Below are 56,622 nucleotides of genomic sequence, written 5' to 3'. Positions count from 1 at the left end.
AAGCCGATCGCGCAGGTCCCGCGCCTCGATCAGCGCCGTCATCAGGTCGTCCGCGGGTTCGGCGCGGTGCCGGGCGACGCACGCGGCGATGTACGCGCGCAGTTCCTCGTTGTTGGCCTGGAACTCTTCGGGGGTCAGCGCGCTCGTGGACAGCCCGTTGTCGCTCAGCTCCCGGAACCGCGCGCGATCGCGCTCCGGGACACCGAGAAGTTCGCAGATCACCACGACGGGCAGGGGTAGCGCGAAGTTCTCCACCAGGTCGGCCGGGGCACCGCCGGCGATCATCTCGTCGAGCAACGCGCCCGCGAGCGTCCGCACCCTCGGCCGCAGCTGCTCGATCCTGCGCGCGGTGAAGGCCTTGGCCACCAGCGTGCGCAGCCTGGTGTGGTCGGGCGGGTCCACGTCGAGGAAGCCGGTCACCACCCGGCCGGGCGTCGTCCTCGGCTCGTCCCGCTCGATCGCGGCCGCCCTGCTGAATCTCCGGTCGCCGAGCACGAACCGGACGTCGGCGTAGCGGGTGGCCAGCCACGCGGGTTCGCCGTAGGGCAGCCGTACTCGCACCAGCCCCTCGCGCGACCGCGCTTCGGCGTAGGCGGGAGCCATGCTCAGGCCTTGCGGCTTGTTGAACGGGTAACCGACGGGCTCGGTGCTGGTCATGGTCGAGGATTCCCTTGATCGACGGGGAATTGCGCGAGCGACCATTCGAACGTAGGGAGGTTCGCCACCGGGCGTCAACGGGCCGGATGGACGCAAACGCGTACCGGCGAACGGGCTGCCCGAAAGACTCCCTTCCCAGGATCGATGTCCACAAAGGACGGCTACCGAGGGCTGCCGAGACCGTCGAGGATCACGGACAGCTTCGCCAGCAGCAGCTCGCCCAATGGCGCGGGCGTGTCCTGCCGGAGCCAGCGCCCCAGTGTGCACAGATAGCTGTCGAAGATGACCTCGGCGGCCAGTTCCGGATCCACCGCGGGGTCGAATTCGCCGTGTTCCTGACCGAGCCGGATGCTTTCGGCGAACGCGTCCGGCGGGGGTTCGCCGACCATCATGTCCATGCTGATGGAGAGCGTGGCGGCGAGGGTGTCACGGAGATGCCGGTCGTCCTCGTTGAACTTGGCCAGCGCACGCAGATGAGCGGCGAGCTGCTCGGCGGCGGGTGCCCGCCGGAAGGCGGTCTCGGTCAGCAGCTCGCGCAGGCGTTCGCGGCGGTGCTCGACCCACGCCTTGATGAAGTCTTCCTTGCGGGGGAAGTAGTTGAACGCGGTCTGGCGCGCGACGTCGGCGCGCTGGGCGATCTCGTCGTAGGTCGTGGCGTCGAAACCCCGGGCGGCGAACAACTCCAGCGCGGCCGTGTACAGCCGCTGCCGGGTCTGCTGTTTGCGGCGTTCGAGCCTGCTCCCCGTGGGCGCCCGGCCGCCGGGCGTGGATGTCGCACTCACCCGCCGAACCCTACCTCCCGCGTCCTTCGTCACCTTCGGTTGTGTACTTGAGTCTATGTTTGTACTCTAGTACACGACAGTGAGAGGCAAGGAGAACCACATGTCCGTTCCGTATCGCACCGGTCTGCACGAGGTCGCACCCGCGACGTACGCCTACCTGCAGCCCAACGGCTCCTGGGGCTGGAGCAACGCCGGGCTGGTCGTCGACGGCGACGAAGCCCTGCTCGTCGACACGTTGTTCACCGTCGCGCTCACCCGGCGGATGCTCGACGCCATCGGGCAAGCACTCCCCGCGGCGAAGATCCGCACCCTGGTCAACACCCACGGCGACGGCGACCACTGGTGGGGCAACCAGCTCCTGCCCGAGGCGCGGATCATCGCCTCCACCGCGGCCGCCGCGGAGATGCGGCACGCGGGCCCGGAGCCGATGCTGCAAGCCCTCGCCGCGGGTAAGTCGGACCCCGGCATGCGGGGGCTCGCGGACCTGTTCGCCCCGTTCGACTTCACCGACGTCACCCCGGCCTACCCCGGCGAAACCTTCGACGGGGAACTCGAGGTGAAGGTGGGCACGCGCGCCGTGCGCCTGATCGAGGTCGGCCCCGCGCACACCGAAGGCGACGTCCTCGTCCACGTCCCCGACCAGCGGGTCCTGTTCACCGGGGACATCCTGTTCATCGGCGGCCATCCCGTCGTCCACAGTGGACCCGTCAGCGGCTGGATCCGGGCCTGCGACCTGATTCTCGGCCTGGACGCCGACACCATCGTCCCCGGCCACGGCCCGGTGATCGGCAAGCCCGAGGTCACCCGGTTCCGCGAGTACCTGCACCGTCTGCGGGACCACGCCGTCGCCGCACACCAGCGGGGCCGGACCGCACTGGAAGCCGCGCGGGAATTCGACCACCGCGGGTTCGAGGATCTCGACGACCCCGGCAGGCTCGTGCTGAACGTCGGCGCGGTCTACCGCGAGCTCAACGGGGACGGCACCCCCGCAGAGCTGGACCTGATGCCCCAGATGCTCGACGTGACAACGGAAGCACGGTGACGACCATGTCCACTTCGGACACCGAGCCCCGCATCGCCCCCGCACCGCCCGAGGAAATCCGTCCGCTGCTGGGCGGTCTCCTCGGCGGGCTGGACGCCACGGAGGCCCCGGCGGCAGCACACCACATCACGGCGAACCCCGTGCTCAACGTCCTCGCCACCGTCGGCAACCATCCCGGCCTGCTGACCGGGCTGGCCCCGCTGCTCGGGGCGATCAGCACCGGGCTGCTCCCGGCACGCGATCGCGAACTGGTCATCCTGCGGGTCGCCTGGCACACCCGGGCGCGCTACGAATGGGCGCACCACGTGGTGATCGCCGGCGGCACCGGGCTGACCGAGCAGGAGATCGCCAGGATCCCCCATGGCCAAGGGGAACCCGGCTGGAGCGATCTCGACGCGGCCTTGCTCCGCGCCGTGGACGAGCTGCACGGTCCGCGGGCCGCGGTGTCGGACCGGACCTGGCAGCAGCTCGCCGCCCACTACGACCACCGGCAGCTGCTGGAACTGCTGGCGTTGACCGGCACCTACACGCTGGTGGCCTACGTCCTCAACTCCTGCCGGGTCCCGATCGACGACTGGCTCGGCGATCCGGCTCCCCTGCCCGAGGTTCACGCCCGTCGCCCGCCGTCCACCGACAGCGCGATCCCGGTGACGTAGGACGCGGCGTCCGAGCAGAGCCACACCGCAGCTGCCGCGGCCTCTTCCGGCGTGGCCATCCGGCCGAGCGGCGTGATCGCCTCCTGCATCGCGATCATGTCGGTGCCGGCCGCCACCTTCTCGAACCCCGGCGTGCGGGTCGGGCCGGGACAGACGGCGTTGACCCGGATCCCGTGCGGCGCGTAGTCGACGGCGGCGGCCTTGGTGAGCCCGACGATGCCGTGTTTGGCGGCCACATAAGCGGGAGCGCGCGGGATCGCGTACAGGCCGCCGTTGGATGCGACGTTGACGATGGCACCGCCGCCTTTGAGCAGCGGCAGCTCGTACTTCATGCACAGGTAGGTCCCTGCCAGGTTGACGTGGACCACGCGCTCGAACTCGTCCAGTGTCATCTCGTCGAGCTGCCGGTGGTGCGCGGCCATACCGGCGTTGTTCACGGCGAAATCGAGGCCGCCGAAGGCTTCGACCGTGCGCTCGACGGCCGACCGCACGGAGTGTTCGTCGGCGATGTCGACGGCGATCGCCAGCGCTTCGCCGCCGTCCTTCTCGATCATCTCGACGGTCTCGGCCGCCGTGCTCTCGTCGATGTCGAGCACGGCGACCGCGGTTCCCTGCCGGGCGAACTCGACCGCCGCCGCGCGGCCGATCCCGCTGCCCGCGCCGGTGACCAGTCCCGCCTTCCGGGCGCTCATGCCAGCGGCTCGTGGTTCGCCCAGGCGACCTTGTACGGGTGCCGCGACTGCCAGCGGTCGATGACCTCGTGCACGCCGGGCGCGGCGAACGCCTTCGCCAGCGTGCCGGTGTCGGCCACGGCGACCTGGACGATCGCGGTCGCGATCAGCGCGGGGATGGCCTCCTCGCCGGGGATGGGAAGGTGCCGCCTGGTCACGACGGACTGTGTGAAGCCGGTGTCGAGCATCACGCGTTCGATGTCCGCGAGATATTGGTCAAGTTCGCAGTCCGGCAGCGGCTGATCGAAGGAGACGATCATCGTGTGGTTGATCATGCCTCAATTTTTGCCGTGGTACGCCGTCGGCGTCCAAGACCGATTCGCTCTTCGGCGATAACCTTGAGGCATGATTGATCTGGAGACCCGCGAGCTGGAGTACTTCCTCGCGGTCGCCGACGAGCTGCACTTCGGCCGGGCCGCCGTCCGGCTCTCGATCGCCCAGCCGGCGCTGTCGAAGGCGATCCGGCGGATCGAGACCCGGCTCGGCGTCCCGCTGTTCCTCCGCTCCAGCCGCCACGTCGAGCTCACTCCGGCCGGGAAGGCATTACAGGAACACGGTCGGCACGCGCTGAACGCCGTCAGCGCCGCCGTCCGGAGCGCACGGCACGCCGGAGACCGCCAAGCCCGGCTGCGGCTGGTGCTCAAGCCGGGCGGCGACGCCGGGCTGTTGTCCCCGATCCTGGCCGAGTACGCCCACCAGCCCGACGCGCGCCGGGTGGACATCCTGTTCAGCGGCCCCGCCGACCGCGCCGGCTTCCTGCTCGACGGCCGGGCCGACGTCGGCCTGCTGTACGCCCCGTTCGACCCGCTCGACGGCCTCGCCCACGAGACACTGCTCACCGAAAGCCGCGTGGCCATCGTCCCCTCCGGCCACCGTCTCGCCGGGCGCACCTCGGTTCGTATGTCCGATTTGGACGGTGAGACGCTGCCACGCTGGAAAGATGTTCCCGGCGGGGACGGCACCGGTCCCGAAGTCGTCGACGTGGTCCAGTTGCTCCAGATGATCTCGGTGGGCCGGATGATCGGGGTACTGCCTCGTTCGCTCGTCGAGCCGCCGCCCGCCGGCCTGGTGTGCGTCCCGGTCACCGACGCGCCGCTCAGCCGCCTCGTGCTCGCCTGGAACGAGCACGATCGGCGGCCGCTGGTCGCGGCGTTCGTGGCCGCCGCGCTGGAACATCGCGACAGCACCGCAGCAGGCTGGGGACCTTCGGAGCGCTGAGCCCAGCGTCACCTCTGCGTCCACAGAGGACTAAAGTGCGACACGCGGACCTCACGAGCTGGACAGCGTCCACAGTTTTCGTGCCGCGTCAAGGAAAGTCGCCCGTTCCCCGGCGGACAGGTGGCCGAGCAGCTCCTCCTCGCCCGCCTGGATCCGCGTCTGCGCCGACCTGCGCACGCGGCGCCCCGCCTCGGTGATCGCCAGCAGCCGGACGCGCCGATCGGCCGGGTCGGGGTCACGGCTGATGAACCCGGCCTTCTGCAGCTCTTCGAGCGTGCCGATGATCCGCGTCTTGTCGGCACCGATGGCCTGCGCCAGCGCCGCCTGCGTGCGCACCGGCCCACCGTCGAGCGCGCTCAGCACGACGTAGCCCCACATGGTCAGCCCATGCTCGGCAAGGACAGGGGACTCCATTGCGATCAGCGTTCGCAACAGCCCGCCGAGCATCGCGGCGAGGTCCGGTCGTCCCTGTTCCGACATACGCCGACGATACCCAGGGGAACCCCGTTGACAGATCGTACGCAGGTGCAGATGATAAGCGCATGCACATCAACGACCTTCGGGAACTCGACGCCGCCGCGGTGCGGATCAGCGCCGACCTCGTCTCCCACGTGAAGCCCGCCGACCTGGCCAAACCGACTCCGTGCGCCGCGTGGACCGTGTATGGGCTGGTGGCCCATATGGCCGCCCAGCACCACGGGTTCGCCGCCGCCTCCACCGGCGACGGCAGTCCCGGCCACTGGAAGCTCGTTTCGCTCGGCGACGACCCGGCGGCGACCTACCGCGCCGCGGCCGACCGTGTCCTCGCCGCGTTCGCCGTCGAGGACCTTGCCGAGCGGCGGTTCCCGCTCCCCGAGTTCTCCGCCGAAGCCACCTTCCCGGCGGAGCAGGCGCTCAGCTTCCACCTGGTCGACTACGTCGTACACGCCTGGGACGTCGCCCGGGCGCTGGACCTGCCGGTGAGTTTCCCGCCCGAGGTGGTCGAGGCCGCGCTGGCCGTGGCCCGCATCGTCCCCGACGGGGAGATCAGGCTCACGCCCGGCGCCGCGTTCGCCCCGATCGTGCCGAATCCGGGGAGCGCCGGACTCGACGAACTCGTCGCCCTGCTGGGGCGTTCCCCCGCGTGGCCGGTGGCCGCGGCGGCGTGAACCCCGGCGCTCCTCCGGCCGAGCCGCCTACGCCGGCGCGTCCGGCAGCTCGTCGGAGGAGCGCACAGCGATTCCGTTGCGCAGCAACAAAGCCGCGGTCACCCCGTTGCCCTGCCGACGCTCGCCGGCGAAGGTGCCGTCGTAGATCTCGCCACAACCACAGGACGGGCTGCGTGCCATGAGCACCGCCTCCCGGACCTCGTGCTCCCGCGCCGTGACGAAGGCGAGCTGGGCGCCCGCGATGAACTGCTCCGTGACGTCGGTGCCGTGGTCGTCGACAACCCGTGCGCGGCCGTCGAGCACCGCGTCGCCGTCGCCGTCCACGATTTCCGCCGGGCGGCGCGGAGTGCTCAGCCCCGAAGCGACCTCCGCGCAGAACGGGACAGCCTCACCCGAGTCCACCAGCGCGACGACGGCGGGCGAGGTCTTCGCCGCGCCGTCGTACCGGCACGGAACACCTGCCAGGCACGCGCTCACCAGCACCTTCCTCATACTCGCAGCCTAGCGATCAGCGCCGGGTGCCCGCGGTGAACCGGATGCGCACCTCGGCGCCCCGCCAGGCGTCCGGGACACCGGGACCTGCCGGGAGGTAGTGCCAGGTGGGGTGGTTGGAGGTCGCGAAGGTGCGGTGGCAGCAGCACGGGGTGACGCGCCACCAGCCGAGGCGGATCACGTGCAGCCGCACGGCCGCGGCCGAGGGGGCACCCGCGGCCACCACGGCCCGCGCCCTGGTCACGATTTCCTCGATCGTGCTCCCGCGCACGAGCAACTGGCCGTGCGCTTCGAGATGATTGGTCACCCATTCGACCGCGCCGAGACGCGGGTCATCGGCTGTTACGGTTCTCGGCTGCACGGGATTCTCGCTTCCCCTCGTCGCCAAGTCCCCTGCTGACCGTCTGTCCCGACGGTCGTCCTTGATGCAGCCCCGCACCGTCGACGGTACCGCGTGCCGTGGTCCCGCAGAGCCGGTCGTGCCCGAGTGTTGCCCGATCGTGGCACGCGCGCCCGGCGGGTCAGCCCCGGCGCGCCCGCCGCCGCGCCGAGACCAGCACCGTGAAGCCGCTGAGCAGCAGGAAAAGCATGCCCAGGAACAGATCGCCGAGCGGCGTGCCGGTCGAAGCCAGCGGCGGTGCAGTCCCCGGGCCTGTCGGCGGCGTCCCCGGCGGCGGTGGCGTCGGCGGGGTGACCCGGGTGTCGGTCGTGCAGCCTGGCTCGCTCCCGGTGACGCAGTTCGTCCCCTGGCTCGGGGAGACCACCACGTTGCGGAGACGGCGTTCCCCGGTGAGCCCTGGCTTGACGGTGATGGAGTAGGTGATCGTGACGGTCTGGCCGATCTCCAGCCGCCCGTGCCAGGCCAGGCGTGAGCCGCTCTGCTCGACGGTGCCACCGGTGGCGCGAGCGTCCTGGTTGTAAACAGCGTCGTCGAGGACATCGGTGAGGTCGTCGACGAACGCGGCGTCGAGATAGACGACGGTGCCGGTGTTGACGACGTCGACCGTGTAGGTGACCTTGTCCCCCGGTTTCGCCGTGGTGGCCGGTGTCCGCTTCACGATGGTCATCGCCCGGACCGGGGTTTCGGTGCCACAGGCGGGATCCTCGGCACGGGCGGTCTTCGGCGGCGGGCAGTTGGTGTCGTCCGGGCTGGTGACGGCGTTGCGCAGGATCTTGTCGCCCGGCGGCGGATTCCCGACCGTCACCGAATAGGTGAGGGTGATCTCGGCCCCGGCGGCCACCGTGCCGGTCCAGTGCAGGCGCGGACGCTCGTAGGTGACCGAACCGCCGGTGGCCTTCGCGTCGTCGTTGTAGGTCGCGTCGTCGAGCACCCCGGTCAGGTCGTCGGTGACCGACGCGTCCGGCTGCGGTGCCTCGCCGGTGTTGCGCACGGTCACGGTGTAGGTGATCTTTCCGCCGGGCACGGCGGTTTTCGGGTCGGCGGTCTTGGCGATCCGCAGATGCGGCTTCGGCAGTACCACCCGGCAGTCCGGATCGGCGGAACCTTCGGCGCAGTTCGACCCCGTGCCGCTGACCACGTTGGTGAGCCGGTGGTCGCCCGCGTTGGTGACCGTGACGGAGTAGGTGATGGTCGCCTTGGCGCCCTTGGCCAGATCACCGGTCCAGCTCAGATTCGGCCGGGCGAACGTGACGACGCCCGAGTCCGCGCGCGCGTCGTCGCCGTAGGTCGCGTCGTCGAGGACGCCGGAGAGGTCGTCGGTGAACGACGCGCCGGGATAGGCGGCCTCACCGGTGTTCTCCACCGTGATCGTGTACGTGACCTTGTCCCCGGTCTTGATTTCCTCGGGGGTGCCTCGCTTCGTGATCTTCAACGCCGGAAGCGGCGTCTCGGTCCCGCACGCGGGGTCCCGGCTTCCCGGCGGGCAGTTCGTGTCCCCCGTACCGGTGACCGCGTTCTTCAGCTTCTTGTCGCCTCGGGGCGGGCTGCCGACCGTGACGGTGTAGGTGATCGTGACCGGAGAACCGGGCTCGACGTCACCGGTCCAGACGAGGTTCGGCGCACGGTAGGTGACCGAACCGCCGGTGGCCTTCGCGTCGTCGTTGTAGGTCGCGTCGTCGAGCACCCCGGTCAGGTCGTCGGTGACCGACGCTCCGGAGTAGGTCGCCGTGCCGGTGTTGGACACCGTGACGGAGTAGGTCACGACCTCGCCCGGCTTCGGATTCGCCGGGCTCGCGGCCTTCGCGATCGTCAGCTGCGCGATCGGCGTGACCGGATGGCATTCGGGGCGGGTGGACCCCGGTGGGCAGGTCGAGTCGGGCGGCCCGGTGATGACGTTGCCGAGCCGGTGGTCCCCGACCGGCGGCGTGCCGACGGTGACGGAGTAGGTGATCGTGACCGTGGCGCCCGCGGGCAGATCGTGTGTCCAGTTCAGGATCGGCGGCGTGTAGCTCACCGTGCCACCGGTGGCCCTCGCGTCATTGTTGTAGACGGCGTCGTCGAGCACCCCGGACAGATCGTCCGAGAACCGCGCGCCGCGATAGGTGCCGGTGCCGGCGTTGTGCGCGGTCACCGTGTAGGTGACCTTCTCGCCGGGTTTCGCGACGTCCGGCGAGGCGGTCTTGGTCAGTTGCAGTTCGCCGATCCGGGTGTCGGTGGCGCAGTCCGGATTGGCGTTGCCGGGCGGGCAGGGCGAGCCCTCGGGCCCGGTCACCGCGTTGCGCAGCCGGTGGTCCCCGGCAGGCGGCGAACCGACGGTGACCGAATAGGTCACTGTCACGGTGGCGCCCTTCGCGAGGTCACCGGTCCAGTGGAACCGCTGGGCCGCGGCGTCGAACGACGTCGTGCCCGAGGTGGCCGCGGCGTCGTTGTTCCACGTCGCGTCGTCGAGGACGCCGGAGAGGTCGTCGGCGAACGACGCGCCGGGATACGGCGCCTCACCGGTGTTCCGCACCGTCACCGTGTAGGTGACCTTCTCGCCGGGCTTGGCGTCGGCCTTGTCCACGGTCTTCTTGATCTCGAGGGCGGCGACCTCGGTCTCGGTCACGCAGGCGGGATCGGCGGGGTCCGCGCAGTTCGTCCCTGGCGGGCTGGTGACCGCGTTGCGCAGCACGTGATCCCCGCGCGGGGGCGCGTTCACCTTGACCGTGTAGGTGATCGTCACGGTCTGCCCGGCGGGGACGTCGCCGGTCCAGGTCAGTTTCGCGGTGCCCTGGTCGTAGCCGGGCTGGGTGGGCGCGGCGGCACCGCCGATCCTGGCGACGGCGTCGTTGCCGTAGGTGGCGTCGTCGACCACGCCGCTGAGGTCGTCGGACAGGGTGACCCCGGGTTCGGTGAGAGCGCCGACATTCTGGGCGGTGATTGTGTAGGTGACGGTGTCCCCTGGCTTCGCCGTGTCCGGTGCGGCCGTTTTCCGGATCACCAGACCGGAGATCGGCTCGTCGGTGGTACAGGCCGGATCCGTGCTGTCGTGGCCGCAGTTCGAGCCGTCCGGGCCGGCCACCCGGTTGACCAGACGCCGGTTCCCGGCGGGCGGATCGCCCACCGTGACGGTGTAGGTGATGGCGACCGTCGCGCCCTTCGGGACGTCGCCGGTCCAGCGCAGCTTCCGGCCGGGAGCGTCGTACGACACCGCCCCGGTGGAGGTTCCGTCGGCCTTGCTCGCCCGCGCGTCGTTGTTGTACGCGGCGTCATCGACCACATCGGACAGATCGTCGGTGACCACCGCGCCGGTCCAGTCGGCTTGTCCGTCGTTGGTCGCGGTGATGGTGTAGGTGACGACGCTGCCGGGGCCGGGTTTCGCGGGTGACGCGTGTTTCGCGATCTTGAGCGCGGCGATCGGCACCTCGGACCAGCAGGCCGGGTCCTTCGTCGCCCGCGCGCAGTTGCTCTCCGGCACGGTCACGACGTTGCGCAGCTTTTTGTCCCCTGTGGACGGAGACTTCACGGTCACCGAGTAGGTCATGGTGACCGAGGCGCCGGGCGCGATTTCGCCGGCCCAGTTCAGTTTCTTCCCCGCGCTGTCGTAACTCGGTTGCGACGAGGTCGGCGACCCACTGGTCGTGGTCGCCGCGTCGAAGTTGTAGGTGGCGTCGTCGAGGACACCGGACAGATCGTCGGTGAGCCGGGCGTCCGGCGCGGGGCCGTCACCCTCGTTGGTCACCGTCACCGTGTACCGCACGGTGTCCCCCGGTTTCGCGGTCCGCGGGCTCGCGGTCTTGCGCACGACGAGTTTCGAGGTCAGGTTCGGCGCGATGGAGCAGCTGGCCAGGTCGGTGATCGGCCAGGCACCCCCTGCCTCCGAGGTGATCCGCCCGACCTGGTTGTTCTGCGCGTTGCCGCCGGGGACCAGCGTCGACGCGCCGGTTCGAGGGTCCACTTTGTACAGTGCGCCGCCGTAGTACCCGAGGTAGATCGAGCCGTGGTGGTAGGCCATCCCGTAGTTGTTGAAGCCGTTGGACGAGCCGGGGCCGGTCACGTGCACGGCCTGCGTCGTGGTGCCGGTCGCCGGGTCCAGCCGGTAGATGTAGGTCGAGCCGCCATAGCTGATGCCGTAGTAGGCGCCGCCCTGGTCGTCGACGAACAGGTCCGGCACGATGGATCCGCCGCGGAAGACCGGGTCGTTCGCGGGCACCGGGGTCAGGTTGTCGCCCCGGGTCCAGATCGTGGTATCCCCGCTGGCGAGGTTCATCCCGAACAGTTTCGGTACGCCGCCGTTCTGTGCGCCGAACAGCATGCCCGTGTTCGGATCCGCGGTGATCCCGCCCCAGTTGGACCCGGCGGGCAGTTCCCGTGTCGCGCCACCGGCGATCTCGTCGGTGACGCTGTCGGTTCCGGAAACGTGTTTGTACAGCGTGCGGTTGGCCGACGTGTAATTCGAATAGAACGCGGCGACCCTGCCGGTGTCAGGATCCTTCCCGAGGGCCATGTCGGTCGACCAGTAGTCCGGTGGCCCACTGCCCGCCCGCTTGCTGATCACCGTGTTCTCGATGGTCGCGGCACCGGAAGCGTCGTTGCGGAACTGCATCCCGGAGCGGATGTTGCTGTAGTACAGGTGATCACAGTCGAAAACCGACGGTGTGTGCTCACCTTCGACCGGCCACGAGGACTGCGCGGCGGCGGGCGCGGCACCGCCCACCAGCACGGTGGACATCGCCACGGCCATGGCGAGGACCTGGATCGCGATCCCGCGCGGCACGGAAATGTCGCGGCGGCGCTCCGGGCTCATATTTCCACCAGCGCGCGCCGCTTCTTCATGATCGCATCAAATCAACGCGCACCATTCCGGACAACTCGAATGCGTTCACACCGGAACAACTCACCCGACCGAGTGGGCCCGCCGTTCGGTCAGATGATCCGCGACGGACGAGACGACGACCAGGGACAGCCAGACATACCGGCCCCACGAAGGATTGATGAAGCTCACGGGGATGGAGAGCAGGAACACCCCGGCCGCGGTCAAGCCACCGACGATCACCGACCGCGTCGCGCTTCGGGGCAGGCCAGGGCGCTGCAGCCCGGCCCGTGCGGCGTGCGCGGCCATGGCCGTCAGCACCAGCGCCAGCGCGGCGATCACGACCGCGAAGAACACCGGCCCCAGCACGAAGGCGGAGTCCTCACTGTCCAGCCGGGTGGCGAACGGCGACACCGCGATGAAGAACAGCCACAGTATGTTCAGCCGCAGCAGCTTCGGGGAAACCACGTATACGCCACGGAAGAACCGGTGGTGATTCCACCAGAAGAAGGCGATGACCGCGAACCCGACGAGGAAGTTCAGGTATTCCTTCGGCAGTAGCTCCAAAAAGGCGTGCCACACCTGGGAGTTGGTCTTCCCGTGCGGCACCGGCAGATCCAGCGCGAGCAGCGTGATCGCGATCGCGACGACCGCGTCCGAGAAGAAGACCAGGCGATCCTGAAGGTACCGCCGGTCCTCTTCGTCAGTGAAATACGGAGAGCGCTTCCCGCCCGACGGTTCGTCTTGCACCACGAGAGGACAGCCTGCCAGGCACCGGCGTCCTTGGCACTTCGAGGTGATTTCGGGACAAAATCGTGAGACTTAAGTACCGGGAGGGGCGCCGTCGTCGGCCTCGCGGACTTTCGGGCGCAGGGTGCGGCAGGCCAGTTCGACGGCGAGGCGGTCGTCGGGATCGCGGAGGTTGACGCCGAGGATCTTCTGCGCGCGGGCGATCCGGTCGGCGACGGTGTTGCGGTGCAGTCCCAGCGCCGCCGAAGCGGCCACCACCGAGGATTCGTTTTCGAGGTAGGCGTCCAGGGTCGCGAGCAGCGTGTCGTGGTCGGCGAGCGGCGCCAGCAACGTGGTCGCCAGCGCGCGGGCGGTGCGCGACCGGGTCCAGACGCGGACCAGCCTGCCGACGCCGAGCGCGTCGATGTGCACGACGCGGGAACCGGCGTCCAGGCTGTGGTCCTCGACGACGGCGGGGTCGACCGAGAGCGCGGCCTCGCGGGCTTCGTCGATGGTGCGGGCCAGACCGCCGATCCCGGGATGGGTGCGGCCGACCCCACCCGCGATCTCGACGCCGGTCCCCAGCCGCTTGAGCACGAGCCGGATCGAGGAGATCAGCGATTTCACGTTCTGCGGCGAGGAATCGAACGTCGCGGTGTGCCAGGCGACCCAGCCGTCGGACTGTTCGACCAGCGGGCCCTCGAGGTGACTTTCCCGCAGCACGCGCACGATCTCGTCGCGGTCGGTGACGTGGTCGTTCGGCGGTTCGTCGAGCCGGCGCAGGTAGACGGCGGTGTGCCAGCCGTCCAGCCGCCAGCCGAGGATGGCCGCGCGGTGCCGCACCACCGCCCCTGCCTCCTCGCGCAGCCGCAGCAGATCCGCCAGCAACGTGGTGCGCGTGCGGGCGTCGCGTTCGGCGGCGAGGCGCTGCGTGGCCAGCCAGGACACCGCCCACGGCTCAGCGAGCGCCAGCACGGACTGGGCGATCGCGACACGCGCGGGGGTCGGGCTGGTCAACGCGGCGGTGAGCCACAGCGGCGCGGCCGTCGCGGAAACCGGCTGGACGACGTGGGTGAGCTCGTCCTCGACCACCACCTGTGGCAGAGCCAGATCGCGCCGGAAGGAGGACGGCGAATGCGCGCCGTGCACGAGCGCGCCGTCCGGGCTCAGCATGCTGACCGGGGCCCGCAGCACCTTCGCCGCCGCGTCGGCCACCGCCCCCAGGTTGTCCGCCTGGCCCCGCATCTGCCGCACGAACTGCAGGACCTGTTCGGCCCGCGCCACCTCCGGGGTGGCGACCAGTTGCGCGAGCTGAAGCGCGACGTCGTGCGTGCTCACTTCACGGGGCAGGAGGACCATCGGGAGGCCGAGCCGCTCGGCGAGCAGCAGGCTGGTGGCCAGTGGCCCGCGGCTTCCGCCGGGCAGCACCAGCCCGGCGACCCCGGCGAGCGCGCAGCGCCGGATCCCGGCCTCCACCTGCCAGCCCGTCGCGTCGCCGAGCTCGGTGACCACGATGAGGTCGCCGGGCCCGAGCCCGGTGGCGTCGACCCCCGGCCGCACCCGTACCCGGTGCACCACGGCGTCGCCGGTCTCGCCGCCGACGACCTCGGCGCCGGCGAGCACCGGATGCGCCACCAGCTGGCGCAGGGCAAGGGGATCCGCGGGCTCCGTCACCGCATTCAGCCTTTCGCTCTCCGCACCGGTTCGGCGTCGAGGCCATAGGCCCGCGGCTCGACCCTGGGCAGGATGTCGGGATGCCACAACCGGTCCGGCACCGGCAGGGCGAGGACCACGACCTCGTGGCCGCGCCGGACCTCGCCGGTCTGGATCACCTGGAGACTGTGAGTGTCCAGCAGGCAGATCACGTCGGGCGTGGTGGCCACCACCTCGCCGTCGCGCAGCACCATCGCGTATTCGTTCTGCATTTCGACGCGCAGCACCTGTTTGCCGTCCGTGGTGCGCAACGCTACCGAGCCGCTGGAAAAGCCCTTCCCCGCGTACCGGTGCACCTCGAGAACCGTGCCCTGGCCGAGATGGTCGGCGCCCAGCCGCTCGGCCAGTTCCGGGCCGTCGAGGCCGGCGTCCGCACCCGCGCGGTACCGTCTGCCGAGCCGGATCGCGGCCCAGACCGTGCCGCGCAGGGCGATCCGGCGATAGGTTTCCGCGCTCAGCGGCGGATAGGCGAGTGCCGCCCAGCCGCCGAGCCCGGTCAGTGCGCCCCGCATCACCCGTTCCGCGGTGCGCGGGTCGACGCCGTCGACGACCATCGCGGCGCCGTGCGCCTCCGCGCACACCCACGCTCCGGTCAGGCCGGGTTCCATCACGGTCTGGTCCAGCCGGGAGAACGCCCGGCCCATCAGATCCGCGTCCACCACGGGTTTCCCCGTCTGCACCGCGGCGATGAACGGGAAGAGCGCGTTGCTGCCGCCGACCTCGACCACGCCGATGGCGTCGATGTGCACGCCGTGGTACTTCTCGGCGACCGCGACGCAGCGGCTCAGTTCGTCCCCCGCGGGCAGCTTTTCGATCCCCACCGAGGCGGTGGACCCGGCCACCGCCACGGTCAGCACCCAGCCCTCGGCGAGCGTGTCGACGGCGACGACCTCGACCCTGGCTCCCCCGGCCATCTCGCGGTTCAGCCACAGCGCGCCCAGCCGCGGCTCGCCGCCCCCACCCGAACCGAGCAGGCTCGCGCCCCACCGCAGCGCGTCGACGTCGTCGACGCTCAGCACCTGCCCCTCGGTCACGCGAGCTCCTCCACCGGGGCGAAATCGGCGTCGATCCCGAAGGCACGCGGGCCGAACACCGCCAGCGCCTCGGGCGTGCGCATGATCGGGGGCGCGGCGATCGCGAACACCGTCACGCGCAGCCCGTAGCGCAGCGCTTCGGTGGTGATCGGCTCGGCGGTTTCTGCGTTCAGCACCGTGATGAGATCGGGCACGATGACGCGGACACGTCCGTCCACCCGCGCCACCAGATGTTCGTTCTGAAAGGACAGTTCGAGCACCGAGTCGTCCACAAAGGACTCGATGACGGCGCTGCCGCGGGCGAACCCGCCGGTGGTCCTGCGTTCGACGTCGACGATCCGGCCGCTGAAAACCGGTGCGGCGTGCGCGTAGGCGGTCTCCTTGAACAGATTCGCCAGCGCCCCGAACGGATCGCGGTAACCCTCCCGCGCTTCCCGCAGGCACCGGCCGATCCGCAGGGCGAGCGTGAGCGTGCCGGGAATGGCCGTACGCCGGACGTCGGCGGCGCTCATCGGGAACTGCGCGATGCTCGCCGTCCCGCCCAGCCGTACCGTGATTCCGCGTGCCAGGCGTTCCAGCCGGACGTTGTCGGTGCCGGTGTCGAGCACACCGCGTTCGCCGTGCGAACCGCTGAAAGCCAGCGGCGAGCCGGAAATCCCGTACACGCCGAAGGTCTGCATCTGCAGTTCGGGGAACGCGCGGCCCATGCCGTCGGCGTCGACCACCGGCAGTCCGAGCTGCGCGCCCACCAGGAGCGGGACCATCGAATTGGACCCACCGCATTCGACGGGCATCGTGGCGTCGGCGCGACGGCCGAGATGGTCTTCCAGCGTCCGCAACGCCGTACTCGCTTCGTCGCCGTTGGGCAGCTTTTCGACGCGCACCGTGGGCGCGCCCATCCCGGCGGTCGGGATCACCAGCGCGTCGTCGGGCAGCTCCGCGACGTCCAGCAACCGGACCGTGCGGCCCCGCAGGTATTCGCGCCGCACCAGCAGACGGCCGAGGTAGGGGTCACCGCCCCCGCCGGTGCCCAGCAACGCGGCGCCGGTGGCGATGTCGGGCAGTTCCGCTGCCTGGACCTCCCGCACTACGTCGTCCCCGCCCCGTCCGCGCTCAGCACGAGATCACCGACCGCCTTGACCCGGACGCGGGTGGCGTTGCCCGGCAGGTAGGCGATCGGGATCTCGTCGATGTCCACGATCTCCACGCGACCGGGATCGGCGCCGCCCGCCACGGCCCGGTCGACGGCCTCCTGTTTTGCCGCGTCCAGTACGGCCTCGCGGCGTCCCGGTTCGATCGGGTAGATCCGGTCGACCTCGCCGCCGACCTGCGCGATGGCGGCGCCGATCGCGTTGGCCACGGCGAAGTGCTCGGTCCGGTGCACGGTCCCGGCGCCTTCGAGGGTGTCCGGCACCAGGATCCCGCCGCCCCCGACGACCACGACCGGCGGCCGCTCGCGCGAGCTGCGCATCCGGTCGACCGTGCGGGCGACCTTGGTCTCGATGTCGGCCAGGACCGCGGTCACGAAGTCCTTGCCCAGATGCCGGATCCGGCCGCGGTCGCCGATGTCGAGAATGCCCGCGGCGACGGCGATGTCGGTCGCCGTGAGGGTGTCGCCGCCGAACACCAGCGCCTTTTCGGTGAGCCGGTAGCCGACGCTGTCCGGCCCGACTTCGACATCGCCCGCCTCGCTGCCGTGCACCAGCGAGCCGCCGCCGAGCCCGATCGAAAGCACGTCGGGCATGCGGAAGTTGGTCCGCACCCCGGCCACGATCACCTCGGTCGCCGCCTCGCGGGGGAAACCGTGGCGCAGCACGCCGACGTCGGTGGTGGTGCCGCCGACGTCGACCACCGCGCAGTCGGTGAGCCCGGACAGGAAAGCCGCGCCCCGCATGGAGTTCGTCGGTCCCGAGGCGAACGTCGCGACCGGATACCGCCGCGCGTAGTCGACCTCCATCAGCGTGCCGTCGTTCTGGCTCAGGTACAGCGGCGCGACGATCCCCGCGCCCCGCACGGCGTCGGCGAGCCCGTCGACGATCTGCGCGGCCATCTCGCGCAGCGCGGCGTTGATGATCGTGGCGTTCTCCCGCTGCAACAGGCCGAGCCTGCCGATCTCGTGCGAAAGGCTCACGTTCAGATCGGGCGCCTCGGCGGTGAGGATCTCGGCCGCGCGCAATTCGTGTTCCGCGCTGACCGGCGAGAAAACCGAGGAGACCGCCACGCTGCGCACCCCGTGCCCGAGCATGTCGTGCGCGGCGCGGCGGATCTCGTCCTCGTCAAGCTCGGCGATGTCCTGGCCGTCGAATTCGACGCCGCCGTGGCACAGATAGGACTTGCCGCCGACCGCGGTCACCAGCGATTCCGGCCAGTCGACCATCGGCGGCAGCGCCGCTGTCGCGGGCAGTCCGAACCGCAGCGCGGCGGTCGGCGCGAGCCGGTTCGCCTCGACCAGCGCGTTGATGAAGTGCGTCGTCCCGATCATCACCGCGCGCACGGCCGCCGGGTCCAGTTCGGAGCGGACGCGGAGTTCGTGCAGGGCGTTGACGATCCCGGACGTGACGTCCTCGGTCGTCACGCACTTCACCGTGGCGACGACGCGATCGCCGTCCATCACGATGGCGTCGGTGTGCGTGCCGCCGACGTCGATACCGATACGCAGCGTCATGCTCCAGCCAGCTCCCCAGATGGGCGCCGCCGGGTGATCCGCTCGGCGATCAGGTACAGCACGAACCCGGTGACCAGCGCGTTGATGCTGGGCAGCCCGATCGTGACGAACTTGCCGACCAGCGTCGCCGCGGCCCAGCAGACCAGCGTCGCCGGGACCCACGCCGGTGCCCCGGTACGCAGCTGGTCCGGGCCCGCGGCGGCGAGCGCGGCACGCCAGCGTCTGGCGAAGAAGTACTCCGCGACCATGATCCCCGGGATCGGCGGGAAGACGATGCCGAGCAGCGTCAGGAAACCCGTGTAGCTGCCGAGGATCCCGGCCGCCGCGAGCAGGCTGCCGAGCACGCCCACCACCAGCGACATGTGGGCGCGGTTCAGTTTGCGGCCGAACACCGTCTCGGCGAAGTTGACCAGCCCCAGCGACGAGACGTACAGGTTCCAGTCGTTGACCTTGACCGCGGCGGTGACGATCACCAGCAGGCCGAGCCAGCCGGTGGACGAGGTGACGATCGCGATGACGTCGTTGCTGCGCACCGCGTGCGCCAGCAGCACGCCGATCGAGCCGATCACCCATTCGCCGAGGGTGATGCCGACGATGGTCTGCTTGACCACGTCGCCCGGCGAACGGTTGAAGCGGGTCATGTCCGGGGTGATCACCGCGCCCACCATGAACTGGCCCGCCACCAGCGTGACGGCCTGGATCAGGCTCAGGTGCGGGCCCGGTGCCGGGCTGTTGATCAGTTCGCCGAGGTCGTGCCTGCTCAGTTCGGCCACAATGGACACTCCGGCGAGCACGAGGAACGCGGGCACCGCGACATACGCCGTCCACGCCATCCACCGGAAGCCGTAGGTCACGATCACGGTGACGACCAGCCCGAAGATCAGCGACCACACCCAGGTCGGGAGCACGCCGACGAGCCGCGCGAGCCCGCTGCCCGCGATTCCGGACTGGACACCGAACCAGCCGGTCGCGGACAGCCCGATGGCCAGCCCGACCACCGCGGCGCCGCCGCGCCCGAACCCGGTCCAGCGGGCCAGCACCGACGTCGAGAGTCCCTCGCGCTGGCCGATGACGCCGACCGCGATCGCGATCAGCTCCAGCAGCACCGCGCCCAGGGTGAAGGCGAGGAACGCCTGCCAGAACGGCAGGCCGAAGCCCAGTGTCGCGCCGAGCAGGAACTGGCTCAGCGCGGACAGCTGCCCGAACCGCTGGGTCGCCACCGAAAACCACGGGTACCGGGCCTCGGGAGGAACTCGGGTCAGCGCGTAGTCGTCGCGCCCCACGGAGTTCGCCATCCGGTGATCCTTCCCCTCTCACCACGTGCGAGACGCCGGATAGTACTCACGTCGACACGGCGCGTCCATGGGCCATCGGCCCTCTTTCGGGGGAAACGGAAGGCAAAACGCCCTGTCCCGTTGGCCGGGACAACGGACAAATTCAACTTTCAACCGTGCAATCCTCGTACTCCTCTCGGCGGATTGACCGGATGTGCGATCCGCCCAGTGCGTCCCGCCCGGATGGGCAACTCGCACGTAGCCGCATCGGCACCGAATGGCTACCGTCGGTCATTCAGCAAGGTGTGTTTCCGGTGTTGTCCAGTGGGAGGGGGACCGGCCATGTGGCTCCCGCGCGGATGGCGCGCCGCGATCCGCCGAGGTTTCCGGCGCCCCGTGGAGCCGCGGAGCCCGCGCGCCAGGGAGCACGTGGCAGCCACGATCCGCAGGTCACCGGAGTTCCAGACGGGCGAACCCGTCTGCACCGCGTGCGGCAAGCCGCTGGACGAAGGGGCGATGGACTGGCTGACCGGGCTGCTCGATCGCGGCAGCTGGCACAGGCGGGCGACCAACGCGCTGGCCACGGCGCGGGCACACGGCTATCCGGTGTCGCTGCTCATCGCCGATCTGGACTGGTTCAAATGGATCAACGACGTGCACGGGCACCTCGCCGGCGACGACGCGCTCCGGCACGTCGCCCGGATCCTGCGCGCGGTCACCCGGGAACAGGACCTCGTGGCCCGGTACGGCGGTGACGAGTTCCTCGTCCTGTTGCCCGGCACCAGGATCACCGACGCGCTCGCGGTGGCCAGGCGGCTGAACCTCGCCCTCAACGCGGCCAACGTCGCGACCACCAGCGTCCGGGCCGGGCAGACCGACCTCACCGGCCTGACCGCCTCGATCGGGCTCACCGCGTGGCCACCGGCGGGCGACGCCGGCGTCGGCCTGGACAAGCTCCTGCTGGCGGCGGACGCGGCCCTGCTCGCGGCCAAGCGCAACGGACGCGGGCAGAGCTGCCGCGCCACGCACGCCGACCGGCCGTTCGGCAAAGGCGTCACGTGGAGCTACGACCGGGTCGTGCGGGCGCGGCCACCGGAGACCACGTCGATCCTCGCCGAGCCGGACCCTTCCGGGCACGACCTCGGTGTGCCACACCGGGTCGCGACCCGGCAGCACCCCTGACTCCGACCGTCCACACCGGACAGGCGGGCGGCTCGGACTGGGGGTAGCCGCCCGCCTGTCCGAGGCCGGCCGCGTCCGGCCGGTTTCGGCCTGCCCATAAGTGCAGACGTCGCTTTCTGAACGCACCTCGTTGGAACCGATTCCGCGGCGCCACTTTTTATACCTTTTCGGACATCACGCGTTGTTGCCGACGCGGTGGATCTCTACCATCGAGCCCGCGACGTCGTTCACCAAGCGAACGTCGAACCGGAAAGGGACTTAGGCCACAGACGCACAACTCGTTAGCGTGCTACCTCCACAGTACGGTGAATTTTGCTGCCAAGGGTAAGGAATTCGATGTGAAACGAGTTGCCGCGTTCGCGTGTTCGGTGGCGCTGTGTGCCACGGCGGCGATGCCTGGCGCCGCGGGGGCCACGATCGGTACGCCGGGAGCACAGACTTCCGGAGAGCGATTGATCCCGACTCTGGGCAATGGCGGCTACCAGGTGTCGGATTACGACGTCAGCTTCGACTACGTTCCCGCGTCGACGGTCATGGCGTCCTCGGTGACCATCACCGCGTCCGCGACCCAGGACCTGTCGCGGTTCAGCCTCGACTCCGTGGGTCAGACGATCTCCGCGGTCACGGTCGACGGGGTCGGCGCGAGGTTCACCGTCGATCCGAAAACCGAGAAACTGGTGGTTTCCGCGCCGGTCGGCGTCCGCCGTGGCGACACCTTCACCGTCAAGGTCACGTACTCCGCCGACCGGTCGCTGAATCCCGCCCCGGCGTACGTGCATCTGCCCCCGGGCATGGACTACCCGACCAAGAGCTGGGTGGAGACCCCGGACGGGTTCGCGCTGATGGGGCAGCCGGACCGGGCACACCTGTTCTTCCCCGGCAATGACATCCCGGGTGACAAGGCCACCTTCACCTTCCGGGTCACGGTGCCGCGGGACCGGCAGGTGGTTGCCAGCGGAACGCTGCGGGCCACGCAGCCGCGGGGAGACCGCACCACCTACGTCTACCGCACCGCGAAAGAGATTCCCACCAATGTGGTGCAGGTCGCGGTCGGCAAGTTCGCCACGATCACCCAGCAGGGGCCGCACGGACTGCCGATCGTCAGCCAGATCCCGTCCGCCACGGGCACTTTCCCGGTCCCGGCGGAGATGACCAAGCAGTATGGAATCACGAAGGAGAACGTGCTCGCCCACGCCACCGATGCGGCTCGGCGGACTCCGGATCAGGTGCGCTGGCTGGAGCGGGTACTGGGCGTCCCGTTCCCGTTCGAGAAGTACGGGGTGCTCGGCGTGCTGAGCACGTATGACGGGGTGGCGCTGGAGACGGCCACCCAGTCCACGTTCTCCGTGCTCGGGCTGGCGCTTCCGGCCGACCTCGAATCGGCGACCGAGGTGCACGAGCTGGCGCACCAGTATTTCGGCGACGCCGTGTCTCCCGCGTCCTGGGACGATATGTGGCTCAACGAGGGCCACGCCGAGTACTACCAGAACGTCTATGAGGCCGCTCAAGGCCGTAAGAGCCTGGACGAGGCGATGAAGGGGCTCTACGGGATCGATCAGACCCTGCGCGACCAGAACGGTCCACCGGCCCGTCTCGACACCGCCGCGAGCATCACCATGGGTACCAACGGGCCTGGCACGCTCGCCCTGTACGCGCTGCGCGAGACCGTGGGAGAGCAGACCTTCGCGAAGATCGAGACGACCTTCCTCCGGACCTATCAGGGAAAGTCCGCCGGCACACAGGACTACATCGCGATCGCCAACACGGTGGCCCACCGCGACCTCACGCCGTTGCTGACCAGCTGGCTGTACGACAAGAAGACTCCGCCGATGCCCGGACATCCCGACTGGACGACCAAGTAGGCCACCGCTCGTCACCGCCTCGTCGCGAAGCTGGGTGAGGATGGTCTCGAATTCCGGCGCCGTCGGGCACATAAGGAATTTGTTAGCTCCTGTCTTACGAAAACGAGGTTTGGCCGGAAGTACGGTTCCTCCCGTCTCAGTGGTGGGTGGTGAGGAGGAGCGGTGCGTCGGATCGGATTCCGGTGGGCGGTCGTGGTGGTCTCTGCCATGACGCTCACCATCGCGGGAACAGCGGCCGCGGGAGCGGCACCGGATCGGGTGCCGCTCGCCGGCACCAAAATGACGTGGGGGATCGTCGACAAGGGCCCGGTGCCTGTGGACACTCCGGTGTCGGAGACCGTCTATCTCGCGGTCAAGGATCCGGCGGCACTGGCCCGCCGGGCGAAGGAGGTGTCCGATCCGCACAGCCCCGGCTACGGACGGTTCCTCGGCCGGGAGCAGATCCGGGAAGCCAACCGGCTCGACCACGCGCAGGTCGATCGCGTCCGCGCCTGGCTGACCGGGGCCGGGCTGAACGTGACAGCGCCGGATTGGCGGCACCTGACGGTGACCGGCACGTTCGGCCAGCTGAACGCCGCCTTCGCGGTGACCTTCCACGACTACGTCTTCCCGCCCGAGAGCGGGATAAAGGGCCACTACCTGGCGCCGCCCACCGATCTGAGCGTCCCGGCCGAGCTGGGCGCCCTGGTGCTGGGCGTCGGTCAGGTCCCGATCCTCGTGCGGGACGCCGGCCAAGCCGCCGCGCCGCGGCGGTCCGCCGAACGCCGTCCGCACCTGGACGCCGGTGCCGCGGCCCAGCAGTGTTCGCAGTACTGGGGCCAGCGGCCCGCGACCGGGTTGCCCCCGGTGAACGGCGCGACTCCGCCGTTGGCGCCGTGCGGGTACACACCCCAACAGCTGCGGCACGCTTACGGGCTCGACAGCCGCGGTGTCACCGGCGCCGGGCAGACGGTCGCCGTGGTGGCTTCGTCGATGGACACCCTCGAACAGGACATCAACACCTGGTCGGACCGCGTGGGCACGCAACGGCTCCGCCCGGGACAGCTCACCCGGGTGCCCTCGCCGGACGGGTCGCCGCCGGAAAAGCCCGGCGACGGCGGGTACGGCGCGATGATCGAGGCCACCATCGACGCCGAGGCGGTGCACGGCATCGCACCGGACGCGAACATCGTCTCGATCGGGGAATCCACCGCGCAGGGCGGAAATCTGCTGGCCGGCCTCAGTTACGCGCTGGACCACACCGACGCGAGCATTGTGTCCCTGTCGCTGGCCAACGACCCCCCGCCCGGGTTGCGGCAGGCCTTCGAGCAGATCTACCAGGAGGGCGCGCTGCAGGGCGTCGGGTTCTACTTCTGCACCGGTGACGGTGGCTTCCGGCCGAACGACACCGGCGGCGACTGGATGATGAACGGCTACGCGGGCAGCAGCTGGGTGACCGCGGTCGGTGGTACGTCGGTGGCGATCGGCCAGGACGGCAAGCGGATCTGGGAAACCGGCTGGGGCACCCCGGTCAGCGACCTGTCCAAGGACGGCACGTCCTGGGAACAGATGCACAGCGAAGGGGGCACCGGCGGTGGCCGGGCCACCGGGCAACCACAACCGTGGTACCAGCACGGCGTCGTCCCGGACCGCTACGCCGCCACCCCGGACGGACACCGCGGCCGGGTCGGCCCGGACGTCGCCTTCGACGCGGACCCGGCGACCGGCATGGTCATCGGCGGCACCCCGCTGAACGGCTCACCCGACAGCGATCCCAGCACCTGGCACTACACCGAGCACACCTTCGGCGGAACCAGCCTCTCCACCCCGCTGTTCGCCGGCGTGCAGGCACTCGCCCAGCAAGCGCGGGGCGGAAAGCGGTTCGGCTTCGCCAACCCCGCTCTCTACCAGCGCGCGGGCACCCCCGCGTTCCGGGACGTCACGGCCTACCGGCTGCCCAGCGGGGATCCCGCCACCGCGGTGCTCTACCGGTCGAACCCCGCCGGCGGGAAAACACCGGAGCTGCACCACTTCCTCGCCACCCAATGGGTCGAGAAGACCGACGAGTACCAGCCCCCCGAGGTCGGATCCGGGTTCGACACCGAGACCGGGCTCGGAACCCCGACTGGCGCCTACCTGTCGTCCTTCAACGGCCACTGAGCCAAGCATCCCCGCCGAAGCCCTCCCCTCGTTTCGAGGCGGAGGGCTTCGGCCACAACGCCGGTCGCCCGGGCAAGGCACGGTAACGGGCGGGCGCCCGGACAGCCGCCCTTTCCCCAGCGCGTCCGAGTAGGGTGACCAGGCGTTACGGACGGAGACGGGGAAGGGACCGATCGGCGTGCAGATCACCCGCGCTCAGCGGGCCGCGGTCGCGGAACGGATCACTCAGCTCGAGCGGTCGTTCTACGGGCGGGGCCCGAGCAACGTCAAGGTTTCGGTGAGCCAGGAGGACCCGGTCAGCCTGGTGGTGCTCTCGATCGACAGCCTGACCGTCGCCGACAGCGTGCTCGGCGACCGGGGCTATCGGGAGGCGGTGCTCCGGCACCACGAGGCACTGCACGAGGCGACGCGGACGGACTTCATCGGCGCGGTCGAGGAGATCGTCGGCGAGCGGGTGCACGCCTACCTCGCCCAGGTGCATCCCGCCACCGGGCACGCGGTCCGGGTGTTCATCTTCGCCGACCTCGGTGACTCGCTGGAACTCGACGCCTGAACCCGAACGCGCTTTCGGCCGATTCCATGATCGCCGCGCACGGCCTAGGATCGGGCCGTTGACAATTCCACACAGGTCATCGGGCCGTTCGGCAGTACTCCGGCATCAGCCGGTAAGCGGCGGGACGGCTCGGGACGAGACCATCCGCACGCGGGTCGGGCGAGGGCATCAGCCGGCGCCGGGCACGCGGCGGGTTCAAGCGGAGGAGCTTGTCTCGTGCAGACACCGAACATCACCCGTGCCCCGGCGCTCCCGGCAGGCCTGCGGCCCTCGGCCGCCGACCTCGACGGCACCCGGGTCCGCCCCCGTGCCCTGCGCCGGATCGTGTCGGCCGTGGCCGGCCGGCCCGCGATCTGGGCCCCGCACGTCCGTTTCGACCTCACCGAACGCTACTTCGTCCGGCTGCACCACGACGCCCGGTTCGAGGTGTGGCTGATCTGCTGGGAACTGGGGCAGGACACCCTCCTGCACGACCACGGCGGCAGCGTCGGCGCGTTCGCGGTGGCGGGCGGTGCCCTGCTGGAGGACCACGCCGAGCCCACCGCGCGGAGACTGCGCACCCGCGTCCACCGGACCGGCGACAGCGTCGCGTTCGGCCCGCGCTACCTGCACAATCTGGTCAACGTGGCGACCGAACCCGCGATCAGCGTCCACGCCTACTCGAAACCGTTGCGCACCATGAACTTCTACTGCTGGCTGCCCTCGGGCGCGCACCACCTGCGGGAAATCCCGTGCGACTCGCCGGAACCGGACACCGGCGATCTCGAAGCGACCGCGGCGAGCCTGCGATGACGGCACCGGAGTTCGAGGACGTGATCTCCCGCCGTCTCGCCGAAGCCAGGGAGAACCTGCCGCGCTACTCGCCGGAGGAGGCAGGCGAGGAGATCCGCCGCGGCGCGCTCCTTGTCGATCTGCGCCCGCTGGAATACCGGCTGCGATTCGGGGACATCCCCGGCGCGGTGCCGGTCTCCCGGCACGTCCTGGAATGGCGGCTCGACGTGCACAGCCGCTGGCGGCTCAAGGAACTCGGCTTCGGTGACACCGGCCGCCGGATCATCCTGCTGTGCAACGAGGGCTACACCTCCAGCCTCGCCGCGCATCAGGTGTCGGCGCTCATCGGCCTCACCGACGTCGGCGACGTATGCGGCGGCTTCGCCGCGTGGCAGGCCGCGGGAATGCCGGTGGTGCCCCGTTCCCCGGAGGTCCACGCGTGAAGGTCCGTGAAGGACTCCTTACCGGCGCTCAATGCCGGTAAGGAGTCCTTCACGGCCTGGCGGGAGCAGTGCCGAAGATCAGGCCGAAGCCGACCAACGCGAGGAAGATCACCAGCGTGGTGAGGCCGAGGAGGCCCGCGACGAGGGCCAGCGCCAGCGCACGAACGCCGAACCGTCGCAGCAGCAGGCTCAGGTCCGTGTTCCCCTGCCCGGGTCTGTGCGGCGCTCCTTGCATGGTTCGAGTATTCGGCCGCGCCCGGCATCGCGTCCAGCGCACAGTTTCGCTGGGATTCAGCTACCGGATCGATCAATACCCACGATGCTCCACAGTGGACGTTCAGCGGACCGGTGGACGGCGTTCAGCCCACGGTGCGGCTTGTTCGAGCTGGGCGGCGACGCGGATGAGCACGTCTTCGCGGTTCTGGGCGGCGACGAGCTGGACGCCGGTGGGCAGGCCCTCGGCGTTCCAGCGCAGCGGCAGGGAAATCGCGGGCTGTCCGGTGATGTTGAACGGCGCGGTGAACGCGGCGGTCTGCCCGACGCCGGCGATCAGTTCTTCGGGCGGCTTGGCGTCCGGAGCCAGTTCCCCGAGTTTGGCGGGTGGCGCGGGCATGGTCGGGGTCAGCAGCAGGTCCAGTTCGCCGTCCCACAGCGCGGCCACGCCGCGAGCCCACTGCTGCGAAGCCGTCATCCCGGCCAGCCATTGGGTGGCGGTGACCGATCGGCCCACTTCGGCGAGCATCGCGTTCATCGGCTCCAGAACCGAGGACGGCAGTTGCTCGCCGAGACGCTGCGACCAGGCGTCGAGTTCCCAGGTGACCACGGCGGCCAGCAACGCGGGCATGGTGTCGAACATCCCGGGCGCGTCCAGTGCGGCGGCCGCGGTGGGTTCCACCCGGTGGCCGAGGGATTCGAGCAGGTGAGCGGCGTGCTCGACCGCGGCCACGCTGTCCGCGTGAGCGGCTTCCCCTGTACCCGGCGCGGTGGTCCGGAAGCCGACACGCAGCTGTCCGGGGTCCGCGCCGACCTCCTCACGATAGGGGCGTACGGGCGGCGGGGCGGTGTACGGGTCACCTGGCGCCGCTCCCGCGATGGCGTCGAGCACGGCCGCCGTGTCCCGGACCGAGCGAGTCAGGACGTGCTCGTGGGTGACCTGGCCCAGTACTCGCCGAACTGGGGCCCCAGGCTGGTTCGCGCGCGGCTCGGTTTCAGGCCGACCAGCCCGCAAGCGCTCGCGGGGATCCGGATCGAACCCGCCATGTCGTTGCCGTGGGCGACCGGGACCATGCCCGTGGCCACCGCGACGGCCGACCCGCCGCTGGAGCCGCCGGGCGATCGGGTGGGATCCCACGGGTTCCGGGTCGCGCCGCTGGCCAGCGGTTCGGTGGTGATGCTCGTCGCCAGCTCGGGCGTGTTCGTCCGGCCGCAGAACACGAAACCCGCGGCCCGCAGCCTTGTCGCCAGGTGCGAGTCCGCCGGTGCCCGCCAGTCACGCTCCCGCAGTACCCGCATGCCGCCGTGCACCGGATCGCCCGCGGTGTGGCAGAGGAAGTCCTTCAGCAGCATGGGGACCCCGCGGAACGGCCCGTCCGCCGCCACCTCGCGCCGCGCCTGCTCGAACCGCGTGCTGACCACGGCGTTGAGTTCGCCGTCGAGCCTTTCGATCCGCGCGATCGCGGCGTCGAGCAGCTCCCGCGGCGTGACCTCGCCGCGCCGGACCAAATCGGCCTGGGCCGTCGCGTCGAGCCAGGCGAATTCGTCAGTCACCGGCGAGTCCCCACTTCCTTGGTCATGTTCACAATCGGGGATTTCCGGGTATCCCTTCGGGAAAATCAGGCAGGCGGCCGAACCTTCGGCCAGCCTAGGACGTCCTCCTGACACGCATCAAGAACGCGTACTCCTCAGTGGACATAGAGACAATATCCGGTGCGCAACCGGGCAAGCGAGGAAAGGACATCCATGAAACGTCGAATTCGCCGCCTGACCGTACTGCTGCCGTTGCTGGCGCTGGCAGCGATCGTCCCGGCTCCCGCGGCCTCCGCCGTGATCGGCGGATCCGTCAGCACGCACGCTCCATGGGCGGTGCGGATGCTGCTCGACGGCCATCCACAATGCACGGCGACAGCGATCACCCGGGAATGGGTACTCAGCGCGTCCCATTGTTTCTTCGACCACGCCGAATCCATCGCGGATTCCCGCATCGAATTCCGCGTGGGCGACCTCGACCAGCGGAAGGGCACACCGGTTCGCCCGGTGAACGGCAGCAGGCAAGGGGCACCGGTCGCCGACATGATGCTGATCAAGGTGCCGCCGATGAACGTCACACCGGCGACTCTGCCCGGCTCCGAAGCGGTGCGTCCCGGGCAGGTCGTCCGGCAATACGGCTGGGGCGCCACCTGTCAGGGTGACGAAACATCCTGCCAGTCGGATGTGCTGAAGCAGGCGGATCTGCGGGTGCTCACCTCCGACGATGCGCGATGCGGGCGTTTCACCGTTCCCGGCGGAACCGATTTCTGTGCGGCCAGGATTTCCGGGCTCCCGGCGGGCGGCGATTCCGGCGGACCGGTCATGACGACCGGAACCCTCGGCGAGAACACGATTGTCGGCGTCGTCGACGACTCCGACCGGGACAGCACCGCGGGCGCGGGCGACGTTTCCCAGCAGCTGACCTGGATTCGCCAGGTCATCGGCGGCTGACCAATTTGCCGCCGACGCGGCCGGACCGGAAGATGAGATCCACGATCACCGGACCAGGAGTGGAATCTGTGAAAACGAAGACCGTGCTGTGCGGCGTTCTCGCCGTCGGCGGGCTCATGGCCGTCTCGGCGTGTTCGAATCCCATCGGCAAGTCCTGGGCGATCACCTACGAGGTCAGTGCGAACGCGGACGGGACCTTGTCCGAGGCCAGTTACGCGCTCTCGCCCGACCGCTACGAGAACAAGGTGGTCCAGCACCCGGTGCCCGGCCCGGTCGGCGTCCCGTGGAAGCAGGAGGTGGTGATCAGCGCCGGACAGAAGGCCGCGGTGACCGCCATGCCCGCCAAGGACCTCACGCTGACCTGCCGCATCCTGCTCGACGGAACCAAGGAACTCGCGAAATCCACCGCGCCCGCCGCCGGTGCGCCGGTGACCTGCGAAAAGGTCACCGACTCCTGACCGTCGGCGGGCAGCGAGTTTGCCCACTCTGTCACTAAGTGACATAATGTCGTTTGAAGACAGAGTGGAGGAACGTCGTGACGCCGAGCACCCGCAAGCCGGGCGCGATGAGCGAGCTGCGTCGCAGCCGGATTCGCCTGGAGATCTCGCGGGAGGCGGCACGACTGTTCTGGGCACAGGGGGTTGCCGGGACCAGTGGCGAGCAGATCGCCGCGTCGGTGGGCCTGTCGGTGCGCACCCTCTGGCGGCATTTCCGCACCAAGGAGAGCTGCGCCGAGCCGATCGTGGCGAAAAGCGCCGAATGGTTCGTGGCGGCACTGCGCCGGTGGCCACGCGAACTGTCCATTGAGGACCACCTCGCCGCGACACGGGCTGAGATACGCCGGACGCCGGAGGAGACGGCCGACGATCTGGCCGGGGTCCGGATGGTGGTTCTGGGGGACACCGAGCCAGCGCTGCGGTCGGCCTGGCTGATGACGTGCGATCACGTGGAGAAGGAACTGGCCGCGGTCATCGCGGACAGGTTGGGGCGTCCCGCCGGCGATGTCGAGGTGCGGACGCACGCCGCGGCCGCGGGCGGAGCCATGCGGGTGCTCAACGAGTCGCTCGGCCCCGCCGTACTGTCGGGCGAAGATCTGTCCGGGACCCCGGATCCGTTCCAGAGCATGGCTCGTGCGGTGCGCGTGGCCACCAGCGGGATCGTCGGGGACCCCGTCGATTCCTGAGCCCGCACGCGATCGGGCGGCGTTTTGTCGCGGTCATCCCGCAGTAGGAGCGCGACCGCTACCTGCGGTTGATGTACCCCTTGAGCGCGGCATCCTAGCGTGGGCGCAGTTTCGAGGTCTTCGGCGAAACAAGGTTCGAAGAAGGGGGAAATACATGAGACTGCGTCTCGCCGTGGTGATTCCGGCGGCCGTGGGCGGACTGCTCGCCGGCGTGACACCGGCGACGGCGGACCCCGCCGCGCCCAGCCCGGACACCACGAAGATCCCGGCCCGCTATACCGGGCAATCACTGGACTGGCACGCCTGCGTCAAGGACGAACTGGTGGATCTTCCGCCCGGCACCGACATCGCGGGACTCGAATGCGCCACGTACCGCACACCCCGCGACTGGGAACGGCCGAACGAGCGGCAGGAGCTGACGATCGCGGTCAGCAGGCTCAAGTCCACCGGTGCGACGACGGCGTCGGTGTTCACCAACCCGGGCGGCCCCGGTGGGCCCGGCCGCTGGTTCCCGGCCGCTTTCCGCGAGCAGAACAGACTTCGTGAGCACCAGGAGATCATCGGCATCGACACGCGCGGCACCGGCCGGAGCACGAACGTCAGCTGCGACGGCGCATCCGGCACGGGCAGCGATCTGGACCCGCGCGACCGCGATCCGCGCAATCTCGACCTGATCGTGGATGCCGTCGAGTACACCGCGAACGCCTGCCGCCGGGCCGCCGGCGAACTGGGCCCGCTGATCACGACCTTCCAGAACGTCCGGGACCTGGATCTGCTGCGGGCGCTGCTCGGCCGGGAGAAGATCAACTGGATCGGGTACTCCGCCGGGACCTGGCTGGGAGCGCACTACGCCCAGCAGTTCCCGCACCGCACCGGCCGGTTCGTGCTGGACTCGTCGACCGAATTCACCGGTACCTGGCAGAGTTCGTTCGGCTGGCAGCCGTTCGCCTACGAACGCCGCTGGCGGCAGGACTTCCTCCCCTGGATGGCGCGCTACGACGCCAAGTACCACTTCGGTACCAGCGGCGAAGCGGCGCGCCAGACCTACGAGAACGTCCGGTACGCGTTGACCCGCGAGCCGGTCGAGGTGAACGGTGCGCGGGTCGGGGCGACCACAGTGGACGGTTACCTCATCGGCGCGCTCAAGTCCAAGAGCCAGTTTCCCGCGATGGCCGACACCCTGGTCCGGATCAAGACGCTGACCGACGCTCGTACTTCGGCGCAGGAGAAGGACGCTGCCCGGGTGGCGCTCAAGACCACGTTGCCGGAGTCCGGTAAACGCGGCCCACTGCCTAGCCTCGCGGCCGTTTCCTCCGACGCGATGGTGGCCACGCTGATCACTACCCTGTGCGGCGAGGGCACGTGGCGGGGCAGTCGCCAGTCGCTGATCCGTCAGTCGCAGGAGTACATCGACCGCGGCGTGACGCTGTACAACGCGGTCTGGATGCAAGCCCAGGTATGTGCCTTCTGGAAGAACCAGCCCCGGCCACTGCCCGCGATGAACGGCAAAGGTGTTCCGCCGGTACTGATCGTCCAATCCGAACACGATCCGGCCACGCCGATCGAAGGCGCGAGGAAGGCCCACGCCGCCTTCCGGAACTCCCGGATGCTCACCGTCACCGGCGAAGGCGACCACGGCATCTACGCGCTCGGCGGGAACAAGGCCGTGGACAAGATCGTCGACGATTATCTGGTCGACGGCGTCGTCCCGCCGGACCAGAGCGTCCCCGGCCTGCCACTGCCGACTCCATGACACCCCGGACACAGCGGGCCCGCCGGTCACCACCGGCGTGCCCGCCGCATTGCTCCACTGTGGACAGTCAGCCTACCGGTTGCGGCGCGGCCTTGCGGTCGAGCAGCAGGCTGGCCACGCAGGCCAGCGCGAACACCGCCGCCTCGTAGATCAGCAGATCGGTGAATCCGGTTATGTGGCGATCACGTATGACCGCGGCTTCTCCACCGAGCGCGGCCGTGGGAGAAGCCAGGTAGAACACGACGCCACCGACGGTGAGGCCGAGCGAACCGGCGGCCTGCTGGACGGTGGTGAGCAGCCCCGACGCGGACCCGGTCGCGTCCGGTGGAACGCGGGACAGAGCTTGCGCGAACGCCGTAGTGGTGAACACGCCGAAGCACACTCCGCCGACTGCCATGGGCACGGCCAGCTCCCACGGCTGCGCGTCGGCGCCGCGCACGGCCACAATCGCCGCGAGCGCGAGCATCGACAGCGCCAGCGCCCCGGTCGCTTTCACCAGGACACCGCGTCCCAGCCAGGACCTGATGGGCGCCGACCATCGCGACGCGGCCCCGGTGGCCACCGCGAACGGGAGCTGGGTCAGCCCGGCGGCCAGCGCGGAATGCCCGAAGCCCGTCTGCAGATACACCGAAAGAAAAAAGAAGAACGGTGGCACGCCGGCGAAGAAGGCCGCCACGGCGACCAGCCCCGCCCGAAATCCGGGATCGCGCAACAAAACCAGCTTCAGCAAGGGCCACCGGCCACAGCGCTCCCTGGAGAGCTGGTGCGCGACCAAGACCGCGAGAGCCACCGGAGCGGCGCAGAGCATGACGATCGTCCACACGGGCCAGTCCGCGGAGTGGCCGACGGCGAGGGGGTAGACGAGCAGGCCCAGTGTGATCACGGACAACGCCGCACCCGCGAGATCCAGCGCTGTCCGCTCCCCCGGTGGCGACTCGGGCAGCAGCCGAAGGCCCCACAACGCCGCGATCCCGACGGGAAGGTTGATCGCGAAGACCAGCCGCCAGTCGAGTCCGGGAACCCGCAGCTGCACGAGCAGGCCGCCGAGCACCGGCCCGGTAACGGTCGCGAGACCGATCGCCGAGCCGTAAGCAGCGAAGAGACGTCCTCGCTGCTCGGGCGGGAATATCCGCTGGATGATCGAGAGAACCTGGGGAGCCATCACCCCGGCGCCGAAGCCTTGGAGCGCCCGGGAACCGATGAGCCACTCGATGCTGAACGACACCGCGCAGAACACCGAGGCCAGCGTGAAGACCGCCATGCCGATCAGGTACAGGCGGCGATAGCCGTACCGATCCCCCAGCCGCCCGGCCGTGATCAGCGTGCATGCGAAGGCCAGAGTGTAAACGGACGCCACCAATTCCACGGCTCCGGTGGACGCGCCGAGATCCTGCCGGATGGCGGGAGAAGCGACGTTGACGATCGAAACGTCGAGGAACAGCATGAACGTCGCGCTCAGCAGGGCGGCCGTACGCACCGGCATCACACGTCCCCGCCGTGGAGAACCACGTCGTGGGCACGAAGGTAGGCGTCCCTGTCGTGATAGTGGCGGGCCAGGTTGTCGCCGTATTCGACCAGTCGCATGTGGACGGCGCGCCGGGGTTCGTAGCGTTGTTCGAGCAGCCGGTCCAGTTCGTGCGCGTCGCGTGCTTCGGTGAGCACGGCGGCCAGGACCGTCGCGTCCTCCATGGTGTAGCTCATCCCTTGCCCGGTCATCGGGTGGCAGCCGAACGTGCTGCCGCCGAGCAGCACCGCGTTGCCGCGGTGATACGGGCCGCTGGTGAAGGCCGACACGGGCGCGCGCTCGAAAGCGCTGGCGTCGAGCGCTGCGATACCGTCTTCGTCCGTGACGAAGGAAGCCAGTTTCGTTGCCAGGTCAAGGGACTGCCGGAGGAACACCGCCTCTTCGAGTTCGCTGGGCACCCCGACGAAGACCCGGGCCGAGTCCGCCGTCACGGAGTAGAAGTAGGCGAGCCAGCGGTCGGAGCTGAAGTAGAGCTGACCGCGGGTCCGCGTGCCGGGGATCGTGGTCATCCACAACCCGTGGTCGTAGCTGATCACCCGGCGGTCCGGTTCGATCAGGTCACGCAGCGGCGTACCCGAGCCGCTGGAGTCGACGAACGCCCGCGCCTTCAGCCGGGTGCCGTCGGAAAGCCCGACCTCGGTCACCGTCGAGCCCTCGGTGTGGATGTCCACCAGGGAGGTGTCGAAGCGTATATCCACAGTGGACAACTCGGCGCATGCCCCGAGCACCGCGCGGACCGTCTCGGCGTAGGGGACGACGAGGTAGTACCCCAGGCCGGTGTGCTCGGCGAAGTCGTAGGACAGCAAGGGGGCGCCGTCGTGGTGGAAGTCGATCGTGGCCCGTTGCAACGCGCCCTGGGACCGCAGTACGTCGAGCAGCCCGTGCTCGGCGAGGATGCGCAGGCCGCGCGGCTTGAGGAAATCGGCACCCTTCGTGCCGACGGTGGGCTTCGCCTCGACCAGCGCCACCCGCAGGCCCTGCCGCCCCAGCAGCATCGCGAGCAGCGATCCGCTGATCCCCGCGCCGAGGATGACGACGTCGACGTCCGACGTCCGCGTCCGGTCGTTCATCGGGGCACCGCCAGGTAACGCCCGGGAGCGATGATGCCGTCCGGGTCGAAGAGATGTTTCAGGCCGCCGAGCGGCTCGTCCCGGTAGCCGGCCGAACGAGCGGCCAGCTCCGAATCCTGCTGGTCGATGTTCGACCGGTAGACCGGGAAACCCGCGCGCAGGAAGGCTTCCCTTGCCGCGAAGCGCAGCGCGTGGGCCCGTTCGATGGCGTCCGGTTCCCGGACGAACGGAACCTGCACGACCATGTTGGTGGAGTGCTGGGAGATCACGTTGAACTCGAGCATGCTCGCGGTTCCGTGTCGTTCGGACTCGGCACGCATCAGCTCGACGGCGGTGACCAGGCTCTCGCGGCGTAGCGGCACCGTCGGCAGGAACATGAGCCACCCCACGGGCGCCTCGTCCGCTTCCGCGCAGGTTCGCACACGCAGGCCCGCCCGCAGCGCGTCGCAGGTCGGTACGCCACGCGCGAACTGGGCACGCGCGTACAAGGGGTCGTCTTCCGTGGTCGTCGCCGTGTCCAGCACACGCACGGACACCGGCGTGGCGGCGTCCCGGAAGACAGCCCGGATAGCGCTTTCCGCATCCTCTACGGCGGCCCGTGAACCGAGCAGCGGCACCTGAATCGTCACCCTGCCCTGGTCGGCGGCGGGCGGGACGGCGGCGGCACCACGGTCCGGGACGACGAAGAGTTCCTTGAGCCGGAGCATCCCGTGTTCCGGTACCCGTGACCTGCCGATCCGGACCAAGGCGCCCGCCCCCGCGCCGAGCGCGTCGCGGGCGAAGGTCGCGTGGACGAGCGTGATCGCCTCAGGCCGGGGAACCAGGCTGATCGCCGCGGCCGTGACGACTCCGAGGTTGGACTGCTGGAAGACCCGGGTCAGGTCGGGGCCCGCGACGCGGCCCGCGCGCCGGTCGTACCGGTCGAGGCCTCCCGTCGTCAGGACTTCACCGGTGCCCAGCACCACCTCCAGGCCCAGTAGATCCTCGGTGCGCCCGCGGATCGTGCCGTCACCGCGTTCGAGGATGTTGCCGACGACGCCGGCGTCCGCGCACCCCGCGGTCACGTTCAGCATCCAGGGCGTGCCCTCCAGCCGCTCGGCGAGCTGCCGCTGCGTGACGCCGGGTTCGACCACGGCGTAGCCCTCGTCGAGGTCGAGTGTGCGGATGGTGTTCATCCGGCTCAGGTCGAGCACGGCGCAGCCGTCGACCACCGGAGACCGGGAGCCCATCCCCCAGTTGCGCCCGGTACTCAGGGGATACAGCGGGATCTTTTCGGCTCGGGCGGCGCGTACGGCTTCCCGGACCTCGTCGACGCTGGCGGGGAACCGCGTCGCCAGTGTCGCCCTGGGACGGTGTTCACCCAGGTCCGGCCTCGGCGCCGCATCGGCCACCGGGCTCGGCACTCTCGGCAGGTCACCGATCGATGTCATATCCGTCTCCCATGCTCCGAAATGAACACAAGCGAACTACGGGCGTTCTGAAAGCGCTTTCTCAATTCAGAAAGCACACCAGCGCGAACTCAGGGGGACGCTCGGGAAGCTCGACAGAGACGTCGTGTACTTTGCGTTACACCCCAGGATTACTATTCACGACAAGGGGACACTATGACCGGAAAGCAGCTGAATACAAGCTTGCAAAAGGGTGAATGTTCCGCCGAAGCACCAGCCGGGCACAAGTGCCGTGAAGGCCTCCTTACCGGCGCCGAGCGCCGGTAAGGAGGCCTTCACGGACTATAGATCCACCCAGGAATACCGCGATTACGGATTCGGCGGGGCTGGACACCGGACATCGGCGTCGGGCAGTTTGCCGGTGAGCAGGTAGTCGGCGACAGGCTTGTCGACGCAGGGATTACGGTCGAACAGGAACTGCCCGTGGTTGCCGCTGTCGGCGAGGACCAGCCGGGAACCGCGCAGCGCCTGCTGCATGTGCCGGGCGCCTTCGGCGGGCGTTGCCCCGTCGTCCTTGGCCTGTACCAGCAGCACGGGCGGAGTCTTCCCGGCACCGATCCGCATCGGCGGCGCGGTCGGCGCCTTCCAGAACGCACAGGGCGCCGAGTACCAGGTGTTCAGCCACGCGAACAGCGGGGCGCCCCGATCCGAACGCACGGTGTCGTCGTGCCAGGTTCGCCAGTCCGCCGGCCATTTCTCGTCGACGCAGTTGTAGGCGAGCAGCGGACCGTCCACGTGATCCATGCCGAGGTTGCCCACGACGGTGATCAGCCCGCTGGAATCGCCCTTGCGGTGCCGCGCGACAGCGTCGGCCAGCGACGACCAGGAAGCCTCGACATACATCGCCGAGGCGAGCATGTCGTCCAGTTCGGCGCCGCCCACCTTGCCCGCGGCGGGATGCGCGGCCAGCTCAGCGCGAACGTCGTTCCAGGTACGGCCGACGTCCTCGCCGCTGGTCCCGAGGTGGTACTGGGAGTCGCTTGCCGCGGTCCAGGCGAAGAACTGTCCGGCGCGCCGCTGCAGCGCGGGGTTCTGCTGGAACCCCATCTGGTAGTCGGAAAGCGTCGGGTCCACGACGCTGTCCAGCACCATCCGGCCGCTGGTGGCGGGGAACATCGTCACATAGGTCGCACCGAGCTTCGTACCGTACGAGTATCCCAGATAGTCCAGTTTGGACTTGCCGAGCGCGAGCCGGATCCGGTCCATGTCCCGCGCCGCGTTCTGGGTGGTGATGTGCGGCAGCAGGTCGCCCGCGTGCTGCGCGCAAGCGGCGGCGATGTTCCGCGCGATGCTCACCCGCTGCTCTTCGGTCTCCGCGTTCGCGGGTTTGTTGGGCGGCATGGGATGCGGGAAGAGACCCGAGGTGTCACCGCAGTTCACCGGCGCGCTGGCGCCGACACCGCGCGGGTCGAAACTGACGACCAGGTACTTGTCCCGGAGTTCGGGCGGCATCGAGGAGGAGATGAGCTTGGCGGTGCCGATACCGGACTGACCGGGCCCGCCCGGGTTGACCACCAGGACGTCCGGGGCGTCGAGCGAACCCGCCGCGGACAGGGTGAGCTTGATCTGCTTGCCGGACGGCTGGGCGTAGTCGAGCGGAACGTCGATCGTGGCACACCCGGTCCCCCGCGGCGCGCCCAGTTCCGGGGCACACTCGGCCCACTTGATCCCGGACGCGGCCGGTGCCGCGGACGCCGGCGCGGTGACCAGGGCAGCGGCGGCCGCACCGGCCACGAAGACCAGGGACGCTCCTCGGACGGTCATCAGCCGCTTCCCCTTCTCCAGTGGACAGTCCGCTTCGGACAGTCCGGCCGACTGTGGCCTCGTCGACACCTTGATCATCAGTAACACGTGCGGTCACCCGGAGCCAGTCGAAATGGCCGAAGAGGCAGCGGGCGGGACCCGAAATCCCCTCGCCGGTCAGCCGCGCGCGGACGAGCGCCTGCGCAGCACGTGGTGCGCGACGGCGACCGCGACGCCCGCCACGGTGAAGAGCGCCGTGGCGACGGGGCTCAGGTACTTCGACAAGCTCGGGGCGCTGCTCGGCCCGGTCAGCCAGAGCGTCATCAGGACGGCGTAGACCGTGGCGAGCGCACCGGCCCACCAGCGCAGCGCGGGCGCACGGCGGTTGCGCAGGGCGGCGATCAGCACGAAGGCGATGGGAACACCGGACAGGAAGGCGAACTGCCCGGCGACCATGACCGGGGCGGCCCAGGCGGCGATGAGGACGGGCAGGGAGATGCGGCTCGCGGCACGGTCGGCACGCGGGGCGGTGATGGTCATCGTCTTCTCCTCGGTTCTCGGCTCGTCGGCCAGTTAGTGAGCGTCATGATGGTTAGAAGCTATAACAGTGCCAGCGGAGAGTCAATAGCCGTGAAGGCCTCCTTGCCTGCCCTGAGCGCTGCGAAGGAGGCCTTCACGGACAATCGGCCGTGCCCATAAAGAAAAGATAAGCCACCGTCTAGCGGTCAGCGATCATCCTCTTCGACACACTCGACCAGGTCCGGGAAACGCCCGGAAACGGAAACACCTGGGAGATCTCCGATGACGAAGAACCGTTTCACTCAGTCGGTCACCGCGACCACGGCCAAGCGCATCGCGGCGACCGTGGCCGCCACCGCCGCCCTCGCCTCGGGTGCCGCGCTCGCTTTCGCCGGGACGGCGTCCGCCGCGCCGCAGGACGCCCACAAGCCGCTCACTATCTGCGCGAAGGGGAGCTACGACGCCTACGTGCTGTTCCCTGCCCGGCACGCCGCGAGCGTTCTCGTCAAGCCCGGCACCTGCACCTCCCTCGACCTCGGCGACAGCACCGCCATCGAGGACATCGAGGTTCGCGGCATCGTCACGCCGACGAATCCTGCCGGCGCGACCACGGAATTCCACGTCGAGTCGGGCCAGGTGCGGCCGAGCAAGGGCGGGACGGTCGTGGCCCTCGGCACCGTCGAGCACCACACGGCACTTTTTCCGGTGCTCTGATCGATTGACGGAAAAGGCCCCGTGGATGTCCGCGGGGCCTTTTCCGTGTCGAAAGTCCCCGGAGTCTTGTGCGTAAGTACCTCCCGCTTGCCCGGTGCGAACGCACCGTGTACCGAGGAATCATGCGGGTGCTGGTGGCCGAGGACGAGAAGATGATGGCGAATGCGATCGGCGAGGGTTTGCGCGACAACGCCCTCGCCGTCGATGTCGTCTACGACGGTGCCGCCGCGCTCGACCGGTGCCTCAGTACCGCCTACGACGTCGTGGTCCTCGATCGCGGGCTCCCGCTGGTGCACGGCGACGAGGTCTGCCGCACGCTCGTCGCCGAGCACCCGGCCACGCGGGTCATGCTGCTCACGGCGGCGTCCGAGGTCGCGGACCGGGTCCGCGGGCTCGAACTCGGCGCCGACGACTACCTGGCGAAACCCTTCGCCTTCACCGAACTCGTCGCCAGGGTGCGTTCGCTGGGACGGCGCAGCAGGCCCGCAGTGCCACCGGTGCTGGAACGGGCGGGCATCAGCGTGGACCCGGCGCGGCATCGGGTGGTGCGCGGCGATCGCCTGATTTCCTTGGCCAAGAAGGAGTTCATCGTGCTCGAGGAACTGCTCCGAGCGGGCGGCGCGGTCGTCTCGGCCGAGACCCTGCTGGAAACGGCGTGGGACGAGCACATCAATCCGTTCACCAACGTCGTCCGCGTCACCATGGCCTCGCTCCGGCGCAAACTGGGCGAGCCCGGAGTCATCGAAACCGTTTCCGGTGTCGGGTATCGGATCCCATGAAACGCTGGCCCCTGCGCATCAAGCTGACGGTCGCGTACACGACGCTGTCCGCGATCACCGGGTCGGTGCTGCTCGGCCTGATCATGCTGCTGTCGCACCATGCGCGGCCGATGGGAACCGCGGGGGTACTGCCCAGCGACCCGCTCACCGGGGAGGTGAGGCCGTTTCCGGCGACGCCGCCGACGCCGATTCCCGATCTGGGCACCGTCACCTATTCCTCGCTGGTCCAGAACGGCGCCATCGCCTTGGGAGCCGTCATGGCGCTGGCGGCTGTCCTCGGCTGGTTCACGGCGCGGCGGGCGCTGCGCCCGGTCCGGTCCATCACCGCCGCCGCCCAGCGTGCGGCCGATCAGGAGCTGGGAACACGCATCCGGCTGCCCGGCCCGCACGACGAGATCAAGGAACTCGCCGACGCCTTCGACCACATGCTGGCACGACTGGAACGCTCCTTCGCGGGACAGCGCAGGTTCATCGCGAACGCCGCGCACGAGCTGAAGACGCCCGTCGCGGCACAGCGAGCGGTCACCGAGGTGGCGATCGCACGGCCGGGCACCGATCCGGAAACCATCGCACTGGGCCGCAAGCTGCTTGCGAACCTGGACCATCAGGAGCGCATGCTCGCGGGTTTGCTCGCACTGGCCCAGAACGTGGAAACCGTGCGGAAGAACGACATCGTCGATCTGGCCGAACTCACCGACGGCATCCTGTGGGAGCGGCTCGCCCGCGCCGACCGGCCCGTCGAACTCAGGCCGGAACTCGCCGAGGCCAAGGTCCGCGGCGACGCCGTCCTGCTGGAACAACTGGTGCACAACCTCGTCGACAACGCCTTCGTCCACAATGGACCACAGGGGTGGGTGTCCGTGCACACCGCGGGGTCGGCGACGACCTGCGTCCTCGAAATCGCCAACGGCGGCCCGCGCGTCGACATCACCGAGGGCGACGAGCTGTTCGAGCCGTTCCGGCGATCCTGCTTCGACCGGGCGGATCCACCGCCGGGCAGCGGCCTCGGCCTCTCGGTCGTGCGGGCGATCGCCGAGGCGCATGGCGGCTCCGTCTCCGCCCGGCCTCGCGCCGAAGGCGGCCTGGTGGTCCGGGTCGGCCTGCCGGCAGCGTGAACGCCGAAGACGGTGTCGGGAAAGGGACATTGACGGCGTTGAACGTCCCCTATGTGCCATTCACGACACTGCCGGGTGTCCGCGGGCGGGAAGAACGACGGTCACGGTGAGCCCGCCACCGGCGTTGGGTGTGGCCGTCGCGGTACCCCCATGGCTGTGCGCGATGGCGCGGACGAGAGTCAGGCCGAGGCCATGGCCGCCGGCACGAGTACGGGTGCGCCGGCGATAGAACGGCTCGAACAACCGCCCGGCGTCCTCGGCGGTGATGATCGCCCCGGTGTTGGCGACGGTGATCACCGCGTCTTCGCCTCGCGCCACGATGGTCAGCCGGGCGGCGCCGCCGGGGTGGTTGTGCCGGATGGCGTTGTACAGCAGGTTGATCAGCAGATGGTGCACCAGGTCCTTGTCACCGTCCACACGGGCCGGACCCACCTCGCCGCGCACGCCGATCCTGCTCACGGCCGCTTCCTCCCGGACCTCGTCGAGTGCGTGCTCGGCGAGCGAAGCGAGGTCGACCGGCGCTGTCTCGTTCATGCCGTGATCGGCCCTGGACAGCGCGAGCAAGGACTCCACCGTCGCGATACTGCGCTCGTTGGTGGCCAGGAGTTTGGGCGCCAGTGCGGCGAGGTCGTGGTCCTGCGGGTGGGCCGCGGCGACCTGCAACATGGTGCGCATGGTGGTCAGCGGGGTGCGCAGCTCATGGGACGCGTTGGCGGCGAACCGTTGCTGGGCTTGGAAGCTCGTGTGCAGCCGGTCGAGCATCGTGTCGATCGTGTCGGCGAGTTCGGTGAACTCGTCCCTGGCGCCGCCGAGCCGGATGCGTTCGTCCAGAGTGTTACCCGCGACCGTGCGCGCGGTCCGCGTGATGCGGTGGACAGGGGCGAGCATGCGCCCGGCGATGATCCAGCCGAGCAGGAGCGCGACCAGGGCGAGCCCGATCAGCGCCACTCCGGACACGCGCACCAGCGCGCCCAGCACGTCGTCCTTGCCGATGATGGCGCCGGGAGGAGCCGGTATGGCCGGGACCACCGCGATCCCCTCCCTGGGGAGTTCCCGCGCCGGAGCGTAGTTCGGGATGTACCGCATCAGGAAGTACACGGAGGCCAGCAACGCGATGCCGCAGGCGAGCACCAGTCCGCCGTAGAGCAGGGTGAGCCGCAGCCGGATGGACAGCCGGCTCCGCCGCAGCGTGGCGTGGACGCTCACGGGGTGGCGGCGAGGTAGTAGCCGACGCCGGTGGCGGTGTGCAGGATCGGCGGGTCACCGAGTTTGCGCCGGAGCGTGGAAACGGTGATGCGGACCGCGTTGGTGAAGGGATCGGCGTGGGCGTCCCAGGCTTTCTCCAGCAGTTGTTCGGCGCTCAGCACCGCCCCGTCCGCGCGCAGGAGCAGTTCCAGGACGGCGAATTCCTTACGGGTCAGGCGCAGGGAGCGGTCGTCCCGGCGGGCGTCGCGACGTGCGGGATCCAGCCAGAGGCCGGCGTAGGTCAGCACCGGCGGGTGCGCCGTGCCTGCGCGCCGCCGCAAGGCGTGCAGCCGGGCCACGAGTTCGGGGAAGTCGAACGGCTTGACGAGGTAGTCGTCGGCACCGATACGCAGTCCGTCGACCTTGTCGGCCGATCGTCCGGCCGCGGTCAGCATGAGAATCCGGCACTCCGGCCGGGCGGAAGCCGTTTGACGGCAGACCTCGTCCCCGTGCACCCCGGGAAGATCGCGGTCCAGTACCAGCACGTCGTATTCGTTGACCGCCACGCATTCCAGCGCGGTGGCTCCGTCGTGGGCAATGTCGACGGCCATGCCTTCCCTGCGCAGACCGGACTCCAATGCCTCCGCGAGGAAGACTTCGTCCTCCACGACCAGCACCCGCATGGCCCACTCTCCCCTGTCGTATCAACGCATCAGCATCGTCCACTCAGGAACCTATGGCCACCATATGGTGATCACCAGAGGCCGGCGATAACCCCGGTTTGGCTTCATGGAACACATCGCGGCCTGCCGCCGCGACCGTCCCGGCGGACGATCGCCGGGACGTGGTCCATCGCCAACCGAAGGGAAACTCCCATGTCTTCGTTCCTGCGCCGCGGCGCCTTCGCCGTCGCGGGCCTGGCCATCATGCTCGGCACCGGCGGGGCGGCGTTCGCCAGCACCACGGACGCGCCCGCCGACGGCGGCAAGCCGGCCACGCCGATCCAGTGCCAGCCCGCCAAGCCGCTGGAGCCCGGCACGCCCGCCGTCCCGGCGAAGCCGATCCAGGAGCAGCCGACCAAGCCGGCGCCGGTCGGCTCTCCCAGCGTCCCGGCGAAGCCGATCCAGTGCCAGCCCGCCAAGCCGCTGGAGCCGGGCGCCCCGGCCGTTCCGGCGAAGCCGATCGGCAAAACCGCGTAACCCGCGGCTCGAAGGGGCAGCGGGGACCGCCAGGCATGCCGACGCCTGGCGGTCCCCGCGCCGCGTCCACGCCGGGCGTCCACCGGAACCGAGGAGCCTCAAGATTTCGTTAGAAGCTATCACGTTAACTATTGACACTCACTCTCCCTGGTTATAACTTCTCACGAAAGCGAGGAGGGATCGACGGCCCTCCCGATCAGCCGTCGCACGAGGAGGGACGTGATGTCCAGCACCGGTCAACGCCCAGCGGCCGACCCGGTCGTGGCTGTCGCCGTGCACGCCCCCGACCCGATGACCAGGCTCGGCGCGGCGGCCATCCTCGGCACCGATGCGCGGCTGAAGATGCTCTCCACCGACGAACTCGCGGTGGCCGAGGTGCTCGTGGTCGTCGAAGACTCCTTGGGCGACAAGGTTTTCACCGCCCTGCGCGCGATCCGGGCCGCGTCCCGTCTCGAATCGCCGCCGCGGTGCGTGCTCGTCACCGACCACTTCCGGGGCGAAGCACTGATGACGGCGATCGAGTGCGGAATGGCCGCCCTGCTGCCCCGGCGCACCATCGAGGGCCGGCGACTGGTCCGCACGGTGCTCGCCGTCAGTCAGGGCGCCGCCGCCCTGCCGCCCCAGGTGCAGGGCAGCCTGCTGGCCCATCTCGAACGGATGCAACGCGACGTGCTGGCACCGCACGACCTCGCGCTCTCCGGCCTCACCGCACGCGAACGCGAGTTGCTGCGGCTGCTCGCCGACGGCCACGACACCGGAGAAATCGCGGCCAAGCTCGCGTATTCGGAAAGCACGGTGAAAAACGTTCTCCACCGCGTGATGACCCGCTACCGCCTCAACAACCGCGCGCACACAGTCGCCTTCGCGCTCCGTACCGGAGCGATCTGACGAACTCCGGTCAGTCCTGCGACGCCGGATCGCACACGACCGCGTGCCGGACGACGCCGTCGCCGTCCGTGTGGTCCGCGAAATCCTCCCAGTCCTTGTTGGCCATCGACAAGTTGTTCTCGACATCCATCACCCCCTGCGGAGTGGCGCGGAAGGTCTGGCCGTAGCTGTCGTCCTCGAGACCGATGACCAGTACACGACACTCGGACGACGTCATGGTCGTCCCGTCCGCGACGAAGAGCGCCGGCCAGTCCGTACCCGCGGGCACCAGCTGGAGAAGCTGTTCCGCGGTCAGCCCCTCGAACCGGACGTCGTCGACGGGCACCACATTCGCGTGGAACGTGTCACGGCCACACCGATGCGGCGAGGTCACCTGCCGGGAAAGCGCTGTCCACGCGGCGTCGTCGGAGAAGTCGGTGCGCACCAGCAACGTCGAGGAGTCCCGCGGCAACCGTGGTGTGCCTACCGGGATCCGGGGTGCCCCGCCTGGCACCGGCCTGTCCTGCTCGAGCCGTGTCCCCCGGTAGGCGACCGGCGCTCGGCCCGCGAGCTGACGGTAACCGACGAAACCGCCACCGCTCGCGAGGAGCCGGACGGCTTCGAGTTGCAGGCACGGGTCGCCATGGTTGGCGGTGATGTCGAAGCGGTAGCGGTCGTACCGGCCCGGCTCGGCGATTCTGTACATTGTGGACTGATGCCGATCGGCGAACGACTGATCGGCGCGGATGTCGAGAGTCCGCCAGGCCCGGCCGTCCGCCGAGCCACGGAGTGTCCACGCCGCCGGATCGCGGCCGGGCTCGTCGTTGGCGGAGGTGAACACATACGCCGTCGCCGCGACCGGCCGCGTCAGCCGGAATTCGACACGGGCGGTGCTGTCCGAGGCCAGCCATTTGCTGTCCGAGGGATCCACGAGGTTCACGGCGACCTCGCCCGCGTCGCGGTACTCGTCCGTGACCAGCACGGCGGTGACCAGATCGGTGACATCCGCCCTGCCGGACCGGCTCACCGAACGCAGCGCCACCGAACAGGTGGTACCCGCCCGGTCCTGCCAGGTCGCCCACAGCAAGGGAGCCTCGCTGCCCGCCTCGACCAGTAACCGCAGCCGCCCCGCGGGATTCCAGCCATGGGTGTCCTCGATCTCCGTGCGGAATTCGTACCCGCGGCCCCCGCCGGACGGGTCGTCGCGCTCGCCGCGCACCTCCACCACACCGCCGCGTGCGGTACGGCGATGCCCGTAACAGCTCGCCATGTCCGGCGCGAAGCCGATCGCGGTCTGCGCGCCGTCCTCGGTACCCCAGGAAAGCTGTTCCGGCACCGCGTTTTCCCCGGCGTCCACCTCCAGCAGACGTGGCTCGGGCAGCCACGCCGTCGAGCCCCACGGGCGCCGCCACAAGCGAAACGCGAACAACACAGCCGGTTCTCCTTCGACGCGGACCGTCGGAGTGACGGTAGCCAGCACTTCCCCCGGTTCCGCCGTCGACTGCCCCGACGGACAGCCGGGGCTGTCCGGAAACACCGGCGAACCACGCCGATCCAACGCGCGACACCGAGTACGGGCACCTCGCGCCGGTTGCACCGGAGGGGCGTCTTCGGCACATCCGGGCAGCGTGCTTGCCCGCGAGTCCCCTCTCCGCCAGCGGAAAGTACAGCCGCCGTACCCAAACGGGCACAACCGTGGTGATCGACGCCGCGAGGCGGTTAGCTGGTTCCAGTCAGGTCCAGCCCGAAAGAGGTGCACCCGATGATGAACGATATTTCCGACGACTTCGTCGACATCGAGGATGTCATGGCGCGGATCACCAGGGAACAGGACGCGATGCTGGCCGCGGAGGCACGAGCCGCGCGCGAGCCGGCCCCCGCCCTGTCCGAGTGGTCCCGTAAAGCCGGATGAGCGTTCCCGCATGGCCTCTGTCCATTGCGGACTCCGCACGACTCGAGCCCGGCCGCGTACGACAGCGAGGTACCCTGGGTGTGACCCCCGGTGTCGTGGTGACTGGTTGGCACCGCGGGGATGGACGATGTGGGATGTGGGATACAAGTGGCTACGGGTACGGTCATCAAGTTCGACGATGTTCGCGGTTATGGGTTCGTTTCACCCGACGACGGTGGCGAAGATGTGTTTCTCCATGTGAACGACCTCCATTTCGACAAGCAGTTGCTCAGTACGGGAGTGGAGGTCGAATTCGTTCCCGAAGAGGGCGAGCGGGGTCTCAAGGCATCACGGGTGCGGTTGCTCGAACAGCCGCAGCGGACGCAGGCGGCACCGGCGGTCCAGCCGGCACCCGCGCGGGCCGGGAACGAGGACGAACTGTGTGACGTGTTGTCACTGGCCGAACTGGAATCGGAGCTGATCGAAGCGCTGCTCGAAGCGGCGCCGACCCTGACCGGCGCGCAACTGGTCGCAGTGCGGCAGCGCATGGTGGCCGTCGCCCGCGACCACGGCTGGGTCGAGGACTGACCCACCGGACGAGCGCTCGGCCTAGGAAGCGATTCCTTCGAGCGTGGCCAGCAGTTCGGTCAGCGCGCCGCCCAGCGGCCGGTCAACACGCACCGCCGCGTGCTCGTCGCCCCGCGTCACGCCCTGGTTGACGATCGCGACCGGGACGCCCGCCGCGGCCGCACGCCGGACGAAGCGCAGGCCGGACATGACGGTCAGGGACGAGCCCAGCACGAGCAACGCCGAGCAGTCCCGCACCATCCGGTAGCACTGGTCGACCCGCGGCCGCGGCACGTTCTCGCCGAAGAACACGACGTCGGGTTTGAGTACGCCGCCGCAGCCGTCGCAGTCCACCACGGCGAACCCGGCGACCTCGTGCTCGGGCAGGTCCACATCGCCGTCCGGATTAGTAATCGTGGCCACCGCGGCCCGGAAGCCGGGGTTCGCCGCGCGCAGCCGCCGGTCCAGCTCCTCCCGGGGGCTGATCCGCCCGCAGGACAGGCAGATCACCCGATACAGGCTGCCGTGCAGGTCCACCACGCCGGGAGTGCCCGCGGCCTGGTGCAGCCCGTCCACGTTCTGGGTGATCACCCCGGACACGTGCCCCAGCGCGCGCAACCGGGCCACCGCGTGGTGGCCGCTGTTGGGCCGGGCGCGAACGATCGTGCGCCAGCCGAGATGGCTGCGTGCCCAATAGCGACGTCGGCCCTCGACGCTGCCGACGAACTCGCCGTAGGTCATCGGGGTGTGCTTGCGCAGGCTGCCCGCCACGCCCCGGTAGTCGGGGATGCCCGATTCCGTGCTCAGCCCCGCCCCGCTGAGCACCAGCACGCCACCCTGCCGGAGCAGGCCGGCGACGGCGCCCAGCTCGGCCGTGCGTGGCAGCGGATCGCCGGTGGGCGTCCAGCTCAGTGTCGGTCGGGTCCGCACATCAGGAAGTTTAACCGCCGGATCTAGGAGGTTCGTTCTATCGCGCCGATCGTGCCGTTGGCCCAGGCGTCCCAGTCCTCACGACGGACCTCCGGGAGCCGGGGCGGCCCCTGGCCGTCCGGTGGCGGGGTCTTGGGCTTGTCGAAGCGCTCGTTGAGCGCCTTGTCCAGGTAGTACGCGGGATTCGTCGAGAACTTGCTGTGCGGGTTGAAGGCGTTGTGCGCGGCGTCGCGCGCGCCGGTGAAGGCGCCGTTCTCGGCCCCGTAGACCTCGTCGCCCGACGAGCCGGACGCCGCGTCCTGGGCGGCTGCCTCGGCGACGCCGGTCGCCGCGCCCAACCCGGCATCGAGGGGCGCGTTGAGCGCGAAGTGTTTGCCCGCGTCCTTCCAGTTCGTGGGCGGGGTGCCGTCGAGGTGGCGTGCCGCGGGTATGTGGTCACGCAACGACTTCGCGGCGGCGTTCTTGGCGAGGTTGCCCGCCGCGCCCGCGCCGAGGCCGACCGCGCCACCGACGACGGCGTTGACGGCGGCGGTCTTGAACATGTCACCGCGGAATCCGGAGAGTTTGTGCTGGCAGATGAGGATGAACTGGGCGAGGAAGACCACGCCGACCTGTTCGAGCAGGGAGGCGGCCAGGTGACTGACGAGCCCGATGACGGCCCGGCGGATCACGATGATGGCGGCAGCTCGAGTCGCGGCCATCTCGCCGGGAATGCTCGCCAGTGACGCGCCGAAGGTGAACGGCGCGGCGGCGATCTCCGCGGCGATCTGGATGACGAGCAGGACCAGGAGCTGAATGACGATGATGCGCAGCATCTCGATCTGCACGGCCATCTCGTCCGCGGCGTCCGCCAACCCCAGACATCCCTTCCGGAGCGCGTCGAGGTGGCCGTCCGGGGTGGTGAACGGCGCGACGAAGGCCTGAAACGCTTGCTGCGTCTGACCTTCCAGCGCCCGATCGACGCGGTGCGCGCCCTCGCGAACCAGATCCTGGACGACCTCGACCTGTTTCGCGGTGACCCGCCATTGGGTGGCGAGCTGCCTGAGGTCGTCGGGGTTTCCTTCCGGCCAGTCGTTCCCGATCAGAAATTCCAGCAGGTGCTGAACACCGGACGGGACCTCAGTCGCGGGCATCGGACCTCATGATCCTCCGGACGGTGTCCGCGGCGTGTTCGTCGGTTTCGGCGAAACGGTGCCCGATGCGGGTCAGTTGATCAGCCGTTCCGTCGAGCAGCTTGGAAAGCGCTTCCAGCGCGGCGGGCAAGTGCTCGGCGGGGTCCGCGTACCGGCCGTCGAAGGCCGCGCCCAACGGGTCCGATCCCCAGGGGGCAACGCCGTACGCGGTTCCGTCACCGGTGCGCGGGGCGCTGCTCGCGGCGCGGGACGCCGCTGCCGCGGCCTCTCGGAACTTGGCCACCGCGCCCGACAGTTCGCTCGGGTCCAGCGAAAGGACGCCGCCCGGTTGTGGTGTCCACTGTGGATCTGTGTTCGCCGGGAAGGGGTCGATGCCGGGAGCGGAGGTGGGTGCGTTGCGATAACCACCGGTCGGTCCGTCGAGTGCGGAAGCAGGAGCCACGATTACCAGTCAACGAAAACCGGGCCGCGAGTGCCACTGTCTTCACGCGTTCCCAACGCGCCGATGCCGGTCCCTTAACGGTGGACTCGATGCACTGAAAGCGTCCTTCACCGCGGCCAACGCACTGAAGGCGTCCTTCGGCTACTCTTCGGCCGCGGCGGCACGGACGGCGTCGGCGAGCAGGCGCATGGAGGTCGGCGCCCCCGGGTTGAGCAGGACGTCGACACCGTGTGACGGGAGCGCTTCGGCCAGTTGCGGCAGCGTCATCGGCAGCCAGTCCGCGGCCGTCACACGGTCGCGGTGACCGAAGGCGGTCGTCACCAGCGCCGAGGGCACGCCATCGGGCGCAGGACGCACGATCGTGACGCCCTCTTCGTCCACCGCGACGCCGAACACGGCTTTCCGCAACAACTCGGGCAACAGCTCGGCATCGGCTTCGCCGCGGGAGATCAGGCCGAGCGCCGCGTCCACCGGGTCGAGCGGTGAGTCCGGTGTGGACGGACGGTAGGCCGGATTCGGCAGGAACAGGCCACGATCGCCGTCCGGCAACAGCGGCCAGGCCCCGACCAGCGACTCGATCGGCGGCTCGGGAACCTCCTCGGTCGCCGTCCACCCGGGATCGATCAGAGCCACCATCTGGTTCTGTTCAGCGGCGTCGCTCATCGGTGCGTCCTTCCAGCCGGGCCGACAGGCGGGACGGGGCGGGGTTCGGCGCGGAACTCGGCGCGGGGGCCCGGAGAGCCGCCGGTACCGGCATGACCACGGTCTCCATCATCCGGGACAGGATCGGCAACGCGGTGTCCGCGAGTTCGCCGTCCTCCGGCTCTTCCGCGGCCACCGGTTCTTCCGGCTGTTCCGGCTGTTCCGGCGCTGCCGCGGCGCGCACCGCCTGCGTCGCCATCCGGGTCGTCAGCGCTTCCGGTTTGTCCTCCGGCCGCGCCGCGGGCACCGCCCGCACCGCCATCCGCGTTGTGAGTTCCTCCTGCCCGTTCCCCTGCCGCGCCGCGACTGTCGCCAGCCGAGTCGTCGGCTCGCTCTGTCCGTCCGCCGGTGCGGCCGTCAGCCGCGCGGTCTGCTCCCCCTTCGGCGGCGTCGTGGTCAACCGGGTCGTCCGCTCGGCCAGCTCGTCCTCGAACGGCGACGCCGTGGACAACCGAGCCGTCAGTTCTCCCTGGCCATCCACCGGTGTCCCGATGGGCAGCACCCGCGTCACCGGCCGCACCGCCGGATCGAGCCGCTCGACCAGATCCTCGGCGGCGGCCCGCAGCCGTTCGGCCTTCGCCGGGTCGGTCGCTTCGTACAGCACCAGTGGGCCCGCCGGATCCACCGGCCTCGACCGCGCCGCGCCGCCGGTGTCTTCACCGGTGCCTTCCAGCGACCGGACCCACAGCCCGGCCTGGACGATCTCGACCACCACGTCCGGCGTGGACCGGTAGACACCCGGCACGATCTCGTGCAGGTCGCCGGCCGGTGTGCGATGGGCACGCAATCGGGGCCGGGTGTCACCCGGCCGGTACGCGAAACCCCGCCCGAAGGGGGACCACCCCTGGCCGCCGTCCGGCCGCGTCGTGACCACCTCCGATGCGTCCGGCGATCCGACAGGGAATCCGTTGTAGCACAACGCTTCCGCACCGATCGCAGCCGCCAGCGCCGGACCGGTCGCACCGCCTTCGGGCACCGTGACCCCACCGAGGAGCACGAACCAGGCGCTGCCGCGCACCTCGGGCGGCAGGGCCCGCCAGAACGCCGCGACGTCGCCCAGTTCCAGGCCGGGGACGTCGGTGCTGCCCACCGCGATCACCGGAGTGCCCGGCTGGCAGGGCAGGGTGGCGACCAACCGGAGGCGTTCGCGGGCGAACTTCTCGTCCGCGCCCGCCGGGTGGATCCACATCCCGGCGGGCAATGGCTCGGCCACCGCCTTCGCGCCCGCCGCCGCGACCTCCGCCAGCGCGGGTGACTCCCAAGCCGGGCTGGGAAAGCGCTTCGCCGCCCACTCCGGAGCCTGGCCCGGCCGGAACCATCCCCACCCGGTGCGCGGCCCGGAATGCACGAACAACGCGCCCGAGTCACCCTGGTGCACCCTGCCGTACGGGGCCAGCACGGGGCGGCCGATCCGCTGGGCGAGCCAGGGCGCGACCGACGCGCCAATCTCGAGGGGCTGCCGTCCGGGTACCAGGCGGAGGGGGCGCTTGTCCTTGGGCAGCGACGCCGCGAAGGACTCCCAGGTCTCGACCGGGGACTCGGGCGGCAGATCCGCCACCACCACCTGGTGTTCGGGGTCGGCGGCCAGCGACGCGGCCAGCACGCGAGCCTCGTCCGTGCCGCCGTCGCCTCCGTGCACCACGACGGCGTCGCCCATTTCGCTCACGGCGCCGCGCTTCCCGGCACGCGGAGACCGGCGGAGCCGGGTCAGCAAGGGCATCGGATCCCCCTTCGGGTCGCGCAACCTGGCCGTCCTGGGGACGACGGTAGATCCCCGGGGCGAGAGAACCGGCTGCCCAAGGAGAATCCGTCCACGATGAGTGCCCGAAAATCCACCGAGACGGCGAAGGGGCCTAGAAAGCGTCGTCCTGCCAGAACCCGCCCTCGGGCGTGGACGGCGAAGTGACCGGCGCGCCAGTCCTGTCCGTGCCCGGTGACGGGCTGGGTTCGGCTGTCGGTGCCGACGCGGCGATCCGGACGACCCGCAGCTCGAACGGGTCGGGGCCGACGAGCGGTTCGCCGTCTTCGGCCGCCGGGTCGACGAACCGGACGCCGTCGTCGTCGGCGACCGCCTCCAGCAACCGGCCGACAGTTTCCCTGCCGCGATCGTCCTTGCGGCGCAACCAGATCAGCACGCGCGTTCCGGCGGGGAAACCGGCGATCCGGTCGAGTGCGCCGGCCCAGTCCTGGCAGGCTTGGACACTTTCGACCTCGCCCAGCCGGGCAACCGCGGGGGCGAACCAGGCGATTCCGGCGGCCACGGGCGGGTCGGGCAGCCCGAGGGCCCCGGCATCCCACAACCGCAGCCAGGTCCACGGCTTCCCGTTCGGGAGCCCGAACGGAGCCTGGCCCTCGGCCTTGGGAACCACCAGCGCCGCGTCCAGCAGCTGATCACGCCAGTCGCCGGTGGCGAGGAACCGCCGCGTGGTGGTCGCGAACAGCCAGCCGCGCGCGGTCTCGTCGGCAGGCGCCGGGTCGACCAGCCGGACGTTCCCGGCATGAGCGAACCCGAGCCAGTGCTCGGCTTTCCTGACCGCTGCGGGGAAGTCCCCAGCGGCTTCCTCCCAGAGTTCGGTCATGGTTCCCTGATCAGTAGGCACCTACTTGGCCGCGGCCGTCGCGGATTCCTTCATCGTTCCGGCGAGCAGCCGCATCGAGGCGGGCGCGCCGGGATTGAGCAGGACGTCGATGCCTTCGTCGGGCAGCGCCTCGGCCAGCTCCCCCATCGTGACCTCCATCCAGCCGGACACGTTCACCCGCTCCCGGTGCGCCGGCGCGGTGGTCACCAGCACCGACGGGACGTCGTCCGGGGACAGCGCCACGACCGGCGTGCCGTCCTCGTCCAGCGCGACGCCGTAAACGATGTCCGGCAGGGCCTTCAGCAACTCGTCGCCGTCGACCTCACCGCGCACCACCAGCTGCAGGGCGGCGTCCACCGGGTCGGTGGGCAGATCCGGCTGCGAGGGCTGGTAGTCCGGGTTCGGCCGGAACAACCCGGTTTCCCCGTCGTCGTCGACGTACCAGCCACCGACCACCGCCTCGATCGGCGGCTGATCCTTCTCGTCGGCCGCTTTCCACGCCGGGTCGATCATGAAAACCCAGTGATCGGACAGGTCGAGCGAGTCTTCCCCACCCTCCTCGCCCTCGACCCCCTCGGCTGCGGCCTCGTCCGTCCCGGCCCGCAGCACTTCGGTCCGCTCCGGCTGATCGAGCCCGGGCTCGGCTTCCATCGGCTCGCCGCTGTCCGGACCGGTGGGCAACTCGACGTCCACGGTCCGTTTGGCCGCGGGTGCCTTCTTCGCCATGTCGTTCTCCCTCACCGGTACCGGATCACGTGCACACCGGCCGCGTTCGCCTCGAAGGTGGCCGTGCCGTTCTCGGCCATCCCGTCCACGAACCGGACGCCGTCCTCCTCATGGGCCACGACGATCAGATTCCCCACCGTTTCCCGGTCACGGTAATCCTTCCTGCGCACCCACACGACGGCTCGTGCCTCATCGGGCAAGTTGACGATCTCTTCCATCGCCTCGGCCCAGCCCGGATATTCGTTCGCGCTGAGCACCTCACCGATCTGCCCCATGGTGGCGGCAAACCACGCGGCCGGACCCGAGGCAGGCGGATCGGACAGATTTTCCTGCCCTTCGTCCCACTGCGCCATCCACGGCCAGGGATCGGAGTTGGGCAGGCCGAACGGCGGCTCACCCGCCGCCTTCGGAACGACCAGGGCCGCGTCGAGCATCTGCTCCCGCCAGTCCCCGGTCTCCGCGAACGCCCGGGTGGTGCAGGCGAACAGCCAGCCTCGACGGGTTTCGTCGACCGGCGCCGGATCGACCAGCACCGCCGCACCCGAATACGCGTGCTCCAGCCAGTCGTTCGCCTTCGCCACCGCGCTCTCGAAATCCGGCGCGGGCCGCTGCCAGGGATACGACGGAGCCGCGGACTCGTCGACCTCGGGACGGTGGAACCTGGCCACCCTGAGTTCGGCGACCTCGCTGTCGTCGATGCTGGCCAGCTCGCCGCGCACCGCGTCGAGGACCACCGCGCTGCCCTCCCAGTACCGCACGTACAGCAGATGACCGGTAACCGGTATCCCGTCCCGCTGCCGGCGCAACCACACCGCCGCGTTCGTGCCAGGCCCCCCGGCCGCCACCGCGGACGCCACCTGCGACCAGGTCGTGCAGACGCCCCGTTCGGCGTCGGGGAAAGCCTCGCTCACCAGCCGGTCCCACCAGCCGGGTGCCTCGTCCTCCGGCCGCCACGGCAACGCGGTGGCGGGCTGACGACGCAGCGTCGCGTCGGTGGCGATCAGGCAGTTACGGGCGTTGATCCGGCGCCGCCAGGAGTCCGTTCCGTCCGGCGTGTTCAGCTCCTCGTCCAGCGGATCGGCGTTGGCCACCGGAAACGGCTCCGCGCCGTCCTTCGGCACCGCCAGCGTCGCCGCCAGCATCGGCTCCTCCGGCTGTCCGGTGTACTGGCAGGTGAACAGCCACGCCTGTGGCTGTTCCGCGAAAGGCCGTGGATCGGCGAGCTCCACTCGCCCCCCGTACGTCCGATCGAGCCAGGCCGCGGCCAGCCGTGCGGGCTCTTCCATCGTCATCACCATCTTCGATCCTCTTCGTGTCCACCACGGGCCGGCCTGGTACCCGTGTGCTCCCGGCGGGCTGGTTCACCCATCATGGCCGTCAGTGCTCCACCGCGCTCGTTCAGGCTTGCCCGGACGAGGGCCCGCCCCTCTCTTCCCGATCGCCCTGTTCCTGCCTCCTGATCCGCCGCACCTCTTCCTTGCTGTAGCGCGTGTCAGGACGGTCGACCAGCTGGGATTCGAAGTTTTCGGTCCTGGGGTATCCGGTCATGAATCCTCCGTTGTTGATAACCCCGATAACGCCGTCGTAGTCCTTTTCGCGCTTGATGGAGAACTGGATGTCATCCATCGCGAAGTGCGACTCGTTCACATAGCCGCGCCGCCTTCCGTTACCCAGGAAGCCAATCGCATCGAGGTACTTCTCGGCAAATGAGCCCCTGGCAACCAGGCATGCCGTGTGAGCGAACGAACCATACGGGTTGGTTTTGTAAACTTCCCGGAACACCCAGGAGGCATCCTGGACATGGGCGAAGTTTTCACCGTCCACTACCAGCGGCAAGTCATTGATCAAGGACCAGAGCCCGCCGTCGGGAGTCATGACCATGCTGTTGACCGGCAAGGTCACATTGGCCGCGTCCGGATGACCGTGGTAGTCGATGATGGTCGGCCCCTTACCACGCGCATCGCTCCTGAACAGGTAATCCTTCCACCACGGTGCATTCACCCAGGTACCGTCACGTAGCTTGTTGAACGCTCTCGTGACACCCTCACCAGGCATGGTCCGGACGATCTTGTCGATCTTCCACACCCGATTCGCGAACCCCAACGCCATGTCCGCGCCGTCCAGGCCGGTCACAAAAGAGACACCGATGGCCGCGCTGTAGTTTCCGTGACCCGAGTCCCGCCAGCCGTACACCGGCTGCTGATGGGGATCACGAGGCCGGAAATAGAAACTCTGCCCGGAACTGCTCTGCCCGGTCACCCACCCGGCAGGCCTCCTGACCCGTATCTGCGGACCGTACGCCGGCGACGGACCTGCTTGCTGATAGTGGTAAGTGTGCCCATAGTGCTCCGGTCGATAGGGCTGCGAGGAGGATGACGGCTGATTCTGGTACCCGTGACCACCCGATCCTTGACCCTGATGGTGCGCCTGATATTGCGCCGCGTGCTTTTTCGCGGACAATTCTGCGTCGTATATTTTCCTCTTCTGCGGGTCACTCAGCGTGTCATAGGCATCTTGAACCTGCTTGAAATTTTTCTCCGCCCATTCCGGACGATCCCGATTCTTGTCGGGGTGGTATCGCAAAGCTAATTTACGGTAACTCTTCTTGATTTCATCGAACTCAGCTGCCTGCTCGAGACCAAGAACTGTGTACAGGTTATCGATATGGGCGACCGCGGGCGGACGGCTGTCGCCCTTGGCGGCGCCGGCGGCACCGGACCAAGGATTCGACGGCCCTGGTTGCGCCTCCGGCCGCTGTGCCTTCGGCTTCTGCGGCTGCTGCTGCGTCTTCGGCTGTTCCCGAGGTCGCGGCTGCTGCTGCGTCTTGGGCTGCTGCGTCTTGGACTGCTCCGTCGGTCGCGGCTGCTCCTTCGCACCAGCACCCGACCCCGCATACGGCGCCCGCGGCCGATCACCCACCACCGGCGACTCCGACGCCGCCGGACGGACAGGCTCCTTACCCTTCTCCGGTCGCTTGGGCTTGGACGACTCCGCCTCAGACCGCGGCTGCTTCTTCGACCCAGCACTCGCCCCCGACTTCGAACCCGACGCCGGCGGGGAACCCGGCAAGTCCCCGGATCCGTACGAATACTGCCCCTCGACATCAGGAACATCGACGTGCTGCGGCCCCGGACGAACGGGCTTCTTGCCCTTCTCCGGCCGCTCGGGCTTCGACTGCTCCGGCTCCGACTGCGGCTTCACCTCAGGCTGCGGCTGTTCCTTGGGCCGCGGCTGCTCCTTCGAGCCAGCACCCGCCCCCGAGTACGGCGCCCGCGGCCGATCACCCACCACCGGCGACTCCGACGCCGCCGGACGAACAGGCTCCTTACCCTTCCCCGACGCCTCAGCCTTCGACTGCTGCGGCTGCGGCACCGGCCTTGGCTCAGGCTGCGGTTTCGCCTCGGGCTGCGGCTGCTCCACAGGCCGCGGCTGCTCCGTCGAACCAGCACCCAACCCCGAATACGGCGCCCGCGGCCTATCACCCACCACCGGCGACTCCGACGCCGCCGGACGAACAGGCTCCTTACCCTTCCCCGACGCCTCAGCCTTCGACTGCTGCGGCTGCGGCACCG

The 56,622-nt window shown here is 69.6% G+C and carries 55 protein-coding genes (1 of these 55 running past the window's edge); 21 read left to right on the top strand and 34 right to left on the bottom strand.

Annotated features, from left to right (window positions below):
• A protein-coding gene (locus ACFW0G_RS14605) for a cytochrome P450 (RefSeq protein ID WP_378325662.1) crosses the window boundary here: on the bottom strand, positions 1–657 show its 5' portion. Its footprint begins 528 nt before the window's first position; 657 of the gene's 1,185 nt are visible here — the first part of the coding sequence; its start codon is at positions 655–657; its stop codon lies beyond the left edge, outside the window.
• A gap of 161 nt (positions 658–818) precedes the next feature.
• Positions 819–1,439, bottom strand: coding sequence for a TetR/AcrR family transcriptional regulator (locus ACFW0G_RS14600; RefSeq protein ID WP_378325660.1), 621 nt, complete (start codon positions 1,437–1,439; stop codon positions 819–821).
• Positions 1,440–1,539: 100 nt separating this feature from the next.
• On the opposite strand from ACFW0G_RS14600, the gene ACFW0G_RS14595 reads away from it, so the two are divergent.
• On the top strand, positions 1,540–2,481 hold the full coding sequence (locus ACFW0G_RS14595; protein WP_378325659.1) for an MBL fold metallo-hydrolase: 942 nt from the start codon (positions 1,540–1,542) through the stop codon (positions 2,479–2,481).
• Positions 2,482–2,486: 5 nt separating this feature from the next.
• Positions 2,487–3,137 (top strand): carboxymuconolactone decarboxylase family protein, encoded by a 651-nt coding sequence (locus ACFW0G_RS14590; RefSeq protein WP_378325657.1) that lies wholly within the window; start codon positions 2,487–2,489, stop codon positions 3,135–3,137.
• Here the strand turns inward: ACFW0G_RS14590 and ACFW0G_RS14585 are convergent.
• The gene (locus ACFW0G_RS14585; RefSeq protein ID WP_378325656.1) at positions 3,089–3,829 is read right to left on the bottom strand and encodes an SDR family NAD(P)-dependent oxidoreductase; all 741 of its coding nucleotides are present in this window, start codon (positions 3,827–3,829) and stop codon (positions 3,089–3,091) included. The genes ACFW0G_RS14590 and ACFW0G_RS14585 overlap by 49 nt on opposite strands.
• Positions 3,826–4,143 carry a hypothetical protein gene (locus ACFW0G_RS14580; RefSeq protein WP_378325654.1) on the bottom strand — a complete coding sequence of 106 codons (318 nt, stop codon included), beginning with the start codon at positions 4,141–4,143 and terminating at the stop codon, positions 3,826–3,828. The genes ACFW0G_RS14585 and ACFW0G_RS14580 overlap by 4 nt, the downstream gene beginning before the upstream one ends.
• Positions 4,144–4,213: 70 nt before the next feature.
• Between ACFW0G_RS14580 and ACFW0G_RS14575 the strand changes: the two genes are divergently transcribed.
• Positions 4,214–5,086 carry a LysR family transcriptional regulator gene (locus tag ACFW0G_RS14575; protein WP_378325653.1) on the top strand — a complete coding sequence of 291 codons (873 nt, stop codon included), beginning with the start codon at positions 4,214–4,216 and terminating at the stop codon, positions 5,084–5,086.
• 51 nt (positions 5,087–5,137) lie between these two features.
• Here ACFW0G_RS14575 and ACFW0G_RS14570 read toward each other — a convergent pair whose 3' ends face one another.
• Positions 5,138–5,566: a MarR family winged helix-turn-helix transcriptional regulator gene (locus ACFW0G_RS14570; protein WP_378325651.1), complete on the bottom strand. Its 429-nt coding sequence runs from the start codon at positions 5,564–5,566 to the stop codon at positions 5,138–5,140.
• Between the two features lie 62 nt (positions 5,567–5,628).
• Here ACFW0G_RS14570 and ACFW0G_RS14565 point away from each other — a divergent pair, with 62 nt between their 5' ends.
• Complete coding sequence (locus ACFW0G_RS14565) at positions 5,629–6,234, top strand: TIGR03086 family metal-binding protein (protein ID WP_378325650.1); 606 nt, start codon at positions 5,629–5,631, stop codon at positions 6,232–6,234.
• A 27-nt stretch (positions 6,235–6,261) separates the two neighbouring features.
• Here the strand turns inward: ACFW0G_RS14565 and ACFW0G_RS14560 are convergent, their stop codons facing one another.
• The 9 genes from ACFW0G_RS14560 to ACFW0G_RS14520 form a co-directional block, all read right to left on the bottom strand.
• Positions 6,262–6,726 (bottom strand): DUF523 domain-containing protein, encoded by a 465-nt coding sequence (locus tag ACFW0G_RS14560; protein WP_378325648.1) that lies wholly within the window; start codon positions 6,724–6,726, stop codon positions 6,262–6,264.
• A gap of 16 nt (positions 6,727–6,742) precedes the next feature.
• Positions 6,743–7,087 (bottom strand): hypothetical protein, encoded by a 345-nt coding sequence (locus ACFW0G_RS14555; RefSeq protein WP_378325647.1) that lies wholly within the window; start codon positions 7,085–7,087, stop codon positions 6,743–6,745.
• A 160-nt stretch (positions 7,088–7,247) separates the two neighbouring features.
• A complete protein-coding gene (locus ACFW0G_RS14550) occupies positions 7,248–11,912 on the bottom strand; it encodes an internalin (RefSeq protein WP_378325646.1) in 4,665 nt (1,554 codons plus the stop codon).
• Between the two features lie 90 nt (positions 11,913–12,002).
• The gene (locus ACFW0G_RS14545; protein WP_378325645.1) at positions 12,003–12,671 is read right to left on the bottom strand and encodes a TMEM175 family protein; all 669 of its coding nucleotides are present in this window, start codon (positions 12,669–12,671) and stop codon (positions 12,003–12,005) included.
• Positions 12,672–12,740: 69 nt separating this feature from the next.
• The gene (locus tag ACFW0G_RS14540) at positions 12,741–14,321 is read right to left on the bottom strand and encodes a helix-turn-helix domain-containing protein (protein WP_378325644.1); all 1,581 of its coding nucleotides are present in this window, start codon (positions 14,319–14,321) and stop codon (positions 12,741–12,743) included.
• Between the two features lie 5 nt (positions 14,322–14,326).
• Positions 14,327–15,394, bottom strand: coding sequence for a DUF917 domain-containing protein (locus ACFW0G_RS14535; protein ID WP_378325643.1), 1,068 nt, complete (start codon positions 15,392–15,394; stop codon positions 14,327–14,329).
• The gene (locus tag ACFW0G_RS14530) at positions 15,391–16,482 is read right to left on the bottom strand and encodes a DUF917 domain-containing protein (protein WP_378325642.1); all 1,092 of its coding nucleotides are present in this window, start codon (positions 16,480–16,482) and stop codon (positions 15,391–15,393) included. Before ACFW0G_RS14530 ends, ACFW0G_RS14535 begins: the two co-directional genes overlap by 4 nt.
• Positions 16,482–18,053: a hydantoinase/oxoprolinase N-terminal domain-containing protein gene (locus tag ACFW0G_RS14525; protein ID WP_378325729.1), complete on the bottom strand. Its 1,572-nt coding sequence runs from the start codon at positions 18,051–18,053 to the stop codon at positions 16,482–16,484. Before ACFW0G_RS14525 ends, ACFW0G_RS14530 begins: the two co-directional genes overlap by 1 nt.
• A gap of 2 nt (positions 18,054–18,055) precedes the next feature.
• Positions 18,056–19,354, bottom strand: coding sequence for a purine-cytosine permease family protein (locus ACFW0G_RS14520; protein WP_378325640.1), 1,299 nt, complete (start codon positions 19,352–19,354; stop codon positions 18,056–18,058).
• Positions 19,355–19,762: 408 nt separating this feature from the next.
• On the opposite strand from ACFW0G_RS14520, the gene ACFW0G_RS14515 reads away from it, so the two are divergent.
• From ACFW0G_RS14515 to ACFW0G_RS14490, 6 genes are all read left to right on the top strand, one after another.
• Positions 19,763–20,515, top strand: a complete 753-nt coding sequence (locus ACFW0G_RS14515; protein ID WP_378325639.1) for a GGDEF domain-containing protein — start codon at positions 19,763–19,765, stop codon at positions 20,513–20,515.
• Positions 20,516–20,853: 338 nt separating this feature from the next.
• The gene (locus ACFW0G_RS14510) at positions 20,854–22,377 is read left to right on the top strand and encodes a M1 family metallopeptidase (RefSeq protein WP_378325638.1); all 1,524 of its coding nucleotides are present in this window, start codon (positions 20,854–20,856) and stop codon (positions 22,375–22,377) included.
• 162 nt (positions 22,378–22,539) lie between these two features.
• Entirely contained in the window at positions 22,540–24,516 is a 1,977-nt protein-coding gene (locus ACFW0G_RS14505) for a protease pro-enzyme activation domain-containing protein (RefSeq protein WP_378325637.1), read from the top strand.
• A 178-nt stretch (positions 24,517–24,694) separates the two neighbouring features.
• A complete protein-coding gene (locus tag ACFW0G_RS14500; RefSeq protein WP_378325636.1) occupies positions 24,695–25,069 on the top strand; it encodes a Na-translocating system protein MpsC family protein in 375 nt (124 codons plus the stop codon).
• A gap of 216 nt (positions 25,070–25,285) precedes the next feature.
• The gene (locus tag ACFW0G_RS14495) at positions 25,286–25,861 is read left to right on the top strand and encodes a cysteine dioxygenase (RefSeq protein ID WP_378325635.1); all 576 of its coding nucleotides are present in this window, start codon (positions 25,286–25,288) and stop codon (positions 25,859–25,861) included.
• The gene (locus ACFW0G_RS14490; protein ID WP_378325634.1) at positions 25,858–26,283 is read left to right on the top strand and encodes a rhodanese-like domain-containing protein; all 426 of its coding nucleotides are present in this window, start codon (positions 25,858–25,860) and stop codon (positions 26,281–26,283) included. The genes ACFW0G_RS14495 and ACFW0G_RS14490 overlap by 4 nt, the downstream gene beginning before the upstream one ends.
• A 49-nt stretch (positions 26,284–26,332) precedes the next feature.
• Here ACFW0G_RS14490 and ACFW0G_RS14485 read toward each other — a convergent pair whose 3' ends face one another.
• From ACFW0G_RS14485 to ACFW0G_RS14475, 3 genes are all read right to left on the bottom strand, one after another.
• On the bottom strand, positions 26,333–26,518 hold the full coding sequence (locus tag ACFW0G_RS14485; RefSeq protein WP_378325633.1) for a hypothetical protein: 186 nt from the start codon (positions 26,516–26,518) through the stop codon (positions 26,333–26,335).
• Positions 26,519–26,620: 102 nt separating this feature from the next.
• Complete coding sequence (locus tag ACFW0G_RS14480; RefSeq protein WP_378325631.1) at positions 26,621–27,388, bottom strand: amidase family protein; 768 nt, start codon at positions 27,386–27,388, stop codon at positions 26,621–26,623.
• Positions 27,389–27,414: 26 nt separating this feature from the next.
• Positions 27,415–28,050, bottom strand: coding sequence for an amidase (locus tag ACFW0G_RS14475; protein ID WP_378325630.1), 636 nt, complete (start codon positions 28,048–28,050; stop codon positions 27,415–27,417).
• A 192-nt stretch (positions 28,051–28,242) separates the two neighbouring features.
• Between ACFW0G_RS14475 and ACFW0G_RS14470 the strand changes: the two genes are divergently transcribed.
• The 4 genes from ACFW0G_RS14470 to ACFW0G_RS14455 all read left to right on the top strand — a co-directional run bounded on the left by ACFW0G_RS14470 (position 28,243) and on the right by ACFW0G_RS14455 (position 31,916).
• Positions 28,243–28,980 (top strand): S1 family peptidase, encoded by a 738-nt coding sequence (locus ACFW0G_RS14470; protein WP_378325629.1) that lies wholly within the window; start codon positions 28,243–28,245, stop codon positions 28,978–28,980.
• Between the two features lie 68 nt (positions 28,981–29,048).
• Positions 29,049–29,438, top strand: coding sequence for a hypothetical protein (locus tag ACFW0G_RS14465; protein ID WP_378325628.1), 390 nt, complete (start codon positions 29,049–29,051; stop codon positions 29,436–29,438).
• 77 nt (positions 29,439–29,515) lie between these two features.
• Positions 29,516–30,163 (top strand): TetR/AcrR family transcriptional regulator, encoded by a 648-nt coding sequence (locus tag ACFW0G_RS14460; RefSeq protein WP_378325627.1) that lies wholly within the window; start codon positions 29,516–29,518, stop codon positions 30,161–30,163.
• A gap of 154 nt (positions 30,164–30,317) precedes the next feature.
• Positions 30,318–31,916, top strand: a complete 1,599-nt coding sequence (locus ACFW0G_RS14455; protein ID WP_378325626.1) for an alpha/beta hydrolase — start codon at positions 30,318–30,320, stop codon at positions 31,914–31,916.
• A gap of 67 nt (positions 31,917–31,983) precedes the next feature.
• Here ACFW0G_RS14455 and ACFW0G_RS14450 read toward each other — a convergent pair whose 3' ends face one another.
• The 5 genes from ACFW0G_RS14450 to ACFW0G_RS14430 form a co-directional block, all read right to left on the bottom strand.
• The gene (locus ACFW0G_RS14450) at positions 31,984–33,399 is read right to left on the bottom strand and encodes an MFS transporter (RefSeq protein WP_378325625.1); all 1,416 of its coding nucleotides are present in this window, start codon (positions 33,397–33,399) and stop codon (positions 31,984–31,986) included.
• Positions 33,399–34,511 (bottom strand): FAD-dependent monooxygenase, encoded by a 1,113-nt coding sequence (locus ACFW0G_RS14445; protein ID WP_378325624.1) that lies wholly within the window; start codon positions 34,509–34,511, stop codon positions 33,399–33,401. Before ACFW0G_RS14445 ends, ACFW0G_RS14450 begins: the two co-directional genes overlap by 1 nt.
• Entirely contained in the window at positions 34,508–35,941 is a 1,434-nt protein-coding gene (locus ACFW0G_RS14440; protein ID WP_378325623.1) for an FAD-binding oxidoreductase, read from the bottom strand. The genes ACFW0G_RS14445 and ACFW0G_RS14440 overlap by 4 nt, the downstream gene beginning before the upstream one ends.
• A gap of 327 nt (positions 35,942–36,268) precedes the next feature.
• A complete protein-coding gene (locus ACFW0G_RS14435) occupies positions 36,269–37,723 on the bottom strand; it encodes an alpha/beta hydrolase (protein WP_378325621.1) in 1,455 nt (484 codons plus the stop codon).
• A 156-nt stretch (positions 37,724–37,879) separates the two neighbouring features.
• Entirely contained in the window at positions 37,880–38,242 is a 363-nt protein-coding gene (locus ACFW0G_RS14430) for a hypothetical protein (protein WP_378325619.1), read from the bottom strand.
• Positions 38,243–38,503: 261 nt separating this feature from the next.
• Between ACFW0G_RS14430 and ACFW0G_RS14425 the strand changes: the two genes are divergently transcribed.
• From ACFW0G_RS14425 to ACFW0G_RS14415, 3 genes are all read left to right on the top strand, one after another.
• Positions 38,504–38,935 (top strand): hypothetical protein, encoded by a 432-nt coding sequence (locus ACFW0G_RS14425; RefSeq protein WP_378325618.1) that lies wholly within the window; start codon positions 38,504–38,506, stop codon positions 38,933–38,935.
• Between the two features lie 122 nt (positions 38,936–39,057).
• The gene (locus ACFW0G_RS14420; RefSeq protein WP_378325617.1) at positions 39,058–39,714 is read left to right on the top strand and encodes a response regulator transcription factor; all 657 of its coding nucleotides are present in this window, start codon (positions 39,058–39,060) and stop codon (positions 39,712–39,714) included.
• Complete coding sequence (locus tag ACFW0G_RS14415; RefSeq protein WP_378325616.1) at positions 39,711–40,829, top strand: sensor histidine kinase; 1,119 nt, start codon at positions 39,711–39,713, stop codon at positions 40,827–40,829. Before ACFW0G_RS14420 ends, ACFW0G_RS14415 begins: the two co-directional genes overlap by 4 nt.
• 60 nt (positions 40,830–40,889) lie before the next feature.
• Here ACFW0G_RS14415 and ACFW0G_RS14410 read toward each other — a convergent pair whose 3' ends face one another.
• Both ACFW0G_RS14410 and ACFW0G_RS14405 read right to left on the bottom strand, forming a co-directional pair.
• Positions 40,890–42,035, bottom strand: a complete 1,146-nt coding sequence (locus tag ACFW0G_RS14410) for a sensor histidine kinase (RefSeq protein WP_378325615.1) — start codon at positions 42,033–42,035, stop codon at positions 40,890–40,892.
• On the bottom strand, positions 42,032–42,697 hold the full coding sequence (locus tag ACFW0G_RS14405; protein WP_378325614.1) for a response regulator transcription factor: 666 nt from the start codon (positions 42,695–42,697) through the stop codon (positions 42,032–42,034). Before ACFW0G_RS14405 ends, ACFW0G_RS14410 begins: the two co-directional genes overlap by 4 nt.
• Positions 42,698–42,889: 192 nt before the next feature.
• Between ACFW0G_RS14405 and ACFW0G_RS14400 the strand changes: the two genes are divergently transcribed.
• Together ACFW0G_RS14400 and ACFW0G_RS14395 are read left to right on the top strand one after the other, a co-directional pair.
• A complete protein-coding gene (locus ACFW0G_RS14400; protein WP_378325612.1) occupies positions 42,890–43,213 on the top strand; it encodes a hypothetical protein in 324 nt (107 codons plus the stop codon).
• Positions 43,214–43,435: 222 nt separating this feature from the next.
• Complete coding sequence (locus tag ACFW0G_RS14395) at positions 43,436–44,101, top strand: response regulator transcription factor (RefSeq protein WP_378325611.1); 666 nt, start codon at positions 43,436–43,438, stop codon at positions 44,099–44,101.
• A 10-nt stretch (positions 44,102–44,111) separates the two neighbouring features.
• Here ACFW0G_RS14395 and ACFW0G_RS14390 read toward each other — a convergent pair whose 3' ends face one another.
• Complete coding sequence (locus ACFW0G_RS14390; protein ID WP_378325609.1) at positions 44,112–45,512, bottom strand: DUF6924 domain-containing protein; 1,401 nt, start codon at positions 45,510–45,512, stop codon at positions 44,112–44,114.
• Positions 45,513–45,842: 330 nt separating this feature from the next.
• Here ACFW0G_RS14390 and ACFW0G_RS14385 point away from each other — a divergent pair, with 330 nt between their 5' ends.
• Together ACFW0G_RS14385 and ACFW0G_RS14380 are read left to right on the top strand one after the other, a co-directional pair.
• On the top strand, positions 45,843–45,992 hold the full coding sequence (locus ACFW0G_RS14385) for a hypothetical protein (protein ID WP_378325608.1): 150 nt from the start codon (positions 45,843–45,845) through the stop codon (positions 45,990–45,992).
• Positions 45,993–46,112: 120 nt separating this feature from the next.
• On the top strand, positions 46,113–46,559 hold the full coding sequence (locus ACFW0G_RS14380; protein WP_378325607.1) for a cold-shock protein: 447 nt from the start codon (positions 46,113–46,115) through the stop codon (positions 46,557–46,559).
• 21 nt (positions 46,560–46,580) lie between these two features.
• Here the strand turns inward: ACFW0G_RS14380 and ACFW0G_RS14375 are convergent, their stop codons facing one another.
• The 9 genes from ACFW0G_RS14375 to ACFW0G_RS14335 form a co-directional block, all read right to left on the bottom strand.
• Positions 46,581–47,468: an NAD-dependent protein deacetylase gene (locus ACFW0G_RS14375; RefSeq protein ID WP_378325606.1), complete on the bottom strand. Its 888-nt coding sequence runs from the start codon at positions 47,466–47,468 to the stop codon at positions 46,581–46,583.
• Positions 47,469–47,491: 23 nt separating this feature from the next.
• Positions 47,492–48,601 (bottom strand): hypothetical protein, encoded by a 1,110-nt coding sequence (locus tag ACFW0G_RS14370; RefSeq protein ID WP_378325605.1) that lies wholly within the window; start codon positions 48,599–48,601, stop codon positions 47,492–47,494.
• A complete protein-coding gene (locus ACFW0G_RS14365) occupies positions 48,588–49,043 on the bottom strand; it encodes a hypothetical protein (protein ID WP_378325604.1) in 456 nt (151 codons plus the stop codon). The genes ACFW0G_RS14370 and ACFW0G_RS14365 overlap by 14 nt, the downstream gene beginning before the upstream one ends.
• A 141-nt stretch (positions 49,044–49,184) precedes the next feature.
• Entirely contained in the window at positions 49,185–49,706 is a 522-nt protein-coding gene (locus ACFW0G_RS14360) for a type VII secretion system-associated protein (RefSeq protein WP_378325603.1), read from the bottom strand.
• Positions 49,690–51,465: a hypothetical protein gene (locus ACFW0G_RS14355; protein WP_378325602.1), complete on the bottom strand. Its 1,776-nt coding sequence runs from the start codon at positions 51,463–51,465 to the stop codon at positions 49,690–49,692. Before ACFW0G_RS14355 ends, ACFW0G_RS14360 begins: the two co-directional genes overlap by 17 nt.
• A gap of 133 nt (positions 51,466–51,598) precedes the next feature.
• Positions 51,599–52,324 (bottom strand): YrhB family protein, encoded by a 726-nt coding sequence (locus tag ACFW0G_RS14350; protein WP_378325601.1) that lies wholly within the window; start codon positions 52,322–52,324, stop codon positions 51,599–51,601.
• A 21-nt stretch (positions 52,325–52,345) separates the two neighbouring features.
• Positions 52,346–53,050, bottom strand: a complete 705-nt coding sequence (locus ACFW0G_RS14345; RefSeq protein ID WP_378325600.1) for a type VII secretion system-associated protein — start codon at positions 53,048–53,050, stop codon at positions 52,346–52,348.
• A gap of 11 nt (positions 53,051–53,061) precedes the next feature.
• Positions 53,062–54,348, bottom strand: coding sequence for a YrhB domain-containing protein (locus ACFW0G_RS14340; RefSeq protein WP_378325599.1), 1,287 nt, complete (start codon positions 54,346–54,348; stop codon positions 53,062–53,064).
• A 100-nt stretch (positions 54,349–54,448) separates the two neighbouring features.
• Positions 54,449–56,622, bottom strand: a 2,174-nt coding sequence (locus ACFW0G_RS14335; protein ID WP_378325598.1) for a DnaJ domain-containing protein, incomplete at its 5' end; no start/stop codon positions are given.

Source organism: Amycolatopsis sp. NPDC058986, from assembly GCF_042741125.1.
Taxonomy (GTDB): domain Bacteria; phylum Actinomycetota; class Actinomycetes; order Mycobacteriales; family Pseudonocardiaceae; genus Amycolatopsis.
The sequence above is the reverse complement of the archived record's forward strand: the minus strand, read 5'-3'. Positions and strand labels throughout refer to the sequence as shown.

Coding starts and splice junctions, on each gene's coding strand:
- ACFW0G_RS14595 (WP_378325659.1), top strand. CDS start 1,540: ATGTCCGTTCCGTATCGCACCGGTCTGCACGAGGTCGCACCCGCGACG.
- ACFW0G_RS14590 (WP_378325657.1), top strand. CDS start 2,487: ATGTCCACTTCGGACACCGAGCCCCGCATCGCCCCCGCACCGCCCGAG.
- ACFW0G_RS14585 (WP_378325656.1), bottom strand. CDS start 3,829: ATGAGCGCCCGGAAGGCGGGACTGGTCACCGGCGCGGGCAGCGGGATC.
- ACFW0G_RS14580 (WP_378325654.1), bottom strand. CDS start 4,143: ATGATCAACCACACGATGATCGTCTCCTTCGATCAGCCGCTGCCGGAC.
- ACFW0G_RS14575 (WP_378325653.1), top strand. CDS start 4,214: ATGATTGATCTGGAGACCCGCGAGCTGGAGTACTTCCTCGCGGTCGCC.
- ACFW0G_RS14570 (WP_378325651.1), bottom strand. CDS start 5,566: ATGTCGGAACAGGGACGACCGGACCTCGCCGCGATGCTCGGCGGGCTG.
- ACFW0G_RS14565 (WP_378325650.1), top strand. CDS start 5,629: ATGCACATCAACGACCTTCGGGAACTCGACGCCGCCGCGGTGCGGATC.
- ACFW0G_RS14560 (WP_378325648.1), bottom strand. CDS start 6,726: ATGAGGAAGGTGCTGGTGAGCGCGTGCCTGGCAGGTGTTCCGTGCCGG.
- ACFW0G_RS14550 (WP_378325646.1), bottom strand. CDS start 11,912: ATGAGCCCGGAGCGCCGCCGCGACATTTCCGTGCCGCGCGGGATCGCG.
- ACFW0G_RS14520 (WP_378325640.1), bottom strand. CDS start 19,354: ATGGCGAACTCCGTGGGGCGCGACGACTACGCGCTGACCCGAGTTCCT.
- ACFW0G_RS14490 (WP_378325634.1), top strand. CDS start 25,858: ATGACGGCACCGGAGTTCGAGGACGTGATCTCCCGCCGTCTCGCCGAA.
- ACFW0G_RS14485 (WP_378325633.1), bottom strand. CDS start 26,518: ATGCAAGGAGCGCCGCACAGACCCGGGCAGGGGAACACGGACCTGAGC.
- ACFW0G_RS14470 (WP_378325629.1), top strand. CDS start 28,243: ATGAAACGTCGAATTCGCCGCCTGACCGTACTGCTGCCGTTGCTGGCG.
- ACFW0G_RS14455 (WP_378325626.1), top strand. CDS start 30,318: ATGAGACTGCGTCTCGCCGTGGTGATTCCGGCGGCCGTGGGCGGACTG.
- ACFW0G_RS14450 (WP_378325625.1), bottom strand. CDS start 33,399: ATGCCGGTGCGTACGGCCGCCCTGCTGAGCGCGACGTTCATGCTGTTC.
- ACFW0G_RS14445 (WP_378325624.1), bottom strand. CDS start 34,511: ATGAACGACCGGACGCGGACGTCGGACGTCGACGTCGTCATCCTCGGC.
- ACFW0G_RS14440 (WP_378325623.1), bottom strand. CDS start 35,941: ATGACATCGATCGGTGACCTGCCGAGAGTGCCGAGCCCGGTGGCCGAT.
- ACFW0G_RS14435 (WP_378325621.1), bottom strand. CDS start 37,723: ATGACCGTCCGAGGAGCGTCCCTGGTCTTCGTGGCCGGTGCGGCCGCC.
- ACFW0G_RS14430 (WP_378325619.1), bottom strand. CDS start 38,242: ATGACCATCACCGCCCCGCGTGCCGACCGTGCCGCGAGCCGCATCTCC.
- ACFW0G_RS14425 (WP_378325618.1), top strand. CDS start 38,504: ATGACGAAGAACCGTTTCACTCAGTCGGTCACCGCGACCACGGCCAAG.
- ACFW0G_RS14420 (WP_378325617.1), top strand. CDS start 39,058: ATGCGGGTGCTGGTGGCCGAGGACGAGAAGATGATGGCGAATGCGATC.
- ACFW0G_RS14415 (WP_378325616.1), top strand. CDS start 39,711: ATGAAACGCTGGCCCCTGCGCATCAAGCTGACGGTCGCGTACACGACG.
- ACFW0G_RS14405 (WP_378325614.1), bottom strand. CDS start 42,697: ATGCGGGTGCTGGTCGTGGAGGACGAAGTCTTCCTCGCGGAGGCATTG.
- ACFW0G_RS14400 (WP_378325612.1), top strand. CDS start 42,890: ATGTCTTCGTTCCTGCGCCGCGGCGCCTTCGCCGTCGCGGGCCTGGCC.
- ACFW0G_RS14395 (WP_378325611.1), top strand. CDS start 43,436: ATGTCCAGCACCGGTCAACGCCCAGCGGCCGACCCGGTCGTGGCTGTC.
- ACFW0G_RS14385 (WP_378325608.1), top strand. CDS start 45,843: ATGATGAACGATATTTCCGACGACTTCGTCGACATCGAGGATGTCATG.
- ACFW0G_RS14380 (WP_378325607.1), top strand. CDS start 46,113: ATGGACGATGTGGGATGTGGGATACAAGTGGCTACGGGTACGGTCATC.
- ACFW0G_RS14370 (WP_378325605.1), bottom strand. CDS start 48,601: ATGCCCGCGACTGAGGTCCCGTCCGGTGTTCAGCACCTGCTGGAATTT.
- ACFW0G_RS14360 (WP_378325603.1), bottom strand. CDS start 49,706: ATGAGCGACGCCGCTGAACAGAACCAGATGGTGGCTCTGATCGATCCC.
- ACFW0G_RS14355 (WP_378325602.1), bottom strand. CDS start 51,465: ATGCCCTTGCTGACCCGGCTCCGCCGGTCTCCGCGTGCCGGGAAGCGC.
- ACFW0G_RS14350 (WP_378325601.1), bottom strand. CDS start 52,324: ATGACCGAACTCTGGGAGGAAGCCGCTGGGGACTTCCCCGCAGCGGTC.
- ACFW0G_RS14345 (WP_378325600.1), bottom strand. CDS start 53,050: ATGGCGAAGAAGGCACCCGCGGCCAAACGGACCGTGGACGTCGAGTTG.
- ACFW0G_RS14340 (WP_378325599.1), bottom strand. CDS start 54,348: ATGGTGATGACGATGGAAGAGCCCGCACGGCTGGCCGCGGCCTGGCTC.